Source organism: Serratia sp. A07, assembly GCF_058725505.1.
The window spans coordinates 54,818-106,226 of sequence record NZ_JBZXDO010000017.1; the positions used below are offsets into that span (position 1 = coordinate 54,818).

Here is a 51,409-nt window from a genome sequence, read left to right on the forward strand (position 1 = left end):
CGAGCAGGTCAATCGCCTCGGCCGCCCGGACGCGGTGATCCACAACGCCGGTATGTTTACCGGGCCGCAGGTGATGCCGGTGAACGTGATTGCGCCTTACCTGCTGACGGCCCTGATCGAACGCCCCAAGCGCATCGTCTACCTGAGCAGCAGCATGCACTTTGACGGCGTGCCGGAACTGAACGGCGTAGACTGGCTCGGCGGCGCTGCGGGCTCCTATTCGGACAGCAAGCTGTTCGTCACCGCGCTGGCCGCCGCCGTGGCGCGCCTGTGGCCTGACGTGATCAGCAGCGCGGTCGATCCCGGCTGGGTGCCGACCAAAATGGGCGGCGCGGATGCGCCCGACGATCTGGCGCTGGGGCATGTGACGCAGGCGTGGTTGGTGACCAGCGATGAGCCGCAGGCCCTGGCGTCCGGCGGCTATTGGCACCATCAGCAACGGTTCGATCCCCACGCGGCGGTGCACGACGAGGCGTTTCAAACGGCGCTGCTGGCGCAGTTGGCGCGCGCCGGTGGGGTGAGCCTGCCGCAGGCTTGAGGGCTGTGCTTTTTTGGCCCGCCGGCGCTTGCCGGCGGGCTTTTTTATGCCCGCAGGGTGAATCGGCGAGGCTTTTCTTATACAGTGGCTGTCTGACCTGTTTTGCTCGTTCTTCTTATTATCGCCATGCATACATTCCTGATTATCGTCCCTGAAGGGGGCATGCTGTTCGAAGCGGCGGGCATCGCCGATATCCTGATGCAGGCTAACCGTCTGAGCCCTGCCGAAGCGCCGCTGTATCAGATCGCGGTCGCCACCACGCAATCCCATCGGGTGGTACACGGCCTGTCCGGGCTGAGCCTGTTGGCCGACCATCGCCTGGCGGATCTCGATCCGGCCCTGCCGCGCGATACCGTCATTGTTGCCGGCAAGGGGGCGACCGAAGAAGAGGGCGCCCTGGTGGCGGATTGGCTGCGCCGCGCGGCGCCACAGGCGCGCCGTATCGCTTCCGTTTGCGGCGGGGCTCTGCTGCTGGCCGAGGCCGGATTGCTGGACGGGCGGCGGGCGACCACTCACTGGCGGCTGGCGGAAACGCTGCAGGCGCGCTTCCCGCGGGTGCAGGTCGAGAACGGCCCGATCTACGTGCAGGACGGTCCGATTTGGACCTCCGGCGGCGTCAGCTCCGGCTTCGACCTGACGTTGGCGCTGGTGGAGGACGACTACGGCTTCGTGCAGGCGCGCGAAGTGGCGCAGGATCTGGTGATGTTTCTGCGTCGCCCCGGCGGGCAGGCGCAGTTCAGCCGCTACCCGCTCAACCAGGCCAAATCGCCGGGCCCGATCCGCGACCTGCAGTCCTGGATCCTGGAAAACCTCGCCGACGATCTCAGCGTCGATCGGTTGGCCGAACGCGTGGCGATGAGCCCGCGCAACTTTACCCGGGTGTTCACCCGCGAGACGGGCATTTCTCCCGCCAAATTCGTCGAAGAAGGGCGGTTGCATACCGCCAGGCAGCGCCTCGAGCAGAGTGCGGAGGGCATCGAACAGATAGCGCTGGCCACCGGTTTCGGCAACGGCCTTAACCTGCGGCGGGTGTTTGAGCGCAAACTGCAGCTGACCCCGAGCGAATACCGCGAACGCTTCCACGCGCGCAATTTGGCGTAAATTGATCGGTAAACGTCATTTACGCCGCCTCGTGGCAGGGCTAGATTTGAGGCAAAGCCCAAAACGAGGAGAGCATCATGGTGAAAGTAGGCATTAACGGCTTCGGCAGGATCGGGCGCAACGTGCTGCGCGCGGCGCTGGGGCGCAGCGATTTTGAAGTGGTGGCGATCAACGATCTGACGGACAGCAAGACGCTGGCGCATCTGCTGAAATACGACACGCTTTCCGGCACGCTGGCGGCCAGGGTGGAAGCCGGCGACAACCAGCTGCTGCTGGACGGCCGGCCGATTCAGGTGTTTTCGCAGCGCGATCCCGCCGAGATCCCGTGGAGCAGCGTGGGCGTGGACGTGGTGATCGAAGCGACGGGCTTCTTTACCGAGAAAGCCAAGGCGGAAGTGCACATCACGCACGGCGGCGCCAAGCGGGTGATTATCTCGGCGCCGGCCAAGAACGACGACATCACCATCGTCATGGGGGTTAACGACCAGCTCTACGATCCGGCGCTGCATAAAGTGGTCAGCAACGGCAGCTGCACCACCAACGGGCTGGCACCCGCCGCGCAGGTGCTGCATCAGGCCTTCGGCATCGAATACGGGCTGATGAACACCACCCACGCCTATACCAACAGCCAGGCGCTGCACGATCAGCCGGAAAAAGATCTGCGCGGCGCGCGGGCGGCGGCAGAGTCTATCGTGCCTTACTCCAGCGGCGCGGCCAAGGCGCTCGGCAAGGTGATCCCGGATCTCGACGGCCGCCTGACCGGTTACTCGCTGCGGGTGCCGGTGCCGGTCGTCTCGATCGTCGATCTGACGGTGACGCTGAAACGCCCGGCGACGGTGGAGGAAATCAACGCCGCTTTCCGCGCGGCGGCGGCGTCCGGCCCGCTGAAAGGAATTTTGGGGTACAGCGATGAACCGCTGGTGTCGAGCGACTATCGGGGCGACGCGCGTTCATCGATTATCGATGGTTTGTCTACGCTGGTCATCGGCGGCAACCTGGTGAAAGTGCTCGCCTGGTATGACAACGTATGGGGGTTCTCCAATCGGTTGGTCGATCTGGCGCTGCTGATGGAAAAGCGCGGGCTGTAAATGCCCCATAGCAAAAAGCCCGCTTAAGTTTCCTTAAGCGGGCTTCTCTAAATATGGCTCCTCTGACTGGACTCGAACCAGTGACATACGGATTAACAGTCCGCCGTTCTACCGACTGAACTACAGAGGAATCGTGTGAACGGGGCGCATGATATCCAGCGGCCCCGGGTGTGTCAACGCTAAATTGCCTTGAGTGGTGCGACTGCTCGGTATCTGAGCAATGTGTCCGTCAATCAGCCCATTGCGCGTCGTTTTCCGCCTGGCTGCGCAGCAGGCGCGCCAGCGGATCCTGGCGGTAGAAGCGGCAAAAGTGCTGATACAGCGCCGGGAAGCGTTCGGCCAGCAGCTCGGGGGCGCTGAAGAAATACTCCGACAGCACGGCGAAGCACTCGGCCGCATCGGTGGCGGCGTAGGCATCCATGCTGGCGGCCTCTTCACCGACCATGTCTATCTCGTCCTGCAGGCTTTCCATCGCGGCGTGCAGATCGTGCTCCCAGGCGGCCACCTCGCGCAGCGGGATCGGCGGCACGCCGGTAGCGACGCCGCCGTTGCGCATATCCAGTTTGTGCACTGCTTCGTGAATCACCAGATTGAAACCAGAAAGATCGAAAGAGTCCTGCACGTCTTGCCAGTTGAGCACGATCGGCCCCTGTTCCCAGCTTTGGCCGGACTGCACCACCGGCCCCGAGTGCACCAGGCCAATTTCGTCCTGCCATTCGTCTTCCACCACGAACGGAGTGGGATAGAGCAGAATTTCGTTGAAGCCGTCGAGGCACTCCGCGCCGAGTTCCAGCACCGGCAGGGCGAACAGCAGGGCGATGCGCGCCTGCATTTGCGAGGTGAGCTGCAGCCCCTGCAGCGGCACGATGCGCTTTTGCTGCAAGATCTGCCCGGCAACGGCCACCAGCCGCTGCTGCTCCTGCTCATTCAGCGGCGAGAGCAGCGGGATCGCCAACGCGTCCTGCCACTGGGCCTGAGTGTCTGCCTGGGGTTGAGAGGGTTGAGTCGCTTTCCACGGCCATTTAATCATCAGGTTGCTCGTAAACTCATCACTTGAACGTTCAGCGGTATGCTAATGCTGTAAAAATGCCGTAAAAGCGGGCATGATAGCAAGCGTTGTTAGGAGAGATGCCGGAGCGGCTGAACGGACCAGTCTCGAAAACTGGAGTAGGGGCAACTCTACCGGGGGTTCAAATCCCCCTCTCTCCGCCACTATTCAATCACTTACGAATAAATCTTTCAACGATCCCCATCACAGATAGCGCTGGCCTGGCGCCAAATCACTGAACGACAATCCACTGCCTGCCGTTGATTTTCAGCGTGTATTCGCGCGCCATATTGGCATTCCGTCATCTGAAGCTTGCCCGACTTTCACGCTTCCAGCGCGCTGTGAATATAGCGTTGCGGCGATACGCCCAGTTTTTTGCGAAACATGGCGATGAACGCGCTAGGGCTGGCGTAACCCAGTTCGTGGGCCAGTTGACCCACGGCTACGCCGCGCGCCAGATTGCATACCGCCTCCAGCAGGCGAATTTGCTGGCGCCATTCGGAAAAGCTCAGCGCGGTCTCTTCGCGAAACAGCCTCGCCAGGGTGCGTTCGCTGGCGCCGACCTTTTTCCCCCACCAGGCGAGCGTTTCGCCATGGCCCAATTCGCGGCACAAAGCATCGCATACCTGGCGCAGGCGCCGGTCGCTCGGCAGGGTCACGTGACACAGTTGGCCTGTCTGCATGCGTTGAAACTCATCGCTCAGCAGATTTTGAATGAGCGTAAGCCGTTCGGCGGAAATGGCGTTTTCAAGCCCGGCGGCAATCAGGGGATGTAGCAGGGGAGTGGCGCTCAACCCCTGGGGGCGTGCGCCATAGCGACGAGAAAAGGGCGGCGTAAAATAGATGTTGTGCGTCACGACGTCATTGATGGCTTCCAAACCGTGCGGTGTGCCGCTGGGGAGCCAAATGGCGCGGCCCGGCGAGAGCAGCCAGATATGCTGCGCGGTGGCGATTTTCGCCACGCCGCGCAGCGGCAAAATCAGCTGCCCCTGCTCATGCTGATGGACGGGCTCTTGGCTGCCGGGGCTGTAGCGCAGTTGACGCAGGCCTTCAATACCGTGATGGGATGTCATGTTTACCTGCCTCTGTCCGGTTCTCACCATTTGTGCCTATTGCTGCGATAACGGACAACGTTTGTCCGTCTGGCGACATCCTGACTGTCGGTAGCGCCATTCTGCCATGAACGGGCTTCTCTTTTAAAGTTGAATAATTATCATTTCCATCAAATTCTACTAACAGTCGGAAAGGCGAAGAGACAGATGGGCAAATTTTTCAGGGAAAAACCGTTGAAAGTGCTGGTATATACGATAATCGCAGGCTATAGCGGGCAAGCCTTTACCGCGGATGGCGGGCAGAATACCACAAAAGAAGAGACGCTGGTGGTGAGCGCGGCGGCGTCTCAGGATCAGGATGACGAGAGCACGCTGGTGGCGCACGGCGCCGCCTCCGCGACGAAGTCAAACCAGCCGATTAGCCGCACTTCACAGAGCATCTCTGTGGTGACGCAAGCAGAGATTGACGCGCAAGCGGCGAAAAACGTCCCGCAGGCGCTGCGCTATGTTTCCGGCGTCAACTCGGAGAGCGCCGGGCCGGATACCCGTTTCGACACCATCATCGTGCGCGGTTTTGAAGCCGACGAATACCTTGATGGCCTGCGGCTGCCGCGCGAAGCGTGGTGGAGCCGTCCGGCGTGGGATCCGTTCCTGCTGTCGCGCATCGAAGTGGTCAAAGGCCCTTCCTCGGTACTGTATGGCCAGGCGAATCCCGGCGGGATCGTCAACCTGGTCAGCAAAACGCCGCAGGCGACCCCGTCCGGTGAGGTGTATGTCAGCGCGGGCAACGAAAACCAGTTTGGCGCCGGCGTCGACGCTACCGGGCCGCTGAACGATAACGGCACGCTGTTGGGGCGTGTGGCGGGGACCTTTTTTGATACCGAAACCCAGGTCGATCATACCCGCTATCAGCATTATGACATTGCGCCGTCGCTGACGTGGCAGCCGGATGCGCACACCAGCCTGACGATTATTTCGCAGCTGCGCAAAGATCCGGACAGCGGATTCTACAACCAGATGCCGCTTTCCGGCACCTTGACGCCCAACCCGTACGGCCACATCTCGACCCGTTTTTACGGCGGCCAACCGGGCTTCGACAAGTACGAACGCCAGCAGGGCAGCATCGGTTACCAGTTCCGGCACGATTTCAACGATACGGTGACTTTCCGCCAGAATCTGCGTTACCTCAGCAGCACCGGCGACTATCTGATGGTCTATCCATGGGGTGTGCATGCGGATGCGCCGCTCATCGATCGCTATTCGATGAACCTGAAGGAGAGCATGACCAACTTCGCGGTGGATAACCAGGCTGAATTCCACTTTGATACCGGTCGGGTGAAACATACGCTGCTGACCGGGATCGACCGGATGCATACCTCGGTGCGCAGCCAGTCGGGCTACGGCGACGCCAGCCCGATTAACTTCCTCAACCCGGACTATAGCGTGCCGGTGGCCATACCGCCGCTCGATAGCAGTACGCACAATACGCTCGATCAAACCGGGCTCTATCTCCAGGACCAACTCGAACTGGGGAGCTGGATCCTGAACCTGGCCGGCCGTTACGACGCGGCGAAAACCAAAAGTATCGATCTGCTGAACGACGCTCGTACCGAGCGCAATGACTATGCAACGACCGGGCGCGCCGGACTGCTGTACCACTTCGATAACGGATTGGCGCCTTACATCAGCTATTCCACTTCGTTTGTGCCGAGCAGCAGCAATGACTTTTACGGCCACGCCTTTAAACCGACCGAAGGCAAGCAGACGGAAGTGGGGTTGAAATACGATCCGGTCGGGCTGGATGCCTTGTTTACCCTGGCGTTGTACGACCTGCGGGAAACCAACGTGGCGACCGCCGATCCCGATCACCCGAACTTCAGCGTGCAAACCGGCGAAGTGCGCTCGCGCGGAGTTGAGCTTGATGGCCGTATCAATATCACGCCGGCCTGGTCGGTGCTGGCATCGTACAACCTGACCGATCCGAAAGTGCTGAGTGCCAACGACAATACGCAGGGCAAGCGTCCGGTGGGCATTGCGCGCAATACCGCCAAGCTCTGGAGCCAGTATGCCTTCGACGGCGCGCTTGACGGTGTGACGCTGGGCGGCGGCGTGCGTTATGTCGGCACCAGCTACGCCACCACGGACAACGGCCTGAAGGTGCCGGCGGCCACAGTCTACGATGCGCGCGTCGGCTATCAGTGGCGCCAATGGCAGCTGGCGCTGAATGCCGCCAATCTCGGCAACAAAACCTACCTGGCTTCCTGCTCCAACAATGGCTGCGAGTATGCGCTGAAACGCCAGTACATCGCGACCCTCAGCTATAAGTGGTGACCGATGCTGTCGCGACGCAGGTTGTTGACCGCTCTCCTGTTGGCCCCGCTTTACGCGCGGGCCGACGCCGGCCGGCCGCCGCAAAAGCTGGCCGTGTTGGATTGGGGACTGACGGAAATTCTGTTGGCGCTGGGGGTGACTCCGGCGGGCGTCTCGGCGCCGGATTGGTATCGCAAGCTGATCCCGACGCCTGCGCTGCCTGCGTCGGCGTTGGATCTCGGCCTGCTGTTTCAGCCCAATCTGGAAACGCTGTACGCACTGCGGCCGGACGCGATTGTCATCACGCCGCAGCATGCGTTGCTGAAGCCGGCGCTTGAACGCATCGCGCCGACGATCGCGCTGCCGGCTCATGGGCTGGCGGAACTCATCAGCGCCGCCCGGCAATTGGGCGAACGGCTTCAGCGGCAGCCTCAGGCCGCGCAGATATTGGCCAGCCTGAACGGCAAGCTGAGCCGCGCCTCGCTGCTGGCGCGGCAGGTTGAACGTCCGGCGCTGCTCGCCGCCCCGGTAGATGCGCTGCACCTGCGGGTCTACACCGCAGGCAGTCTTCCCGGCGACGTATTGGCCGCCTGCGGGCTGCGCAACGGATGGCATGGCGGCGCGGGAGCGGAAGGCAGCGTGCTGGTGGAGCTGACCCGCATTGCCGATCTGAATGCGCGGCTGATGCTGTTGACGCCTGACGATCAGCGGGAGTCGGTGTCTCAATGGCGCCAAAGCCCGCTGTGGCAACGTCTGCCGCTGACCGCAGCGCACAACCTGAACCTGATAGAAGAAAACATCAGCGATGCCGGCGCCCTGATAACCGCTGGGCGCTTTGCCGATATTTTTACCGGGATGATGATGAGGTGGCGTGATGCATGAATCTTTTTCCCGCCGTCTTTCCTGGGGGGTAATCGCCGCGTTGTGGCTGACGTCGTTGCCGTTGGCGCTGGCCGATATTCATCGGCAGGGCGGCATTGTCGCGTTGTTCTCCGAGCATAATCTCGATCCGGCGGCCATTATCCTGCATAGCATGTGGTTGCCGCGTCAGGGTATGGCGATGGTGGGAGGCGCGACGCTGGGGCTGTGCGGCTGGTTAATGCAACGTGCGCTGCGCAATCCCTTGGCGGAGCCGATGACGCTCGGCATGACCGCCGGGGCGACGTTGGCGATGGGGCTGGCATCGTTGTGGCTGCCGTCGCTGCTGGTCGGCGCGCGCACCGCCGTGGTGATTGCCGGTGAGATTGCGGCGCTCGCGTGCGTGCTGGCGCTCAGTTGGCGTCAGCGCATGTCGCCGCTGGCGATGGTGCAGGCGGGCATCATGATCAATTTGTGGTGCGGGGCGCTGACCTTGCTGATCGCCATTATCAACGATCGCTTTTTACTTCAGGTGCTGATGTGGGGAGGCGGTTCGCTGGCGGTGGAAGACGGGCAAATTCTGCTGCGGATGTTACCGTGGCTCGCCGTCTGCGTAGTGGGCCTGTTGTTCTTGCTGCGCCCGCTTGAACTGCTGCAACTGCCGGAAACCGTGGTCAGCAGCCTCGGCGCATCGCCGGTGCGCATCCGCGCCGCCGCGGTGCTGCTGGCGCTGATCATGAGCGCCCTCATCATTAACGCGGTCGGCGTCATCGGTTTTTTGGGGCTCGCAGCGCCTCATCTGGCGCGCTTTGGCGGCGCGCGAACATCCCGGCAAATGGTGCTGCATACGGCGCTCATCGGTGCGGGCCTGCTGTGGCTGACCGATCTTTGCGTCTCTCGCGTGTCGCTGGAGAGCGGCCAGCTGCTGCCCGTCGGCATGCTGACCGCCCTTACCGGCGGCCCGTTGCTGATGCTGCTGGCGCGTTTTGCACGGCAGCAAAGCATCGATCTTGCGCCGCCGTTGCCGGTGTCGCAGATCTCGCATCAACGGCGGTTCATCTGGTTGTCGGCCGGCATTCTGGCTGCGGGGATCGTGGTCTCTTTATGTTTCGGCCACGGATTGCAGCATTGGCACTGGGCGGAAAGAGGGGAGCTGGCGAACCTGCTGCCATTGCGATTGCCACGACTGCTGGCGGCGATGAGCGCCGGTGCGCTGCTGGCGGGGGCCGGCGTGTTGATGCAGCGTGTGAGCGGGAACCCGCTCGCCAGTCCGGAAGTGCTGGGTATCGGCGGTGGCGCGGCCATGGGGGTTACGGCCTTCGTGTTTTTGCTTCCCGCTGGCGGCAGTGGCTGGCTGCTGGCGAGTAGCCTGGGGGGCGCGCTGATAAGCCTGTTGCTGACGTTGTGGAACAGCCGTCGCAGCGACTTTAATCCGCAGCGGGTATTGCTCAATGGTTTGGCGCTGAATGCACTATGCCAGGCCGCGGTCAGCATCGTGATGCTCAACAATCTTGCCGCAAGTGCGGTGTTGTTGCCGCTGATGACGGGCAGTACCTATTACGTCGGCGCGTCGTTGGCCCAAGGTGTGTTTGTCATCACGCTGCTTCTCCTGGCGCTGATGCCGCTGTTCCGCCGCTGGCTGGTGCTGTTGCCGATGGGTAACGTCGCTGGCGCGCTCGGGGTGCCACTGCCGCGCGCACGTTTCAGCGTGTTGGCGATGGCGGCAGTCATGACCGGGCTTGCGACGTTGCTGGTCGGCCCGGTGTCTTTCATCGGCCTGCTGGGGCCGCATCTGGCGCGCAAGATGGGCGCGAAAGGGCCGCTGATGCAGCTCTATACCGCCGTGCTGTTGTCATCCGCCATCATGACCGTTGCCGACTGGCTGGGGCGCAATGCGCTCTACCCGCGCCAGCTGCCGGTCGGGTTGGTGGCGTCGCTGATCGGCGTCCCCCTGCTGGTATGGCCGTTAATTCGTAATAAGACATCCCGGTCAAAACCATAAAAAGTGTGAGTATGAGCAAGGAATTTGCATGTCGGTATTAATGATGTTGTTTCGTATGGTGCGCGGTTGGCTACTGCTCGCCGTGGTCGCCGGTGTCGTCAGCGGGCTGTGCAATGCCTCTTTGCTGGCGATGATCAATCACGGTCTGACGCAATCCAATGAGGCTTCATGGCTGAGTCCGGGAGGCGATTTTGCGTTACTGACGCTGTTGATGCTGGCGGCGCGCGTGGTTTCTCAAACCACGTTTATGGCGCTGGGACAAAAGGTGAAGGCGCGCTTGCGCAGCGAACTGGTGCAAGACGTCAGCGAAACGCGCTGGCTGCTGTTGGAGAAAGCGGGAATGGCAAGAACGCTGTCCGTGCTGACACAGGATCTCGATACGCTGGTGGTGTTTTTCGTCAACCTGCCCAATCTGCTGATTTTCGGCGCCGTTATCGTTGGCTGCCTGATTTACCTTGGCAGCCTGTCATTGAGCGTACTGGCGCTGGCATTGGCGGTGATTGTCTGCGGCAGCTTGGGCTACCGCGCCGCGCACGGCCCCGCGATGCGTTTGTTGCGCCGATCGCGTCAGCGGGAAGATACGCTGATTCAGCAATGCAAAAAATTGTTTGACGGTGCAAGGGAGTTTCGGCTTAACGCGGTGCGCCGCCGTCAATTCGTCAGCGGTGAACTGGCGCAAAATATTGACGCGGTTCGCCGGGAGAGAACCCGCGGTTATGTGTTGTACGGTTTGGCGAGCAGTTGGGGAAGCGCGCTGTTTTTCGCTTTCATCGGCCTGGTGTTGTTCAGCTTGCGCGACGGGCTGGCTTTGGACGAGCGGGCGCTTACCGGCTATATCATGGTGTTTCTGTATATGATTGTGCCGGTCGAAGGGCTGTTATCCGCGCTGCCCACCCTGGCCGGTGCGCGAGTGGCCATGCAGCGGGTACAGTCGCTGCGCGCGCAACTTAGGCCCGAAGTTCCACAGCGCCATTTTACGCCCCCTCCTTTTGCTTCGTTGGCGTTGGATAATGTCCGTTACCAATATCAGAACGAAGAAGGGGAGCATTTCACCCTTGGCCCGCTGAATATGCACATTGCGCCCGGTGAACTCATTTTTATCGTCGGTGGCAATGGCAGCGGCAAGACGACGTTGGCGAATCTGCTGGTGGGAATTGATCCTCCCGATAACGGCGCGATTTTGCTTAACGGCGAGCCGGTCAGCGACGATCTTCTGGAAATATACCGTCGGCATTTTTCGGTGGTGTTCAACGACTTCTTTCTTTTTGACGATGTGGCGTTCGTCACTGAGCGCACGCCAAAGCAGGTCGAACATCTGCTGCGCCTGCTGAAGTTAAGCCATAAAGTCAGTTTTGCCCACGGCCGTTTTTCAACAATCGCGCTCTCTCAAGGGCAGAGAAAACGGCTGGCTTTACTGCAGGCGTGGTTGGAAGAGCGCCCGGTTTATCTGTTTGATGAGTGGGCCGCCGATCAGGATCCGGAGTTTAAGGCGGTGTTTTATCTTGAACTCTTGCCGATGCTGAAGGCCGAAGGCAAAACGGTCATCGCGATTACTCACGACGATCGCTATTTCTACCTGGCGGATCGCATCATCAAGCTGGAATCGGGGCTGGTGGTCCCATCGACGCATGGCGTGCCGTCATGATGCGCATTGCTTTCACCCAGCACGATATTGGGCTTTTTTCCCTCATGCTTGATGATTCGCCCCGGCTGTCCTCTGCACAGTGAACGCGGTGATAGTGTACTGTTGCCCGCGGGTAAGGTAATTTGCTGATGGCAATGATGACTGACGCGGGGGCTAACGGGCATGAACGAGAAAATCGACTATCACATCGAGAAATACCATTTCGCGCCGCTGGATGAGGCCCCCAGACTCGCGCACCAGTGGAGCGAGGTGCTGAACGAGTGCCGCGAGACGCAGGCCGGAGCGGAGGAGCGTCTGCGCATTGCGCTGCTCAACGTGGATTATGTGACCAGTTTCGAACTGCCTTTCCGGTTATTGCTGGTGCGGGCGCCGCAGCTGATCGCCGGAATACGTGAGGAGCTGCCGCTCAGCCAGAAGAATGTGGTGTTCAACGGCAAGCGTTTCGGCTGCGTCTACAGCCTGAAAAGCGATTTGAGCGGCGTGCCGGAGGCCTTTCAGTACAGCCTGTCGACCCGCATTCACCGCCGGGCGGCATCGGGCGTGGACGCGCTGCCATACCGGGAAATCGCCAAGGCGCTCAAGGCGCCGCGTGAGCGGCTCAGGTTGGCGCTCGAGCAAGGGCTGCCGGTAACGGCGCTGGACGGATTGTTCTGGTTCGGCATCCAGCGCATTGCCGCCGAGGTGCGCAGGCTAAGAAAAACCGGCATGGCGATCGTGACGGCGGAAACGGAGATCTTCGACACCCTGACCGGCACCACGCGCAAGGTCCCGGTGTACCGCCTGGCCGAGAGTTAATTGTCGTTTCCGCACAGAGGAGGTTCGAATCAGGAACCTCCTTAATCATGGTACCGCTTACCGATAGGCTTCATTGCGCGCAATCGCGTATTTGCCGCTGCCCAGCAGCAGGATGGCAAGCCCGCCCATAAAGAACACCAGTTCGTTTTCAATGCCCCAGGCGCCGACGTCGGTAACGGTGAATACCTTGCCAGTGCCCACCATCAAAAACGCCACCACCAGCGTAAAGGCGTAAACCAGCGCGGCGGGGCGGGTGAACAGCCCCAAAATGATCAGTATCGGCGCCAGGATCTCGCCCACGTACACGCCATAGGCGATGAAGGCGGGCAGCCCCTGTTCCTGCAGCGCGCCGGCGATCCAGCCGACGCCATGCTGAATTTTCGCTACGCCGTGAAACAGCATCAGCCCGCCGAAGGTCAATCTGAGCGCCAACTTGCCGGCGTCCGGGCGATCAAAAAGACGAGTGAATGCCGCATTCAGTGATTTAACCATGGCCTTTTCTCCTGAATAGGAATGATTTTCAATCAATGTACCAGTCAGGTGAATGCGAAAGATGTCCTGGATCAGTAAAACGGTGGGCTTCGCGCCGACTTTTCGCGTGAGGTGGAGGGATAGTTGAAAGGCGGCGGCTCTCTCAGGGTGCGCACGTTCAAGGCGGCAGGGGAGGTTACGTTCCGCTTTTTCACCCGCAGTAACATTCTCACACCGGCTGAACGTAGGGTAAAAAAAGTCTCTGGGCCGTTTTCATGCGTTACCTGGTTATGCCGCCGCACATTCTCTTTATGTCTGTTTTTACCCCCGGAGTCGCGGCGGCGGCACTGTGTGAGGATGGCGGCAACATAAAGATCAATAAGGTTTGTTTCCTTAATAATAATCGACGACTCGCGTGTGATATAACCCTATAGGGTTAATCTTGTTTTTATTTTGTACTGCTAACTAATTAGCGGTTCTTTTTCGCCATCTTATTGGGAATTATCTTGCTTATTTTGTTTTGCGAAAGTTGATCCTGTGGGAAGGAATGTTGCCCGTTGCATTTATTTCCGATTTTTTCCTTGTTTTTTGATGTGAATTCAACGGTGAAGAGATTCCGACTGATTTTATGAGTGGCATTATGATCGGCTGTAAACTTTGGTGAACTATTTTTATCAGACTAAAAATAATAGAAATACTGATTTTTCAAGTTATTGAATTGTTTAATAATTGTATATTATTTTGTTAATTTTTTATTAAAAAAATAATATTTTTCCTTGATATTGGTTTTGGCTTTGCTAGTATCAAATTAGTGGTCTTATCAGTTAGGAAAACATCCCTTGAGCATGGAGTGGATCGCTGGCCATAACGGGGTTATCGCCGTCACAAGATTGAAGTGGTTATTTTGCCGGCAGGTGAAATGATATTATTCATACCACTTTATCGAACCCGGCGATTTTTTAGATGCTGACTCAGTGCTGGCCTGGCGTAAAAGAATAGGTCGGTGAATGGGGGATGAATCTTAAGTTAATCTGATCATTACCCTGGGTTAACTATAAAAAATGTGCTTTATCAACCCAGCTGTTTGCGCGCCAATACCGTGTTAGGTGCGCCACGGCGGAATGTTAACTCAGAACCTAAGCTTTAAAATTAATAATCAAAACTCTCGCCAAATTGTTTATTTTCACACCAGGTTTCGCATTTGTAAGTACTGAGTGCTGGAAATGAAAGTCACACTGTCATCGTGTTCTCATGATCATTGCGTGCTACCCGATCGCAAGAAACGAATGACTGTCATGCTTGTAAGAAAAAATTTCACTATTTACCATAGTTACCATTTGATTGTTAAATTATTTGTATTCTGAGGTTTTATTGGAATTATCCTACCAACGGAGAAACGTTGTTTTTAGGGCATTTTTTGATTTTTTTCCTATTATTAGCTTGCATAATTATTGTTTTTAACTTATTGATTTTAAAATGGAAAAATAAATATGTAAATGTAAAATAGTTTAAACCGATCACTGAGTTTTTATTGATAGGTTTAATCTATTATTGTTGTTAATATTAATACATCTAAACAATTTGCGGGCTTGGTGACGACTAATTACGCTAAAAGGACTCTGGGAAAGACTGGCGAATGTAAAAGCCCATTTTTATAGGCTTTATGTTTGTAGTGCTGATGAAAAGGATATCAGGCCATGAATGAAGTCATCTCAACAGCAGTTAACGGCGTCGAATTTGACCCTCGATACAGTGAAATTGAATTCACGTTATCGGAATTTGACAGCCAAACCGATCCGCTGAATGCCGTGGATAATGCACGCGACATCAATTGGCATGCTATTCGCGAGCAATCCGCCGCCTTACTTGAACAGTGCTTCGATTTACATGTCGTGCTGTGGTTTATGCGCGCTAACCTTCATATCGATGGTTTTTCGGCTGTCTATCAAGGCATCACGACTATCGACGGCAAATATGCCGAAGAGGGGAGCACCATTTTCCCTCAGGCCGATATGGAGCCGGCGACGGACAGCTTCCATGCGGCCGCGTTAGGCTGGCTCGCCACCTCGTCCTGCCTGCACGAAATCAAAAACAGCAAGATCTTCCCCGATACGCCGTTAACCACCGATGAACTGCTCAATATGCGAATGGACGAGCAGGAAGGCAAAAGCCTGCATTTTTCGGAAGTGGTGAAGGTGTTGGGGCAGGCTGACAGCTATTTTGCCGGCAGAAATATGCCGTCATTAAAAGAACAGCTGTCGCAGGGAATCGACGCCCTGGAGCGCGTGGAAAACTACGCCAACCTGCAGGCTGAAGATTACCGGCTGGACTGCCGCCAGGTACGCGACTATTTAGCGCTCTTCAGCCGCCAATTACTCTCTCTCGAACAGCAGGAATTGCCGGAGGAGATCGGCGCTGCGCCGGCCGACGCGGAAGCGGCGGAGGCGCCGGCCACCCTGCCTGGCAAATATATCCGTTCCCGGCAGGATGTCATCTTGCTGTTGGACCAGGTTTTGGACTATTTCCAAAACTATGAGCCCAGCCATCCGGCCCCCATTCTCATTCGACGTTCACAAAAAATGATCGGTATGGACTTCGCGACGATTGTTGAGGAGCTTTTGCCGGAATCTCTGGCCTCGTTAAATCAATTGTCCGGGAAGTAATTTTTCTCACAAAGGAGTTTTCCAATGGCTAAGGACTCAAGCTCTCAGAAATTTATCGGTAAAAATAACGCGCCCCGCGTGCAAATTGAATATGACGTAGAGCTCTACGGTTCACAAAAGAAAGTAGAGTTACCTTTTGTCACGGGGGTCATGTCCGATCTCTCTGGGCATCGGAAAAAACCTTTGCTGCCGATCGAAGAGCGAAAATTCCTGACGTTCGATCAGGACAATTTCAACGATCGCATGCGGGCCATTAAACCTCGTCTTCAATTTTACGTGGAGAATACCTTGAGTGAGGATGATGCGCTGCTGGACGTGGAATTAGAGTTTGAATCGATGGAGGATTTTTCGCCCGGCGCCATCGCCAAACGGGTTCCGCAGATGCAACGCCTGCTGGAGGCCCGCGAACATCTCACGGAACTGATCACGTATATGGATGGCAAATCCAGCGCGGAAGAGGTGGTGAAGAATCTGCTGGAGAAGCCCGATTTTCTGCATCGTTTGGTGACGGATGCACGTAAAACGGTCGCGGATGCGGAACAGGATGTGCAGGATTCCGGGAATAAAGGAGATGAGGAATGAGAGCGAGGCAACGACGCTATTCAGCTAAGCAGCAGGCAACGACGGTCGCTGAAGTTGAAACGCAGGAAACGGAAAACGAGCTTGACGGTCTGCTCAAGCGTTCGTTCCGGCCCAGAACGAACGAGGCCTCAGAAGCGGTTCGTCGGGCCATCGGCACGCTGTCCGAATATGCCAACCAGGGCAAGGTCAAGGTCAGCCAGGATGTCGTATTGACCATTGAATCGCTGATCGCCCAGATCGACGAGCAGCTTTCGCAGCAGATGAACAATATCTTGCACCATAAGGAGTTCCAGAAGCTGGAGTCCGCCTGGCAAGGTCTGAGTTATCTGGTCGACAATACCAACGTCAGCGAAACGCTGAAGATTCGGGTATTGAACATCAGCCAGGATGAGCTGACGCGCAATCTGCGGCGCTACCGAGGATCGGCCTGGGATCAAAGCCCGGTGTTCAAACAAATTTATGAACAAGAGTATGGCCAGTTCGGTGGCGAGCCGTTCGGCTGCATCATCGGCGATTTTGAGTTCGATCACAGCCCGATGAGCGTGACGCTGCTGACGGAGCTGGCGAAAATTTCCGCCGCCTCGCACTGTCCGTTTATTTCCGCCGCTTCGCCGTCGCTGCTGCAGATGAGCAAGTGGAACGAATTGGGCAACCCGCGGGATATCGGCAAGATTTTCACCACGCCGGAATACGCTTCCTGGCGCCGCCTGCGCGAAAGCAACGATTCGCGTTATCTGGTGCTGACCATGCCGCGTTTCCTGTCGCGTTTGCCTTACGGTGCGAAGACCAACCCGATCGAAGAGTTCGCCTTCGAGGAGGCCGTCAGGCCGGATATGGATGATGATTTCTCCTGGGCCAACTCGGCGTATGCGATGGGCGTCAACATCAACCGCGCCTTCCATGAGTACGGCTGGTGTTCGAAAATCCGCGGCATCGAATCCGGCGGCTCGGTGGAGGAACTGCCCGCCTACGCGTTCCCTTCCGATGAGGGCGGTTATGAGCTGACGTGCCCGACGGAGGTCGCCATTTCCGATCGGCGCGAGCAAGAGCTGTCAGACGCCGGGTTCTTGCCTTTGGTGTATCGCAAACATTCTGATTTCGCCGCCTTTATCGGTTCTTGCACCATGCATGCCCCGGCGAAATATGAAGATCCGGATGCGACGGCCAACGCCAAGCTTTCCTCCCGGCTGCCGTACATTTTTGCCACGTGCCGCTTTGCACACTATTTGAAATGCATCGTACGCGACAAAATCGGTTCTTTCCGTTCCAGAGACGATATGCAGCTGTGGCTGAATGACTGGCTGATGAATTACGTGGATGGCGATCCTTCCGTGTCGACGGAAGCGACGAAAGCGCGTCGTCCCTTGGCCGCCGCCGAAGTTCGCGTTGAGGATGTTGAAGACGATCCGGGTTATTACCGCGCACATTTCTATTTGCGCCCGCATTACCAGTTGGAAGGCATGACCGTGTCCTTGCGATTGGTATCAAAACTTCCGTCAGCCAAAAAAGATGGGAGCAGATAAGTCACGGCTGGTCATTGGTTTGGATATTGCCGACGTTAATTATTAAATGGCGTGGGTGAGAATTGATATTTCATTGAAATTTAGCGGCGTTATTCTCTGCGTCATGGCTATTTATTAATGGCTAATGGGTTCCCATTGTCGCTATTTCAATGATTGCGTAGGCAATATAACGACTTATCTGAGTAGACATTTCAATTAACGTAGTAGGACCTATCAGTCAAGGAGACAAAAATGAGCACTAAAGCTTTAGTAGACTATTTTTTGAAGATTGAAGGTGTTGACGGTGAATCCCCTGACCAAACTTATCCGGGATGGATTCAGCTGCAAGCCTGGCAATGGGCGGAGGAAAATGCCGGGCGCTGGGGATTCGGCAGCGGCGGTGGTTCCGGCAAAGTCGAAATGAAAGACTTTGAATTCCGTATGGTGAGCAATAAGGCTTCGCCGAAGCTGTTTCTGATGTGCGCCACCGGCGAGCATATTCCTCAGGCAAAACTTGTTTGCCGTAAATCAGGCCAGGGTCAGCAAGATTTTATTGCCGTGACCTTCAGTAACTGCCTGGTTTCCTCATTCAAGACCGTGGGTAATATGCCGCTGAACTCCACCATCGGTACTGAAATCGATACCGTGCTGCCCACCGATGTTATCAAGCTGAATTTCGCACGTATCGAAGTTGAGTACAAAGAGCAAAACAACGATGGCTCCATGGGTGCGGTGATTAAGACGGGGTATGACCTCAAGCTTAACGCCCGCATCTGATCATTGATGTCGTAACACTTATTGCAGGCCGTCTGCCCGCAGATCTTGCGGGCAGACACACTCATTACCGCGAGGTGTTAAATGAAAGCGTCATTACCCATGCTATTCGATAAGCTCAGCGTGAGAAGTCAAAGCGGCAGCGCCGATAATTGGCGGCGCGTCCTGGTGCGCGATATCGAATTCTTATTGAATGACGCATCGCGCAGCGCAGATTTAAAACTTCACGATTATGCGCACAGCGAAAGCTCGGTATTGAATTATGGCCTGCCGTCGCTGAGCCAACGAATACCGATTAATACCGATCCGCTAACGCTGGCGAGACATATACAAAGAATCATTACGTCTTTTGAGCCACGGCTGGATCCGAAAACGATTCGCGTGGTGCCGGTAGTGAATGAGCGTCAATCGTATGTATTGGCGATCTTATTCGATATCTATGGCACCTGCTCATTACCGGGTGACGAAATGCTGGTGAATTTGCGCATAGCTCTTGATTATTCCTGTGGCGCCGTACACGTATTTGATTAATAGAGGTGACTATGTTCAGTGAGCGTTTTCTCCAATTATATAATGATGAGCTGCGTTATTTTCGCGAGGCCGGCCGTCAGTTCGCCTCTTCGCATCCCCAGGTCGCTCAGCATTTAGGCATGCATATCGACGGCGTGCTGGATCCTTTCGTCGAGCGCCTGTTGGAGGGCTCTGCTTTTCTTTGCACCCGCATCCAGGAAAAGCTGAACAACGAGCAGCCGGAATTCGCCTTGCAAATGCTTTCGCGCCTGGCGCCCTTGTGGTACACGCCGGTTCCCGCGATCGCCACCGTCGCGATTAAGCCCGATCTCTCTTTTCCCCAGTGGCATAGCCAGGTCGACCTGCCGCGCGGGAGCCGAATGACCCTGAACGATATCTCGCTGAACAACAAACCCGCCACGTTCACCACGGCGCGGCATATTAAAGTGCAGCCCGTTGAGATTGCGCTGGCGGAATGCGAAATCCTGCCGCCTCACCATTTGCCCGACGGCGCCGCCAGGCATATGCAAGACTGTTCGGCCTACGTCAGAATCGGCCTGACCACGCACGGCGTGTTGCCCGTCTCGGAACTGGATCTCGAGCCGTTGCACCTGACGTTGGCGGAAGATACGGTGCGGGCCAACCAGCTGATGGCCGCGCTGCTTAATCGCACCTTGCGCATCGTGCTATGGGCGAAAAACGACGATCGGCCGGTCATCAAAGTCTTGCAACCGGAAAGCCTGCGTCTGGGCGGCGTCGGCGACGAAGAGGCGCTGTTGCCCACCGCGGTGGGGGAATTGCCCGGCAACCGCCTGATGCGCGAGTACTTTGCGGCGCCGAGCCGCTTCTTCAGCCTGGAGCTGCATGGCGTGCGGGACTTTCTGCGCCAATGTGAACGCGTCCATGAATTCGAGATTTTGTTCGCGCTTGAGCAACGCCCGCTAACGCTGATCGGTCGCGTCAACGCCAGGGATTTTCATCTTTTCGCGACCCCGGTCATCAACCTGTATCGTCGCCATTGCTCGCCGGTGCTGCTGACGGGAGAGCGCACGGAGCATCAGCTGGTGGTCGATCGTTTGAACACCTCGCTGTATGAGATTCATAGCGTCAAACAGGTGAAGGGCATGCTGCCCGACGGCAACCCGGTGATTTTCTCTTCGCTGCAGGCCGACGTGCACTACGACTGCGAGCGGGAGCCGGCCGGCTATACGTTGCACCGCCGCCGGGAACCGTCGCCATCCAAATACAACAACCCGCACCTGCCCAACGAAGATACCTTTATCGCCATTTCGCCGGGCAAAAGCGGCATCGACATCGATGACATCACGTCGCTCAGCGTCGAGGCGCTGGTCTGCGAACGGCATCTGGTGCCTGCGCACCTGCAGCAACCGCATTTTCAGCTGGAAACGGCGATGCCGATCCACCAGGTGGAGATCGTCCGCTATCCGAGCAACCCTGTCGCGGTGCCTAACATCAGCCAGGCGTGGCAAGCGATCCAGATGCTGGCTTCCAATCCTTTGCGCCATGCGCGCCCTGACGTGCAGGATTGCTCGGCGCTGTTGCGCGACTGGCTGTCGTTGTTCTGCCATCAGGATGACTCCAGCCAGCGCAAACGCATCGCCAGCATCAAAAACGCCTGGGTGGAGCACCACTTCGAACGCAATCAGGGGCCGGGGCCGCTGGCCTGGATCCGTGGGGCCGAGATCGCCGTCAACCTAAGCGCCAACCATCATGCCGATCACGGTGCCTATCTGTTCGGCAAAATATTGCACCACGCGCTGAGCCAATACGGCGACCTGAACCAAACGTTGAGCATGAAGCTGTTGCTGGATGGGGAAACCCACGCCGACTGGGGGGCGCTCTACTATGGCTGATATGTCGCTGATGCGCGAAACGGCGCTGTCGTTGGAACAGGCGCTGGCGCCGGGGGCCCAAGGCGAAAGCGTGGGCCAGGCCGAAATCCGCGGGCTGTCCAATCGGCAGGATTTCTTCGAGCTGTTGCGGCGCATCGAGCGTGCGCAGCCGGATGCGCCGCGGCTCGGCGTCTCCAACGATCGCAGCCGCGAAAGGCTCTGCATCACCCAGCCGGCGGATATGGGTTTCGCCTCGCGTGAAATCGCCTCCATCGTACAACGCCCTACGCAGGTGCTGATTCAGGCGCGGCATTTCGGCATGTTCGCCCCTTACGGCCCGCTGCCGATCCATGTGACCGAGCACGCGCGCACCGAAGTCATCGCCAGGCGCAATCAGGCGTTCCAGCAGTTCGTCGGCATCGTCAGCCAGCGCTTCGCCGTACTGCATTACCGGGCCTGGGCGCAGCTGAAGGCGATGATCGGGCATGACCATGACGATGACAAAAACCCGTTTTTGCATCATCTGCGGCAGACGGTGGGCGTCGACACCACGTTGGCCGTGAACCCGCATATCCAGCGCCTGCGCGAAGCCTACCCCGGCATTTATCTGCCGGGCCGCCGCTCGCTGCGCCAGCTTAACAAGATGCTGGCGGCCTACTTCGCGGTTCCCATCGAAATTACGCCGCGCTACGCCAAATGGATCGACGACGGCAAAAAAAACGGCAGCCAAAAGCTGGGCAAGCTGGGGAGCACGCGCATCGGTAGCCGCTTTTTCGATGCCCAGTACGGCGCGCATATTCAAATCGGGCCGCTGGGGGCCCCGCATTATCAGCAGTATCAGCGCGGCAGCCGGCGGCTGCAGGCGCTGGTGAGCATCTGCCATGACTTCACGAGCCATCAGCTGATGTTGGACGTCAGTCTGCTGATCGCCACGGAGCCGGGCATGGCGGCGCAGCTGGGCGGCAAGTCGCTGAGTAAAGACAGCTGGCTGAAACCTAAGACAGGGACGTTTAGGCAGCTGGTTTATCAATCAACAACTTAATATAAGGAAATTTAAGGTGTATCAACGAGAACGTCTTTTTTCGCGATTGGGCCACTTTGCTTATCAGTCCTTCGTTGAAGCCACCAAGCTGTGCCGGACCTTCAGGCACGAATACGTGGAGCTTGAACACTGGCTGAAAGTCCTGGTGGACAAAGAACGCGGCGACTTGCCGCTGATCCTGGCGCACTACGCGATCAATATTCAGCGCGTAAGCGATGCGTTGGATCGCATTCTCCATACCTTGCCAAACCGGACGAATGCGGTGGTGGATCTGTCGACGCAGTTGGAAACGGTGGTGGAAAGAGGGCTGCTGATGAGCCAGCTCGCCGAAACGCCGTCCGGCGGCGTGCGCACCATCCATATCCTGGTCGGCATTCTGCAGGATCCCACGCTGCAGCGCAGCCTGTACCGGCTGAGCGAAGAGTTTAAAAAACTGCCGATCCCGCAGCTGTTCGACGACTACCCGGCGATTCTGGCGGAGTCTGTCGAACACGAGGAGGAAGAAGAAGAAAGCTACGGCGCGCTCGGCGAGGCGCCGGATGCGCCCGAGACGGTCGAGATACTCGATAAATGGTGTGCGGACCTGACTCGTCAGGCGCGCGACGGTGAAATTGACCCGGTGATTGGCCGCGAAGCGGAGCTGCGCCAGGTGATCGACATTTTGCTGCGCCGTCGGCAGAACAACCCGATTTTGGTGGGCGAAGCCGGGGTCGGCAAAACGGCCGTGGCGGAAGCGCTGGCCTGCAAGATAGCCCAAGGGCAGGTGCCGCCGCTGCTGCAGGGCGCCCGGCTGCTGTCTTTGGATCTGGGGCGCATGCAGGCCGGGGCGAGCATGCGGGGCGAATTCGAATCGCGCCTGAAAGCGCTGATCGACGCCATTGCGCATTCGGCCGTGCCGGTGATTTTGTTCTGCGACGAGGCGCATACGCTGGTGGGCGCCGGCGGACAGGCCGGCACCGGCGACGCCGTCAACCTGTTGAAACCGATGCTGGCCAGGGGCGCGCTGCGCATGGTGGCGGCGACCACCTGGTCGGAATACAAACAGTTCATCGAGCCGGATGCCGCGCTGACGCGCCGTTTCCAGTACGTGCTGGTTTCAGAGCCGGACGAAGAGAATGCGGTGAACATGATGCGCGCCATCGCCCCGCATTTCGCGCAGCACCACAGCGTCAAGATCCGCGAGTCGGCGCTGCAGGCGGCGGTGCATTTGTCGCTGCGCCATCTGCCGTCGCGGCAGCTGCCGGACAAGGCCATCAGCCTGCTGGACACCGCCTGCGCGCGGGTGGCGCTGAGCCAACATGCGCAGCCTGAAAAAATCGAGTCGCTCGAGGCCGGGCTGGCGGTGAAGCGTACCGAAATGCACGGCCTGCAGGAAGAAAGTAAATTCGACGATCTGGCGCTCACCCGCATCAGCGAATTGCAGCAGACGCTCAGCGAGATGGAAGGAGAGCTGGATGCGCTGCGTCAGCGGCAGGCGCAGGAGCAGCAGGCGGTCACCACCTTGCTCGATGCAGAGCAGCAGTCGCCGGATCGTTTGCCGCAGCTGGCCACCGAGTTGGGCGAGCTGCAGGGCGGCGGCCTGCCGCTGGTGTATCCGTGGGTGGACGATCGCGTCGTGGCGGAGGTGCTGTCGGATTGGACCGGCATCCCCACCGGCCGCATGCTGCAAAGCGATCTGGACAATGCGCTCAATCTCAACCAACTGCTGAGTCGCCAGATTTTCGGCCAGCAGACGGCGATCGACGAAATCGCGCAGGCGGTGAGGATCTCCCGCGCCGGCATCCAGGCGCACGATCGGCCGTTGGGCGTTTTCATGCTGTCCGGCCCGAGCGGCGTCGGCAAAACGGAGACCGCGTTCGCCCTGGCGGAGGCGATGTACGGCGGCGCGCATAACCTGATCGTCTTCAATATGAGCGAGTTTCAAGAGTCGCACACCGTCTCCACGCTGAAGGGGGCGCCGCCGGGCTATGTCGGCTATGGCAAGGGCGGCAAATTGACGGAGGCGGTGCGCCGCAAACCCTATTCCATCGTGCTGCTCGACGAATTCGACAAGGCGCATCCCGATATCCATGAAGCGTTCTATCAAGTCTTCGACAAGGGCGTGATGGAGGACGGCGAGGGCCGCATGATCAGCTTCCGCCAGTGCTTTATTTTGATGACCAGCAACATCGGCGCCGGCGAAATAGAAGCGACGCTGGCGGAAACGCCGGAGCTGAAAACCGAGGCGCTGCGCCCGATGCTGCACGACGTCTTGGCGCGCTTTTTCCCGGCGGCGCTGTTGGCGCGCATGAACGTCATTCCTTACGTGCCGCTTTCCACCGAAGCGATAACCCATATCGCCACCAAACAGATTTCACGTTTACAGCAGCGTTTGCACAAAGAAGTGGGCGTGTCGCTGGTGCTGGAGGGCGACATCCCTGGCTGGATCGCCAAACGCATCAGCGCCCATCCATCGCGCGGAAGAGCGGTCGAGTCGCTGCTGCAGCAGGCGATCTTGCCGCCGATCAGCAATGAAGTGCTGCAGCGCAAACGGACGGGACAGGAACTGCAGAATATCCAACTCATGGTCGAGAGCGATAGCTTAAGTGTTTATTTCGACTGATTTTTAATTTACCGCCGGCCCGCAAACGCGGGGCGGGGTTCGATATCGGATCAGAGAGGTTGTTATGCCTTTAATCGAAATTGATAACCCGGTGTTAGCCGAATTAAATGCGTTTCCACTCAGCTTCACCACCCAAGAAGGGTTGTCGAGCAACTCGCAATATTCGCTCGAATTCGAATGCGAACAGGCGGACGTGGATTATGAATCCTTGCTGGGTGAAGGGATCCGCATCCAGATAGAAAGGCCGGATTTCGGCTCGCGGCCTTTCTATGCTTACGTGATCGGCGCGTCCGATGCGGGGCAGCATCAGGATAAGTTCGTGTACAAACTGGAGCTGAGCACCTGGCTGTGGTTTTTGATGCAGAACCGCAACAGCCGTATTTTCCAGGATCTGAACGTGCTCGACATCATCGAGCAAATCTTCTCTCGCTATGGCTTTGCCGACTACCGTCTGGATATTCAAGGCACCTATCCGACGCGTGAGTATTGCGTGCAATTTTCCGAAACGGATTTTGCGTTTATCAGCCGCCTGCTGGAAGACGAAGGCATCTGGTATTACTTCGATCACGCCGAGGATAAGCACACGCTGGTGATCACCGACCGGCAGGATTTCGACGATCTGGATTTCGGTTACGCCGTGTTGCCGTTCATGCCGGACAGCGAAGAAAACCGCGCCATCCGCGAAGGGATCCAGCGCATCCAGCGTTCCCGCAAAGTGCGTCCGAATGAAATCGTGCTGCGCGACTTCGACTTCCAGAACCCGCGCAAGAACCTGCAAACCAAGGTGGAAGAGAGCCGCCTCGGCCTGCAGAACACTCCGCTGGAGTGGTACGACTACGCGGCGGGCTATGTGGATACTGAACGCGGCGAGAATCTGGCGCGTTTGCGCCTGGAAGAAATGCAAAGCGACGGCCACCTGCTGTTTGGCGAGAGCAACGCCGTCGGGTTGATGGCCGGCAAGGACTTCTCCTTGATTTTGCACCCGGACGCCAACCGCAACCGCCGCTTCAAACTGACCCGCTGCGACTATGTGTTCGTGCAAGATGGCCCCGACAGCAGCAGCGACGGCCGCAACGTGACCTGCCGTTTCAACGCGTTGAACGACGACGTGGCGTTCCGCCCGCTGCGCGAGACGCCCAAGCCGCAGATGCCGGGCATCCAGAGCGCCACCGTGGTCGGCGCGCCCAATTCCGAAGTGCATACCGACAAGTTTGCGCGCATTCGCGTGCACTTCCACTGGGATCGCTACAAAACCACCGAGGAAGACAGTTCGTGCTGGATCCGCGTGGTGCAGGCCTGGGCGGGGAAAGGCTGGGGCGTGATCGCCATGCCGCGCGTCGGCCAGGAAGTGTTGGTGACCTATGTCGACGGCGATCTCGATCGCCCGATGGTGACAGGTATCGTTTATAACGGCGATAACCCGCCGCCTTATCAACTGCCTGAATACATCAACTACTCGGGGATGGTGTCGCGCTCGCTGCGCTTCGGCAAACCGCAGCATGCCAGCCAGCTGACCTTCGACGACAACCGCAACAACGAACGCGTCATGCTGCACGCCGAACGCGATCTGCAAACCACGGTCGAGCGCAACCAGGCCACCGAGGTGGGGATGGACAAGTTCGACATCATCCGCCGCACCTTTACGGACTGGTTCACCAACCACGTTTCTTACAAGGATTACGTCTTCAGCATCACCGGGTTTAGCGCGTCCATCACTGGCGTCAGCGCCTCGCTGACCGGCGTCAGTCTTAGCGCCACCGGGGTCAGCACCTCGTTTACCGGCGTCAGTACCTCGTTCACCGGCGTCAGCACCTCGTTTACCGGCGTCAGCACGTCGTTCACCGGGTTGAGCACGTCATTTACCGGGCAGAGCACCAGCTGCACCGGCGTCTCCAACTCGATGACCGGCGAAAGCAACTCCTTTACCAGCATCAGCAACAGCATGACCGGCGAAAGCAACAGCTACACCACGGTCAGTACCAGCCAGACCGGCAGCAGCACCAGCTTTACCGGCGTGAGTGTGAGCACCACCGGCTCATCGACCAGCACCACCGGCTGCAGTATCAGCACCACCGGTTCCTCGACCAGCACCACCGGCTGCAGCATCAGCACCACCGGCAGCAGCGTGAGCACCACCGGCAGCAGCGTTGGCACCACCGGCAGCAGCGTCAGCAGCACCGGCAGCAGCGTCAGCAATACCGGCAGCAGCGTCAGCAATACCGGCAGCAGCACCAGCACGACGGGGGTGTCCATCAGCTACACCGGCGCGTCACTGTCCGAGACCGGCGTCGATTTGAAAAAAGTCGGGATGCAAAGCAAAAACTAACGAGGCGCGGCAATGAGAATCATACGGCCACAGCAATTGGTAGTGATTAAAGGGGGTTACCAGATCGGCGCAGACAGCCGGCTCGGCATCAGCGTCGTGGCCGGATGCTACCTGTCCCGACCGGAACACTTCGTGAACGAGGCCGAAATCTGGGAGGCGTGGAAGCGTGCGCCGCTCAGTCTGCCGGTGTTGGACGTTGCTGAGCCGAAGCCGTTCGCCGAATACCTGATCGCCGGCCATGCCGGCGTCGGGCAGCCGGTAAAAACGTTGGACGTCAGCGCCGACATCGGTGGGCTTAAGCGCCGTTGGCGGGTGGAGGGCGAAGGGCGACGCGGCGCGATGGGGGCGGAACCGTTCCTCAGCGTGCCGCTGGACCACACCTCGGCCTGGGGCGGTAAAGACAGCAAGGAGAACCCGGTGGGGCGCGGTTGCAATGATGGGCTGCGGCCGCTGCTGATGACCTTGTCCGCCGAAGGTTCCGCACAGGAGCGTTCCCCGCTGGCAGCGCCGGCGCCGGTGCCACACGAGTTTTCGCTGCGCAAGGCGCATATCGATAAGGTGGCGGGCCAGATCGCGAGCAAAGCCTATCTGGAGAAGGCGTTTCCCGGGCTGCCGGCCGATATCGATCGGCGCTATTACCAGATGGCGCCGCCGGCGCAGTGGCTGCCGGAAGCGGCGTGGCCGGATAGGGTGCCCTTCGAACTGCAGGGCGTCGGCGCGCAGAGCCAGGCGATTCGCGGCGAGCTGCCGGCGGTGCGCGGGCGGGCATTCATACGCCGCCACGATAGCGAAGGCCTCGAGGAAATCGAACTGCAGCGAAAAACGCTGTGGTTCCTGCCCGACAGCGACATGGCGCTGATTATTTTCACCGGCAATGCGCCGCTGACGCATCTTCTGGACGAGTCCATCGAGTCCCTGATGCTGGCGTTGGATCGTTGCGACGCGCCGCGCCCGTTCGATTATTTCCGGCAGGTGCACCATAAGCGCAGCGACGACGAGGCTTCGCCCTTCGAGTTCCTGTTCGATCCGGATCTGATGCCGGCGGAGATGGGGCTGAACGTCATCCAGGCGGCGTCGGATCACCCCAGCGATCTGCGTTACGATCCGTCGCCCACGTCTTTGGGCGACTCCGCCGTTTTCTATCAACGCATTCGCGAGGCGATTGCCTTGCACCAGCAACAGACGGCGGCGGAGCCCGCCCCCGTGACGTTGCCCGATTTGCCGGATCTGCCTGCCGAAGAGGGTAACGACGCGTTTTTCCCCGCTAGCGCGACCGTGGAAGGGAAAACCTTCACCGGATTGCGCAGCCCTGCGCTGTCGGACAAGCATTTTCTGCAATGCCGTTTTGAGCGCTGCGATTTTTCACAGGCCGTTCTGGAGAACTGCACCTTCGAAAACTGCGTTTTTGATGCGGTCAACCTGACGCAGGCGGCGCTGCGCCGGATCCGCATGGTGTCGTGCACCCTGCAAAAGCCGCTGATGGCGGAAAGCGTATGGCAGGAGGCGGTCCTCGAAAAAGTGACGCTGGAAGAGCCGCAGGGGCAAGGCATGCGGGCCGAGGGCGTGAAGCTCGATTACTGCGTCTTCGAGCGGGGAGATTTCACCGCGAGCCGCTTTGAGCGCGGGGCGATTGGCAACGGCATGTTCAACGGCTCGACGCTGATCCGCGCGCAATTCCTGCAAGGGGAGCTGGACGCCTGCGTCTTCAACCGCTGTCTGGCCGAGGGGGCGGTGGCGCTGGATATGGCGTTAACCAAGAACTCGTTCCTCGGCGGCAATTGGCGCGGCGTGCGCTTCGAACGTTGCCGAATCGAGAGCATGACGGCGGGGATGCAGGTGAATTTCTCCCACGGCGTGTTCAGCGACTGCGGCTTCACCAAAGTGGGGCTGAAAGCGGCTCGTATGGAGAGGTGTCAGCTGCAGTACAGCGTTTTCACCGAATGCAATTTCGACGAGGCCGACCTGACGGCTTGCGCGATCGTCGGCTGCGACCTGGCCGGCGTGCGGTTTAAAGACAGCGTGCTGGCGCACGCCCGCTGGCAAAACAGCAGCGCCCAGCAAGCCATGTTTTATAACGCCGATTTGCGCGATGCGGGATTTGAGCAGTGCAACCTGGCGGCGGCGAATCTGGCGATGACCTGGCAGGACGCCGGCACCCGTTTCAGCGGGTGTTTGCTGGAGCGGGCGTGTTGGGTGCCGCGCAGAATTATTCAGGGGGACTATGCGCATGAAAACTGAAAGCCGCGTGATTCAGCAGGCCCTGCCTGACACCGAAGTGATTGAGCTGGAGGTCGCTCAGGCGGTGTCGCAGACGCCGCCCCTGCCGCGAACCTTCAAAAAGCGGCGCTTCCACGATCGCGAGCTGAAAGGGCTGACGCTGAGCGACTGTTTTTTTATCGACTGCCATTTCGATCGCGTCACGTTTGAAGGATGCGATTTGCGGGCGGTGCGCTTTGAGGGCTGCACCCTGAACCAGGTCAACGTGGTCGGCGGCAGCTTGCTGCGCCTGTCGTTCAACGAATGCCGGTTTGACAACCTGACGCTGCAACGGGGGCTGCTGTGCAATCTGGCGTGCAACGACACCACGCTGCGTGGGTGCTACATCGGCGACTGTCTGCTGGACGACTGCAGTTTGATCCAGTGCGAGGTCAACGGGGCGGAAGTCGAGCGCAGCAGCCTGGGGCACCTGGCCGTGCAGTCCAGCATCCTGACCAACATGATGTTCCAACAGGACATCATTCAGGACGCCAACTGGTATGCCTGCCAACTCACGCAGTGCCTGTGGCAGGCATCGACCCTCGAACGCCACATCATGGGGAGCTGCCGGCTGGAGAAATGCAGCTGGCAGAAGATAGAGGGGCAGGCGCGCATCTGGTTCACCTGCCGCCTGTCGGGCTGCAACCTGGCCCAGCTGCGGCTGCAGGGCGCCAGCTTTCACCGCAGCGAGCTGGAAGGGTGCTCGTTCGCCGACAGCGATCTGACGTCGGCGATCTTTGCCGAAGTGCAGGCGCTGCGCTGCGATTTCGAGCGTGCGACGCTGATCCTGGCGCAGGCGCAGAAGGCACGGTTCAGCGAATGCGCGATGAACGGCGCCCACTGGGGGCGCGCCAGGCTGACGCAGGCGGAGTTCAGGGCGTGCGATCTGGCGCTGGCCAACATGGAGCAGGCCGAGATGCGGGAGGCGAACCTGATGGAACAGCCGTTGACCGCCGCCCAGCAACAGAGCGCCCGCCTGCATGGGGCGAAGCGTCATCGCGCCGAAAATGTGCCGCTTACCGCCGATCCGTTCTTGAGTGCGATCGACGCCTGGTATGCGCATCAACAACCGGGACCGCGGCAACCGTCGTATCAACGGCCAACAGGAGTAAGCAGATATGTATAAGTCCAGAAGAGAGCATCAGAAGGTCTATGCCAACGCCAGGGTGACGCCTTTGCAGTTGGTGCGCAGCGCTCCGCTTGCCGAACAAGGGGGGCGCAAGGTGGTGACGCTGGCGGCCGACGCCAATGGCGGCCTGTATGTCGATGGCATGCGCGCCCACTGCCTGGCGGTCGCCACCAGCTGCCTGGTTCAGCCGCTGGCGGGCGATCGCGTTTGCGTCATCGTCGACGGCGACAAATTGGTCATTACCGAGATCCTGTCGCGGCAACAGGCGCACGCCGTCATGACGCTGGACAGCCGCAGCGCCAACTTGCGCATCGTGGCGCCGGAGATCGAACTGCAGGGCGGCAAGCGGCTGACGTTGCGCAGCCCGCACTTTACGCTGCTGACGCGCAGCAGCCGCTGGGTCGCCGAAACGCTGCACCAAATCTCTCAACGCCTGTTTGTGCGCAGCAAGCACGCAAACCGGCGGGTGGAGGAAACCGACGAGGTGCTGGCGAAGCACATCATTCAGGATGCCCGGCAATCCCTCGTCATCAACAGTGAAATTGGTTCCCTGAAGTCTTCGGCGGTGCTGAAGATCGACGGCGGCCAGATACATATGGGGTAAGTCATCATGACCGCAGCCAACAACAACACGGCCGGGATCAGCTTCGCCGGCTGTGACCCGATGATCCCGGCGCCGGGCCCGAATACCGCGCCCAACAATACCGGCATACCGAACGTGCCTAACTATTTCCTTTGCGGCGGCAATGAACAGAACATCGGCAGCATTCGCGTGGCCACCGTCGATTCGGGCGGGGTGATCGGCGCCGCCTCGGGGACGCATTCGGCACAGATGCAGCCGATGCAGGGGTCGGGGAAGTATTTCACCGGCGGCATGCCGGTCACGCGGTTAGGTGATTCCAGCACGACGAACAACAACAACATGGTCGCCACTCAGGTCGCGCCGAGCCAGACCAAATGTTTCGTTAATGCATAGGAGTTCAGCATGGTGAAAACGCTCCGGGGGATCGCGGCAGGGGGACTGTTGGCGGTGGGGATGCTGAGCGGGTGCAGCTGGTTTTCTCACGACGAGGCTGCCGATGCGGGGCGTCGATTGCGGTTTATCGATGTCGAGGTGACCGCCAACGACAACGTGAACCCGAATGCGGCCGGGGAGGCGCAGCCGGTCAAGGTGTGCGTCATCGAAACCAATCGCTCGGGGTGGATGCCCGAGGGTATTGGCGATGGCGCCCCTTGCCGGGAGACGGCACCGTCGGAAGGGGCGCTGAGCCGGCACCAGAGCATTTTGCAACCGAGGGAGACGCTGCGTTATCGCTTCGAGGTGCCGGCGGGGCAAGAGCGATGGGTCGTCGTGGGGGCGGAATTTCAGCAAATCAGCGGGGTATTGCCGCTCGCCGAGCAAAAATCGCCCGCGCAGGCTGATTCGCAAATGAAGGTGATGGTGGGGATGACGTCACTCAGCATAGTGACTAACGACAAAATGGATGAATGACATGTTACCTAAACAACGCGTCGCCTGGGTAGAAGGCATGTTGATGGAACCGCAGCATTTCCAGCAGCAGGAACGTTTTTTCGAGCACTTGATTGAAGCGCGCTTGCGCAGCGTCGAAACCTTTACCTGGGGGTTCCTGACGCTGGAAATCGACAACGGGCTATTGGAGCAGGGCAAGTTTGCGCTGAAGAAAGCCAAGGGCGTTTTCCCCGACGGCACGGCGTTCAGCATGCCTGAGGATATTCCGCTGCCGCCTCCGCTGGTGCTGGGAGAGGGCTGCCAGGGGAAAGTGGTATGCCTGTCCGTGCTGATGGACATTGCCGGCAATGCCCAGATCGATCTTATCCAGGATGAGCGGAAAAGCAGCCGTTTTCGCACCATGGACGCCGACGTGCCGGATCGCAACCACGGCGTCAGCCTGGAGGGAACGCCGCGCGTGTGCACGATGCAGCTGGGGAGTCTGGTGACGCGGCTAAGTCTGGAAGATGCGGTCAGCAGCGCGGAAAGCGTGCTGCCGGTCGGCTTCGTGCGCGAACTCACCAGCGATCGTCGGGTGCTGCTGGATGAGCGCGCCCTGCCGCCGATGTTGGACTTCCGCGCCATCGGCTGGCTGCCCGCGTTCACCACCGAATTGCTTGGGCTGATCAGCCAGCGTCTGGAGTCGGTGTTCCGCCCGGACGTGCACATGACGATCGGCGGGCTGTCCGAGCTGTTGGAATTGCTGCTGCTGCAAACCCTGAGCGAGTTCAATTTGCGCATCAGCCAACTGTTGGCCAGCCCGCAGGTGCATCCAGAAACCCTGTTCGACACGTTGTTGAGCCTGCTGGGGCGGCTCAGCATCATTCCCGGCGGCGAGCGGCTCTGGGACCGGGCCGACTTGGTGTATCTGCACGATGAGCCGCACAACTGCTATTTCCAGCTGTTCGCCTCGATTCGCCGCGCGCTGTCGCTGGTGATCGAAGCGCCGGCGGTGGCGCTGCCGTTTATCGATCGCGGCGACAGCATCTACCTGTGCCCGAACGACTCGCAGCTGCGGCTGGAAAAACTGGTGTTTGCCGTCAGCTGCGGTTTGTCCATCGAGCATCTGCGTTCGTACTTCCCCGCGCAGGTCAAGCTGGGGCCGGTCGAGAAAATCATTCAGCTGATCGATCTCCAATTACCGGGCGCTCGCTTGCTGCCGATGGCTTCGCCGCCGCGGCACATACCGTATTACCCGAACAGCATCTATTTCGAGGTGGATCATGCCGACCCGATTTACAAGGAAATGATGGGCGGCTCGGCGATGGCGCTCAGCATCGTGGGTGATTTCCCGGACCTGCGTTTTGACGTCTGGGGATTAAGGCAAGGGAGGGTGGGATGAACGAATTCGAGAGGAAAATCCGCGAGGCGATGGCGGTAACGCGCAACAACGCGACCCCGCGTCTCCCCACGTCCGGCTCGGTGGGCAAAACCACGGCGGAAATCGCCGCGCTGTCCTTCGGCGCGCGGGCGTTGGCCGCCAAGCTGCGGCCGGGAAGCGCCGGGGTGGCGGCGCCCCCCGAACCCAAACCTTATGAAGCAGAAACCGCCGTCCCGGAAAGCGTCGAACCCGCGCCTGGCGATCGCCAGGCCGATGCGGCGCCGACCTCGAGCGGGCTGTTTGGCCGCGCCGCGCTGAGCAAGCCCGGCGTAATGATGGGCCACTGGGACAACCCGCTGATCGCCGCCGCCATTCCGGTATTGCTGCAGGTGGAGCGGGTGCGCGATCAGAAACAGCTGAACCCGGCGGCGGTGCGTGCGCAGATCGTGCGGGAGATCCAACAATTCCAGCAGACGTTGCTGGCGGATCACGTTGCGCCGGGCGATGTGGACAAGCTGGCCTATCTGCTGTGTTCCTACGTGGACGAGTGCTGCATGAGCACGCTGGAGTCCGGGGAACTGAACCTCAGCCTGCTGGTGGAGTTTTATCGCGATGCCTGGGGTGGGGAAAAATGCTTCGAGCACCTGCAAGAGTATCTGGCCGCCTCGCCGCGCAACAAGGAGATCCTGGCGTTTTACGATCTGATCCTGTCGCTGGGGTTTGAGGGGCAGTTCCACGTGATGGAGCGCGGCGCGGTGCTGTTGGCCGACGTGCGCAATCGCCTTGACGGTTATCTGTACAGCCAGAATCCGACGCAGACGCTGGCCGATGCCGAACCGAGCAAAGTGGTGCGCAAGGCCACCCGTATCACGCCGCTCAAACTGCTGTGCTACGGCCTGGCGATAGCGCTGCTGGCGTATGCCTCGGCCGCCTGGTATCTGCATGACCAGTCCCGCGCGCTGCGCAACGCCATTCTGGCCTGGACGCCGCCGCAGCCGCGCAAAATCAACATTATGGAGACGCTGCCGCAGCCGCTGCCGCAAATCCTCAGCGAAGGGTGGCTGGAGGTGCGCGCCGATCCGCGCGGCTGGCTGTTGATCTTCACCTCCGACGGCGCCTTTGCCACCGGGCAGTCGAAGCTGTCGGAAGAGTTTAAAAAGAAACGCAACATTGAGCGTCTGGGGGAAGCGCTGGCACCGTGGCCAGGCGATCTGGAGGTGATCGGGCATACCGACAACAAACCGTATCGCAACACCTCCAACAACTCCAACCTGAAACTGTCGGAAGCCCGCGCGCAGACGGTGGCCGACAAGCTGCGGGAATCATTGGCCAACAGTAAATACAACCGCACCGTGACGTCGGTCGGCAAGGGCGATCAGGAGCCGCTGGACGACAACGCGACGGAAGAAGGGCGCCGCCGCAACCGCCGGGTGGACATCCTTTGGAAAATCGGCGAGAGGGAGATGGCTTCACCGTCTGCCACGTTGAATCAGGCAGGGGTAGCCGCCGAGGTCCCCGAGGATAACTAAGACATCCGTCGGCGTAGAGATAATAAGGAAATTATATGATACGTAGATCATTCATATTGGTGATTGCCTTGCTGCTGTGTGCGGTGGTGTGGTGGATTGGGCCGCTGATCGCCATCGGCACCTACCGGCCGCTGCTGTCGGTCTGGGTCAGAGGCATCATCATCGCCCTGATCCTGTGCTGGGCGCTGTGGCCGTTCGTGGCGACGTTTTTATCCTGGGTGTTCCGCCACGCGCGGGCGCCGGCCCCGGCTAAAAGAAAAACCGCGCAGCGAGATCGCGTGACCTCGCGTTTTTACGACGCCTTGCGCACCTTGCAATACGTCGGCACGTCGAAGCAGCGCACCCCCTGGCAGCGTTTCAAATACCGCCTGGCGCGCCGTTATATCAGTGAAAAGCCCTGGTTCCTCGTCATTGGGCCGCCGGGCAGCGGCAAAACCTCGCTGATCGGCGAAAGCGGCGAACGTTTCTTGCTGGCTGAACACTATGGCCTGCAGCAGACTGTGGACGTCGGGCCGACCCAGGATTGCAACTGGTGGCTGGCGGAGAACTCGGTGTATGTGGACACCTCCGGTGAATGGCTGCAGCTGAACGGCCTTGGCGAAGACGGCGCCAGGGCGCGCGATACCCTGTTCAAACTGATCCGGCGCCACCGCCGCCATCCGGGCATCGACGGCATCATGCTGTGCCTGGATGCACGCTGGCTGCTGCATGCCTCGTTGACGGAAAGAAAATCCGTCGCCGATGCGCTGCGCGTACGCCTGCTGGAAATGGCCTCATGGTTCCGCTGCGAGCTGCCAGTCTATCTTACCATCAGCCACCTCGATCAACTGGTCGGCGGCGAGACCTTCCTGTCGATGCTGGGCGACGACCTGTTGCAAAAAGGGATGGGGTTCAGCCTGAACCGGGCCGAACAAGGCGAAACCCCGTTCGAGCAGTATGAAGATCTCTACCGGGAGATGGTGGCGCGCGTCAGCCATCACGTGCTCGAACTGCTGCACGATGCGCCGGACGGCCAGAACCGCCAACAGCTGCTGTTCTTCACCGAGTCGTTGGGATCGCTGGGCAACCCGCTGTATTCGCTGCTGGAGCAGATTTTCCCGCAAACGCCGGTGGGCTACGCCTGCCATTTGCAACAGGTATGGCTGGGCAGCACCATCGCCTTGCCGCCGCAGGGCGCGATTTATAACGCGGAAGCGGCGGATATCTATGAAGCCCGTCCCACCGGACGCATTTACCACCCAGAGCTGAATTACGCCAGGCAGGAGCGCGGGGTGCTGCAGCAGTCTTCTCACGCCAGGCCGCTCGGCAGCCGCATGAGTTCCCTGGGCCGCTATGTGCTGGTGCTGGTGCTGCTGGCGGTCTCTTTTAACCTGCTGGCGATGCGTTACCTGTGGGAGAGCGATTACATCTCTTACATTGCGGCGCGCTTTGACGAAACGAAGCGCATCGTGCGCGAAATACCGGTCACGAACCGCGTCAGCGACGATGTCATCTCCGCCTATGAGCAGTTGGGATACATGAACGCGCAGCTGGGCGGTGAGGTTTCGCCGGTGCCGAATCCCTATTTCGAGCACAAGCTGATCAACAGCGCGGCGCAAAAGACCTACCAACGCCATTTGCTGCAGATCTTCTGGCCGGCGGTGGAAAACTATATCGCGGACGAACTCAAGAATGACGTTTCGGCGTCCAATAAGGACGTCTACGGCACGCTGAAAGTGTATCTGATGATGGGCGAACCCTCGCACCGTTCTGCCGAGGCGCTGGTCGACTGGTTCATGACGCGCTGGGATAGCTTTATGCCGCAGGGCTACACCGACATGAACAAAGGCATTTTCGCTTACCACCTGCGGGAAATGTTCTCTCTGCCGAATGCGCCGGTCATGAAAATGAACGGTGACCTGCTGCGCCTGGCGCGGGTGAAAGCGATGAATATTCCGATGCAGGTCAGGGTGGTGCGCCGCATCGAAGAGAAACCGCTACCGGCGGCGATCAACGACATTTCATTGGCCGACGCCGCGGGGCCGAACGTGTCATTGATGCTGCGCCGCAAGAGCCAGGCGACGGTCACCGATACCGCCGTGCCGGGGTTCTATACCCGCGCCAGCTACCGCGATGTCTTCCTGGCACAGCTCGATGACGCCGCCAAAGACATGATCGAAGAAGAGTCCTGGGTGCTGCGCGACAGCGCGGAAGGGAAAAACGCGGTGAACTCGCTGGCCTCGGCGCAGAAGCTGGCCGACGAGGCGAGGAAGCTTTACCTCATCGAGTATGCGGACAAATGGGATGCTTTCATGCGCGACGTGCGCGCCCGGCCGGTCAACGGGCTGGAGGATGCGGCGATATTGGCGCGCCAGCTGTCCGATCCTTCATCCCCGCTGGCCAACCTGGTGCGTTTCGCCGCGCGTGAAACCAGCATGACCGGCACCAACCAGGGCGATGCGGCGAGCTGGTTCGATCGCCAGCGCAATCGTATTGAACAGCAGCGGCGTGACATTCTCGGCGAGATTTCCGGCGAACGCGCGCGTTTTCGTCTCACGCCGGAACGCGCGGTGGAAGACCGTTTTGAGCTGCTTCGCCGCCTGGGGTATCAGCTGTTGCAGACCACCAACGCCAGCAACGATCCGCTGAGCCGCAGTTTCGAAGCGCTGTACAGCCAGCTGACCACGCTCTCCACCTCATTGCGCGGTGGCCAGGTGGTGCCCGCCGGCGGCACGCTGAAGCGGCTGCAGCTGGATGCGGCGCGTCAGCCGGAACCGGTGCGCAGCGTCATGATGGATCTGTTGCAGGTCGGCGACAGCCAAACGATCCAGCAGAGCCAGAAGAACCTGAGCAAAGGCGCTTCATCGCTGGCTTCCGGGCTGTGCAAGGGCAGCATCAGCGGGCGCTATCCGTTCTCGCGCAACGCCAGAGCGGAGGTCGGCATCGAGGACTTCTCGCGCATGTTTGGGCAGAACGGCGCCATGCAGCAGTTCTTTGATGAAAACCTGGCCGCTTACGTGGATGTCAACGCGCAGAAATGGAATGCCAAACCGGGGTCTGAGGGGATCGTTAATGCGAGCACGCTCGGCGCGTTTGAAAATGCCCGTTTGATTCGCGACACCTTCTTCACCGCCGGCGACAAACTCTCGTTTTCCATGTTCATCAGGCCGCTGTCCCTGACGCCGACCATCACGGAAGCGACCCTGGACATCGATGGGCAGGTGATTAACTACAGCCATGGTTTTAGCCAACCCACGCGTATCGACTGGCCCGGCCCGAAAGGCGGCAGCTATGTTCGGCTGACCTTCCGCACCGGCACCGGCCAGATCCAGGTCGCCAGTTTCGACGGGCCCTGGGCCCTGTTCCGGATGTTCGACGCCAGCAATCCCGTGCCGCTTTCCAGCGACAGGCGAGAGCTGACGATGTCGATGTCTTCGGTGGTGGGCGTGCTCAAACTGGAACTGCGCTCGACGATGAAAGATTTCCCACTTTGGTCACGGGCGTTGCGAGGATTCTCGTGCCCGAAAGCGATGTAAACACAACCGTAAAGAGGTGATAAACATGTTAGATCCAGCCAAAATTTTAGAAACCATGAAGGCCGGCGGCAATTTGGGCACCAACTCCCAATCGTCGCTGAGCCAGCCGTTTATGCAAGGCGTCACCAATATTCAAATGTCGGGGCCGGATGCGGCCAAATCGGTCATGAGTAACGTGACAAAATCTTGCGATGATATGTTCGGCAATATGAAGGGCATTTTTAATGGGCTGCAGTCGAATGTGAACGCACACCAAAAAATGCAAACGGGCGAACAGCCGAAAGATTTTAATGTTTCTATGGACGATCTTCGCCCGGCGATTGCGAAAGGGTTCCCGCACGAAATGGCGGACTTCTTTTCCAAAGTGCCGAAACTGTAATCTGCAACTCGGTGGGTAATTTACCGGGGGGCCGAAATGCCCCCTGGTATTCACAAGGAGAGGTGAGATGATCAACGAATGGATGTTAAAAAATGCCAACAAACGCATGGGCTTTTTTATTGTGGTGATCCCCAGCCTATTTTTTTGGATGATGCTTTTTCTGACCTTTTATCTTTTTTGATTCTTTGAGGTAAAAAAAAGCACCCGCTAAGGTGCTTAAAGTGAAACGAATTAAAAAAATAGGAAGGGATGAAAATGCGTTATTACAGTTTTGAAATGATCTGCAATCCGCTGGAGATCAGCGCATCGACGGCCAGACCAATACCTTTACCGATGGTGCCGACAACGGTTTTGGCATCCGGGTTGACACCGGCAATCGCGGAAAGGGTATCAATACCGGTTCCCACTGCACTGCCAATCAGTGTCCCTACGTCACCAAAAAAACCAGCACCGTTCACTTGTTCAATTTCAATTGCGGATAATTCTTTCATGATTGAAACTCCTTTTTCAGTTAGCCCTTTACTTCAGGCAATTTCATTATTGCAAATCAGGTCTTTTTTTCAACAGAAGTATTACTATTTTTTATACTATTCTGTTGTTTGTTATTTTAATTTCGTATCGTTAGAGTATATATTGCCGAAGCCTGATTTTCGTCTCCCCGCTCGTGCTGAATGAGGGATGCCGGTTTTTATTTTCAATCTGAATGACCTATATCTGAAGGGGAATTTATGAAGGTTTTGACGACACCGGAAAGGCCTTTCCGCTATGAAGATCTGGCGGAAAAAATTGTCACCGAGGCCAGAAGCCGCTTGGGCTGCGCCGCTCTGCGTTTTTTAGACTGCCTGATCCAGGGATATGGCCCGCCGGTGATTGTCTTTGATATCTATAATAATCACGGTAAGTTGCAAACGGTGAAACTGATTCTCCCCATCGGAAGTCATAAGCAGTTAAAAAAAGATCACCTCGGGCTGATCGCCTGCCTGGAGGCTAAAAAATTGGTGAGATTAAAAAAGATATAAATAATTTTCCGCATCGGCAAGGCCGATTGAGTTCTTCTTGTTTTTCGTCACACCGCTGAATAATCTCTGTCCCTGCCTGGATTCTCTTATATCCACGGACGATGCGTTCGCCTTTTTTCAACCCATCAACGCATTTTTTTGGAATCACTTATCGCCATAAAGTGTAGCTTTTCTTTATGCATTTTTTTTTCAATAGGATTAATATGGTTATAGAGGGTTTTTTAATATGGCCTGCCAGGGTAACGGCACATCTCGAGATAAAGCATTATCCCGTCTTTCTTCTAAGTAAAATCCTAATACATAATCGGATGCTCTTAACAATCAATACAGAGCCGTGTTATGTTCTATATTATGTTTTTTTTCGATATTTATCTGGATATATTGCGCTCTTGGAGTAAAATTAACTTATCAGAGAAAATTATTGGCACCGTATCACGGATGGCAATGATGCACTATAAATATAACTTACGGTAACCCATTACCTTGTAAAACGCGGTACTTCCCCGCGTCTTGCTTTTGTGTGCTCTCCAGGGCTGATGAGTTTATATCATATATAAAATACACTTTTTGCGAGGCGAAGACGTTTCCGCATCGCATATAACGCTTTTTTATTAAAAAGCATCTCAAAACTAAAAAATAATCACAGCAATCATATTGCAGTAAGGAGAGTGGGCAAGCGTAGTCAAAAGGGAGGTTTGTTAATGGAGCGCGTCAATATTGCTATCGTCGATCAAAATCAATTTTTCAAGCTTGGGTTGGGGCTCGCCTTGCAAGAGGGTTTTCTCCAGAATGGTGTCAAGGCCAAGATCACGGGAGAGGAACGGGCCAACATTATATTCCGGGCGCCGGATAAGCGGGTGTCCATCAATTTTTGCCATACCCAGCTTTTGCAGGGCAACTTTTCTTCTATTCCGCTCTATTTTTCAATACTGGAGCATAAAACGATTTTTCCAAAAATCCATTGCAATCTAGAGGCCGGAAGCATTACGCGCAAAGACGGCGTGGCGGCGATCGTGGATAAGGTCATGGTTTGCTATCGCAAGAAAAACAGTTTGGTTTCAAGCTATTGCCCGCGTTGCCGCACCCAGTTGACCTTTAGCGAAGGGAAGGTGTGCCGTCTGATTCATCTGGGATACTCGCAAAATCAAACTGCGATGTTGCTCGGCATCAGCCCGAAAACGGTCAGCATTCATAAACGCTCTGCGATGAGAAAACTGAATATCGATAACAATATTGAATTCTTGCGCTGGTTAAAAATGCACAGCGACTCTTGTTAATGGAGAGGGGGAAAGTGACGATCTGATTCGGTATTTTTACCGGCGCAGGCGGCGATCGTTCATGGTTGCCGCCTGGCATGGAATAGGTTTTATAGGGAGATAAAACATGGCTGATTTTGTAAGGGAAACGGTTTCCAAAAATCATTTCAAATTATTGCAGGATCTTTATGGCAGAGATCTGGGCGGGGAACGTTTCCTGCACTGGAAGCATCTGCTCGATCCGCATTGTGGCGCGCCAAGGGAGAAGACGGGCATATTTTACAAGGATCGGGAGCGTTATCTCGGGATGTTCGTTTCCAGCTTTTATCCCTTTAAGATCAACGGGATTAATGTCAATGTCAATATGCTTGGCGATCTTGGCATCCATCGTCAGGTAAAGTCCGCCACCGTATTGAAAGACTTTTTCCTGCAGGCCAGACGGTCGGATGTGGCGGCGGATATCTGCTTTTCCGATGACAGGAAGATACGGGTTTACGAAAAAATATTTAGAAAGTATTTAACAACCAATACCCAAATCTATCCTTATGTCGAATTAACCTTAAAGCCTGACAAGTTTATGGCATTTCGTTTTGCTGAAAGTGGGCTCGCACAGCAGGCAAGCTTCATCAATAATTTAGGGCGGGAAAAAGATCGCCGCGCCTTTGAGTATATTGAAAAACACCCCCTGTACCATAAAATTCATTATATCAACAAAGGCAGCCACTACGCCGTGATTGGCTGTTCTCATGAATGTGCCGAACTCTTGGATATTTCCAACCCTTCCAGGGAGTGTTTTTCCTGGGCCATCGGTGTGTGTCGGCATCTGCATAGCCGTTGCAAAGTAATGATCCCCCTCGCTTTTTATAAGTCGGTTTGCGCTCAGGCGGCGGAGGTCATTTCAGAAAAACGCATCAACATGCTTATCGGCTATTACTCACAAAAGATAAGCGATCTGATGCCGAAAGAGGTTTGGGTATGCCGCATGGATCGCCGTTAAGCAGGGCTTGTGTCTTCTAAATGGAGTGTTTGTCATGGAAGAAATTCCTGTATCACCCTACTCAAAAGTTTTTATCGATGAATATGATCGCCATCCTGAAGGCTGCAATTACAACGTATTGGTGCTGCAGCGAATTGAGGGCGCGTTGGATCCCATCCGGTTGCAAGCCGCGCTGAATGCGCTGGTGCAAGATCATGTACTGCTGAACAGCCATATTCATGAACAGGATGGCGAGCTGTATTGGCGCCGCAATGACGCAATCCATCCGTTGCAGCATTACACGGACCGCACGCTGCTGACGCAAGTGATTCGCCGGCCCTTCGATATTTACCGCGGGCCGCTTTATCGCTGGGCGCTATTCGCCGAGGGGGAGCGGCGCTATACCTTGGCGTTGGTCGGCCACCATCTGGTGATTGACGGCGCCTCTTCCGACGAGTTTTTCTCCCTGGTGAGCCAGTACTATCGCCAACAGCGGCTGGCGACGCGCGTCGAGGCGGCCGAGATCGCCGCCGTTAACCGGCAACTGCAGCAGGAGGTGAAGCAACTGGCCGCCGATGGGGCGCTGGCGCATTGGCGCGCCGAAGCGGAAAGTTTGGGCGCGCTCGAGGTACCGTTTGAGCGAAGCGGCGCCGGCCGTGAAGACGAAGCGGGTGAGCTGCGCTTCCACTTTCCCAAAGCGCAATGGAAAGCGCTGAAACAGGCCTCGGGTATACGGCGAGTTAATGACTTTCTGGCGCTGCTGGTGCTGTGGGGCATCTTGATGGCGCGCAGTGGCAATCAGGAAACGGTCTACATCAGCTATCCGGTGTCGATCAAGAAGGGGCAAAAGTTTGCGCTGGGCGGCCATGTGAACACCAGCGTGTTGCCCCTCTCTTTGCGTGACGGCGCGAGTTTTTCCGACGTTTATCGACGGGCGCTGGCATTTATTACCGCCGCGCCGCCGCAGTCGCGCCAACGTTTTAACCAGCTGCCCACGCAAGAGGTGGTGCGGGCATTGGGGATCCGCGCGTTACCGATCTCCTTTGCCCAAACCAACTTGCGCGATGCGGCATTGCCGCTGGCCGATTGCGCCACCTGGCCGCTATTCGAAGCCAATCACGATATGGCCAGCGCGGCGCTCTCGCTGGAATACGAAGACCGGGCCGATATTGATGCGTTGCAGTTCCGGTTGCGCTTTCGCCAGGGCATGTTTGACGAGGAAGACATGCGCGACTGCGCGGCGCATTTTACTCGCCTGATGCAACAGGCGATGAGCGCGCCTGACGCCCCGTTAAGCCACATGGCCTTCTATCCCGCCGCCGACAGGTCGCCGCCGGATAATGAGAGTCTCCCGCTGCCAGGGGAGACACTCAGCGCCCGTTTTGAAGCGATCGCGCAACGCTATCCGGAAAACATCGCGCTGGAGTATGAGGGGCTGCGCGTCAGCTACCGTGAGTTGAACGGCATGGCGAACAGCCTGGCGCGCGAGATCGTGCTTCGCTATGCGTCGCTGACCGGGGCCGAGCCCCAGGCCGACGCGCCGATCGCGCTATACAGCGAAAAAAGCCTGGAAATGGTCGTGGCGCTGCTGGCGGTGCTGAAAACCGGCGCGGCCTATGTGCCGATCTCCTGCCATTATCCCCAGGCGCGTATTCAACATATTCTTGCGGAAACGCGGGCGGCCTTGGTGATTGCCGGGCCCTCTATGCAGACGGCGGCGGAAGCGTTGGCGGCGATGATGCCGCATCCCCAGGCCGTGCTGACACTGGGCGATCTGAGCCGCCTGCCGCATGAACGGCATAATCTGCCGGTGGTCACCGCCGCCGAACGGCTTGGCGCGATCATTTATACCTCGGGGTCGACGGGAGTGCCGAAAGGCGTGATGCTCGAGCAACAGGCGATGTGCGGGTTGGCGACCGCGTCCGGCATCGCGATTACGCCCGAAGATGTCTTGTTGTTCCTGTCCAGCCCGGCGTTCGACGCGGCGACGTTCGAAGTGTGGGGCGCCTTGCTCAACGGCGCCAAACTGGTGGTCATCCGCGACACGGAAGATATCGCCGGCGATGTGCCGCAGCTGGAAGCGCTGCTGCGTCGGCAGCAGGTGTCGATTCTTTGGGCCACGCGCAGCTTGTTCGATCATCTCTACCTCAGCAACCCCGATCTGTTTGCCGGGCTGCGCTATCTGCTGGTGGGCGGGGAGGCGCTGACCGCCACGCTGATGCAGCGCCTGGTGCGGCAACCCCACCGCCCTCAGTGGGTCATCAATGGCTATGGCCCCACCGAATGCACCACGTTTACCACGATGTACGCTATCGCTCAGGACGAAGCGCGCAGCAGCATTCCCATCGGCAGGGCGATACCGGGGCGTGAGCTCTACGTGCTGGATCGCTGGCGGCAACCGCTGCCGCCGGGCTTGGCCGGCGAGTTGTATATCGGCGGTTCGGCGCTGGCGCGCGGTTATCTCAACCAGCCGCAGCAAACCCAGGCGAGTTTCATCGAGTTGCACGGCCGGCGCTTATACAAAACCGGCGATCGGGTGCGTTGGCTGCGCGACGGCAATCTGGAATATCTCGGCAGAAATGATTGCCAGGTGAAAATTCGCGGATTCAGGATTGAACTCAGCGAGATAGAAAATGCGATCAATGCCCTGGAGGGCGTCGAGAAAGGCGTAGTGGTGGATGTCGTCCATCGGGAGAGCAAGCGCCTTGCCGCCTATTTGCTGATGGCGCGGGGCGTGGCCTGGGATCCTGCCGAGCTGCGCTCCCGGCTTGAGCGCAGTTTGCCGGATTATATGGTGCCGTCCAGCTATGTCGAGATTGACGAGATACCGCTGACGGTTAACGGCAAGTTGGATCGCTCGGCCTTGCCCGCGCCGCAATTCGCGCAAAGCGGGCGTTATGCCGCGCCGGAGAACCCGCTGGAGGCGCTGATTTGTTCCCTGTGGTCGAACATTCTTGGCGTGGAGACCGTGGGTATCGACGACGACTTTTTCCGATTGGGCGGCGATTCGATCCAAAGCATTGTGTTCACCAGTGAATTGAGCAAGTCGGGTTACCACAGCAACTCGCGTGCGGTGTTCGAAACCAGAAATGCGCGGGCTCTGGCCCAGCGCATTCTGCGGCAGCAAGACGCGGTTACCGCGCTCAACGAACAGGGCGAACTGCAGGGCGAATTCGAGCTGCTGCCGATTCAGCGCTGGTACCGTGAGCTGGCACCGAATCGCAGCGCTTTCTTCAACCAGACTTTTTTGGTGCGGGTACCGCCGATGTCCGCCGAACAGGTCGCCGATCTGGTGGCCGCGCTGGCGGATCAGCATGACATGCTGCGCGCGCGTTTTAGCGTCGACGACGCCGGCGTCATCGTGTCGCAGCGCTACCTGTCAGCGGCCGACGGCGGCCCTTCATGGGGCTACTATGACCTGGCGCTTTGTCGCCAAAGCCGCGCCGAGCTGCTGCGTCAATGGCAATCGGGGTTTGATTCGACGGCAGGGCCGATATGCCGCTTCGTTTACATCTTTGACAGCCGCGCCCCCGGCTACGCGCTGATGTTCTGCGCGTTTCATCATCTGATCGTCGATGTGGTTTCCTGGCGCGTCATCGTCAGCGATCTGCAGCGGTTGCATCAGGGGGAATCGCTGCCGGCAAAAGGCACCAGCTACCGCCAATGGGGAGAACGGTTAAGGCAATACGCGGCAACCCGGCAAGACCAATGCGCTTACTGGCTGGCGATGATCGCCGGGCAGCCCGATTACGCCACGCTCAGCGGCGTGGTACAGGCCCCTGAATTTTGCCGCTTCGAGTGCGATGTGGCGTTGACCGCGCTGCTGATGGACGGTTGCCACCAGGCCTACAACACCTCGGTGCGCGAAGTGCTGTTAGCGGCCCTGGCGCCGGTGCTGCAGGCATGGCACGGCAGTGCGGACAGTTACCTCACGCTGGAACACCATGGCCGCGATATCAATGACGATAAGATCCGGCTTGAGGGCACCGTCGGCTGGTTCACCGCCTTGATGCCCTTGCGCATCACCGCGCACGAGTGCCAAAAAACCACGCTGCGCGCCATCAAGGACAGGCTGAGAAAGATGCCTGACCACGGTATCGGTTATTCGGCGCTGAAATACGCTTCAGCGCCGGGCGATGAGGTGCCGGCTTGCCTGCGGCGCCACCGCCTGCCGGCCATTTCGTTCAATTATCTCGGCGCGTTCAACGAGCAGGCCGACGACGCGTTATGGGCCTTGATCGACCAAACGGCGGATTTGGAAAATGGCGCGATGCCGGTCAGCGGCAACGTATTGGATCTGGTGCTTTATGTTCACGACGATCGGCTAAGCATCGTCATGTCAGGTTTGCTGCCGCATGAAACGCTGTCGCGGATCGGGTCGCACTATGTCGACAGCCTGTCGGCGCTGGTCGAGCACTGCTGCCACGAAGCCAGCAACGGCGTTTGTCTCGCCAGCCCGGGTGACTTCCCCCATGCCGACGTCAGCCTCGCCGAATTGGATCGCTGGCAGCAAAAGCATCGTCTCGCCGCCGTTTTCGAAGCCACGGTAACCCAGCGAGAGTTGATGTATTTCAACCGACTCAACCGCGAGTATCAGATCGACCAGGCGGTTTATGAGATCGCGGGGCCGTTGCAGCCCGAGGTGTTGAATCAGGCATGGGCGCTGGCGCTGCAGCGGTTTGAAATGCTGCGCGCCGGATTTGACGATCAAACCCGCCGCGGCCGGCCCAACGTCTTTATCTGCGAGACGCTGCAGGCGCCGATCGCGATGGACGATTGGTCGGATGCCGCGCCAGCCTCTCTGGAGGAACGGATGGAGGCGCTGCTGGCCCGGGAGAGGGAGACCGCGTTTGAGCTGGATGCGCCGCCGTTGATTCGCTGGCGCCTCATCAAGTTGCATGCGGACGAGCACTATCTGGTGCAGACCTTTAACCACATTCTGTTTGATGGATGGTCGCTGGGGGTCTTGTTCGGCCAGTGGTTCAACGATTACCTCGCCCTGTTGGCGGGCCGGGTGCCGGCGCTGGAGATTAACCGATTCGAGCCTTTTGCCGCCCATGTGCGCACGCACGGCAATGATCCTGAGGCGCGGGCCTTCTGGGCAGACTATTTGCGGGATGCGCCGGTCAATCAACGCTTGCCGCTGACTGCCGCACCGCAGCTCGTACCGCAGGGGCGCCGGATGCGTCAGCATGGCGACGAATTCTCCAGCGCGCAGATGGCGCGCCTCACCGCGTTTTGTCGGCGGCAGGGGATCACGGTCAACCAACTGACGCAGCTGGCCTGGATGCTGGCGCTGGCCGAGGCGCTGGCTTGCGATGATATCGCCATCGGCACGACCATGAGCGAGCGCCCGGCCGACATTGAGCAGGTGCAGACGCTGTTTGGCCTGTGTGTCGCAAGCCCGGTGCTGCGGCTGCGGGCGATTCGCCGCCGCCCCCTTTATGAGCTGCTGGATGACATCGCGGATTCACAAACCTTCCGGCAGAAATACGCCTTTTCCGAACTGAATCGATACGACGAGAATTGGGTGCCCACCTCGCCGTTCGGCAGCCTGTTCGTGTTCGAAAACATGCCGAAACCGGCGATGGATCCACGGCTGCCGTTTCAGTGCCGCGTGATGGATATCGTCAGCGGCAGCAATCACCAAACGGTGCTGTGCCTGTTCCCCGAGGCGGAACGGCTCGCCATTTCACTGTTTTATGATTCCCACGAGATCGCTCGGGAAAACATCGTCGAATTGGGCCGACGTTTTCTGATTATTGCGCTCGCGATCGCCAATCTCCCGCCCGACAGCGACATCTGCGCTGAGGACGGGATTATCCAGGCTGAGGAGGCATGATATGTGGCTGGCAGTCGACGGCAAAATAAAGTACCGGGCGATCGTGAGCGATCTTGACGGCACCTTGCTCGATCCGTCCGGGAATTTATCCGATGTGACGGTGGAAACGCTCAACATTTTACAGCGTCGGGGGTTGGAAATCGTCATTGCAACGGGGCGCTGCGATGCGGATGCGCGCGGGATCGTGGATGGGCTGGGGTTCTCGCCGGTGATCGTTTCTTGCAACGGCGCGATGGTCAACATCGAAGGGCAGGCGGTGGCGGATAGAAGCTATTTTTTGCCCGCAGAGCTGCAAACCGGGCTGATCGATTTTTTATTCGCCAGCCCGTTCCACGTGACCCTGTTCACCCGAGAGGGCTGGATGATGGCCGAAGAGAACCCGCATTTTTCTGACTACGTCAAAACGTCGGGCGTGGCCTGCCGCTATGTCGAGCCTGAGGCCATGAAGCGGCAGCGGATATTGAAGGTACTGGTGCATGGCGACGCGGCGCCGATCGAGACGCTCTTTGACCAGGTCAACCAGGCCTTCGGCAAAACGCTGTCCATCTGTAAGTCCTCCACGGAAACGATAGACATCATGGATAAGCATATTTCCAAGGCCAGAAGCGTGGCCGACTATTTGAATTCCAAACAGATAGCGATGCGCGATTGCCTCTCTTTCGGCGATGCGATGAACGATCTGGACATGCTGCGCTGGGCCGGAACGGGCGTGGTCATGGGCAATGCCATGAGCGAATTGAAACGCGCTCTGCCGTTGAATCCGGTGGCGTTGCCCAATAGCCGCAATGGCGTCGCAGACTATCTCTGTCGTGAATTCGGTCTGTTCTGACGTTTTCACCGGGCGAGGTTTATTGGCAGACATAAGGAGGTGAACGAACAGTGAGGGTTTCATTTTCTCAAAACGGAACACTTAGATTAATGCAAAGGAGCGAGTATGAAAGAACTGACTGAAGCAGAAGTTATGGCGGTATCCGGCGCGGGCATCGCTTCCGACGCCGGCAAAATCCTGGGTACGGGTATTGGCGCCATCGTGGATGCCGGCACCGGTCTTTTCGGTATCCATGCGGATGCGTCAAACGCCGGCGCAAAACTCGGTGAAGGCATTGGCGCCGTCATCGATGCCGGGATTAGCGCGTTCTCGCAGTTGTTTGGCCGCAAATCCTCTTGAGCCTCTAATGAAAAGTGCCCGCAAGGGCACTTTTAAATCAACCGCGAGCGCGGTGCAGGGAACGGGGCGGGAGGATGAATGGCAAATAAAATCATGCTGATTATGGTTATCAATCTTTTTGTGGCGGTGGCATTGGCGGTGTTTAACGTCATCTATATCCAAAAGAAGATGGATATCCGCTACCCCAGTGACGCCACCCCCTTTCAGGTCGCGGAGAAAGCGCAGGCCAGAATCCTGTCTATGAGACAGACCGCGGTGTTTTTAAACAACAATCCCGTGGTGGCGTTTACGTTGGAAATTACTGCCAAGCGCAGGCAGTTCACCCTGACGGATCATCGCGAGGTCGTGCTCTACGTCGCCATGAGTCGTTATCAGGAGAACCGCATCTATAGCGTGCTGGTGGGCGAAAACGAGAAAGATGTGATGTTCGAAAAAGACAGCTTCGGCTACCCGATATTATTTCATCACGCCTCGTGAGGCTGTTGATGCCCGTTTGCCGCCGCGCCGGCCTGCGAGGGCGGGGCAAAGCCAACTATCGTGGGGGAAAAATGTTAAAGATCTCCGCTTATATTACCTTGATTTGGCTGGCTTTGGCCGTCTGCCGGTACGCCGCGGCCAAAGAGGAAGACACCTGCTTCGCCGATGAGCACCCAGCATTACAGACGGTGATCCCTTGCTATAACCAGCAACTGGCCACGCTGCCCCTGTCATTTTCGTTAAAAAGCGTGGAGAGCGGCCAACACACGGAAATTCGTCATTATCGGCTGATGTCGCAATCCTGGTCGCCGCAAGACGCGATCCGGCCGACGCAGTGGTGGCACGACGTGGACATTTATATTCCCAACGGGGCATTCACCGGTAAAGCGTTGCTGGTGATGAGCGAAGACTGCGCGTGCAGCGCCGCCGGCCCGGGAACGTCGGGCAATCAAAAGCCGGCGTTTTCAGCTGAGGCGCTGGCGGCGCAGAGCAAAACGGTGGTAGTGGTGGTCAATCGGCTGCCTTACCCGTACCTGGAATACCAAAATGAGGGACGGCGCCGTTCAGGGGCGGATAGCCGGGCGAGGGGATGGCGATTGTTCCTGGATGATGCCGATGAATATTTGATGATGCCGCTGCATATCCCGATGACGGCGGCGCTGTCGCAAACCATGACGCTGGCGCAACGCGAATTGCGCCAGTGGGGGATAGACAAATTTATCGTCGCGGGCGTGTCTGAGGGGGGAACCACGGCCATGCTGACGGCGCTTTCAGATGAGCGCATCGATGCCGTGGCCGCCATTTTCCCTGAGGGGATCGCGGCGCGGCAGGTGATGAAGCATACCTATCGCACGTATGGCGGGCGTTGGCCTTTGGCGTTTCATCCTTATTACCAACTGGGCATCGATCGGCGCATAGAGACCCCGGCGTTTGACAAGCTGATGCAGATTGAAGATCCCATCGAATATCCCCCTCTGGCCGAGCGCGGGCGGCCTCCGGCACCGAAGTATTTCATCGTCGCCGGCGGCGACGAACGCTATCCGCCCGACAGCACGCGGTTTTATTTGAATAAGCTGCCGGGGGAGGTCTCGATGCGAGCCATCGCCGGCGACGAGCGCACGGTCCCCGAACGCGCTGTTCTGGCCTTGGTCAACCGTCGTCAGCGTGATATTGCGCTACCGACGATCGAGGTGCAGAGCAACGCCTCAGAGACGGCGCTGCGCACGCTCCGCTTTTCCGAGCCGCCGATCAGGGTGTTGCGCTGGACTGCGCATAACCGCACGGCCCGAGATTTTCGCTACTCGTGCGGCGTGCGTTATACCTCGGCGCCGCTGGAGGCGAACCGCGGTGAATTTCGGCTGAACGCCCCTGCACAGGGTTGGGAGGCCACCTTTATCGAAGCCGAGTTTAGCGACGGGTATATCGCGACCTCGCCGGTCTTTATCACCCCTGACGACCGCTACCCGATCGCCGCACCGGCGGGCGATGGCCTGGCGTGTGAAACCTTACCGGGCCGAGGGCTGGGGGAGGATTATCGCCATGACGATTAATTCCACTGAAAATAAGACGGAAAAGCGTTTACTGTGAATTGAACGTCAAGAGAACGCGGCTACATCGCTGAATTAACCTGCGTCAGAAGGGAACCGTTGATGATCGGCGGCGCCCTTTCTGCAGCATGATTACGCTGATTTATTGTCGGCGTTTTCTTATTTAAGAGAAAACTTCCCTTCATATTCCACCTCTTCTGAACGCTTAATCGTTATTGCCCTATCCGGTTTCGCCGTCGACGCGCCGCAGCCCCTTAGCAAGAATCAAAAAACTCTCCAGTCATTGGCTCCCGCGCGGCGTCTTTCATTTTTGTGACAACTCATCCTTACGCACATTCATTGAAGAGGAAATGAGTGGTTTATCTTGTGGATGGTGTATGAAGCATGCTGATAAACCTTTCCTTTTCGGCCAGAGGAATGAATCAAGAAACGCTTTTTTTTTGGTTTTTTTAAAATAAAAATAAGAATGATGCCAATTCGATTCGGGGTAATTATCTTTTCTCATCTTTACATTGATTTTATGTATTGCTAAAGAGGGAAAGCCAAGCATAATTAACTGTGAAAGGGGCGGAGCTCCTATTCGCCTTATCACGGATTAGCCGTGATAGGGATATTTTTAAGTTTGTCCAATCAAAAGGAGAAGTACTATCTCGCGTCAATTATTTTGGCCGGTCGGCGACAATTAAAATGGCCGGTTCACTACGGCGCCAGTGATGCCGCCTC

The 51,409-nt window shown here is 58.1% G+C and carries 38 protein-coding genes and 2 tRNA genes (1 of these 40 only partly in view); 35 read left to right on the forward strand and 5 right to left on the reverse strand.

Features of this window, described 5'->3' with window-relative positions; translation table 11 throughout:
• From AC4PR2_RS17110 to gap, 3 genes are all read left to right on the forward strand, one after another.
• On the forward strand, nucleotides 1–538 hold the 3' portion of the coding sequence (locus AC4PR2_RS17110) for an SDR family NAD(P)-dependent oxidoreductase (protein WP_197782569.1). It extends 197 nt beyond the left edge of the window; the window shows 538 of its 735 coding nt (coding positions 198–735); its start codon lies beyond the left edge, outside the window; the stop codon is at nucleotides 536–538.
• A 126-nt stretch (nucleotides 539–664) separates the two neighbouring features.
• A complete protein-coding gene (locus tag AC4PR2_RS17115; protein WP_049234372.1) occupies nucleotides 665–1,639 on the forward strand; it encodes a GlxA family transcriptional regulator in 975 nt (324 codons plus the stop codon).
• Between the two features lie 77 nt (nucleotides 1,640–1,716).
• A complete protein-coding gene (gene gap, locus AC4PR2_RS17120) occupies nucleotides 1,717–2,727 on the forward strand; it encodes a type I glyceraldehyde-3-phosphate dehydrogenase (RefSeq protein ID WP_492175308.1) in 1,011 nt (336 codons plus the stop codon).
• A 54-nt stretch (nucleotides 2,728–2,781) separates the two neighbouring features.
• Here the strand turns inward: gap and AC4PR2_RS17125 are convergent.
• A tRNA-Asn gene (locus AC4PR2_RS17125) sits at nucleotides 2,782–2,857 on the reverse strand.
• 99 nt (nucleotides 2,858–2,956) lie between these two features.
• On the reverse strand, nucleotides 2,957–3,757 hold the full coding sequence (mtfA, locus tag AC4PR2_RS17130; RefSeq protein ID WP_038872331.1) for a DgsA anti-repressor MtfA: 801 nt from the start codon (nucleotides 3,755–3,757) through the stop codon (nucleotides 2,957–2,959).
• Between the two features lie 92 nt (nucleotides 3,758–3,849).
• On the opposite strand from mtfA, the gene AC4PR2_RS17135 reads away from it, so the two are divergent.
• Nucleotides 3,850–3,939: transfer RNA gene (locus tag AC4PR2_RS17135), tRNA-Ser, on the forward strand.
• Between the two features lie 159 nt (nucleotides 3,940–4,098).
• Here AC4PR2_RS17135 and AC4PR2_RS17140 read toward each other — a convergent pair.
• On the reverse strand, nucleotides 4,099–4,848 hold the full coding sequence (locus AC4PR2_RS17140) for an AraC family transcriptional regulator (RefSeq protein ID WP_049240784.1): 750 nt from the start codon (nucleotides 4,846–4,848) through the stop codon (nucleotides 4,099–4,101).
• 186 nt (nucleotides 4,849–5,034) lie between these two features.
• On the opposite strand from AC4PR2_RS17140, the gene AC4PR2_RS17145 reads away from it, so the two are divergent.
• The 5 genes from AC4PR2_RS17145 to AC4PR2_RS17165 all read left to right on the forward strand — a co-directional run bounded on the left by AC4PR2_RS17145 (nucleotide 5,035) and on the right by AC4PR2_RS17165 (nucleotide 12,437).
• Complete coding sequence (locus tag AC4PR2_RS17145; RefSeq protein ID WP_197785752.1) at nucleotides 5,035–7,158, forward strand: TonB-dependent siderophore receptor; 2,124 nt, start codon at nucleotides 5,035–5,037, stop codon at nucleotides 7,156–7,158.
• Nucleotides 7,159–7,179: 21 nt separating this feature from the next.
• Nucleotides 7,180–8,019: an iron-siderophore ABC transporter substrate-binding protein gene (locus AC4PR2_RS17150; protein ID WP_238423705.1), complete on the forward strand. Its 840-nt coding sequence runs from the start codon at nucleotides 7,180–7,182 to the stop codon at nucleotides 8,017–8,019.
• Nucleotides 8,012–9,997: a Fe(3+)-hydroxamate ABC transporter permease FhuB gene (gene fhuB, locus AC4PR2_RS17155; RefSeq protein WP_197803216.1), complete on the forward strand. Its 1,986-nt coding sequence runs from the start codon at nucleotides 8,012–8,014 to the stop codon at nucleotides 9,995–9,997. The genes AC4PR2_RS17150 and fhuB overlap by 8 nt, the downstream gene beginning before the upstream one ends.
• Nucleotides 9,998–10,040: 43 nt before the next feature.
• Nucleotides 10,041–11,642, forward strand: a complete 1,602-nt coding sequence (locus tag AC4PR2_RS17160; protein WP_492175312.1) for a cyclic peptide export ABC transporter — start codon at nucleotides 10,041–10,043, stop codon at nucleotides 11,640–11,642.
• Between the two features lie 162 nt (nucleotides 11,643–11,804).
• Nucleotides 11,805–12,437, forward strand: coding sequence for an ECs1377 family protein (locus AC4PR2_RS17165; protein WP_038872328.1), 633 nt, complete (start codon nucleotides 11,805–11,807; stop codon nucleotides 12,435–12,437).
• Nucleotides 12,438–12,494: 57 nt separating this feature from the next.
• Here AC4PR2_RS17165 and AC4PR2_RS17170 read toward each other — a convergent pair whose 3' ends face one another.
• Nucleotides 12,495–12,929, reverse strand: a complete 435-nt coding sequence (locus AC4PR2_RS17170; RefSeq protein WP_060420434.1) for a DoxX family protein — start codon at nucleotides 12,927–12,929, stop codon at nucleotides 12,495–12,497.
• A gap of 1,676 nt (nucleotides 12,930–14,605) precedes the next feature.
• On the opposite strand from AC4PR2_RS17170, the gene AC4PR2_RS17175 reads away from it, so the two are divergent.
• The 18 genes from AC4PR2_RS17175 (at nucleotide 14,606) to AC4PR2_RS17260 (ending at nucleotide 38,401) form a co-directional block, all read left to right on the forward strand.
• Nucleotides 14,606–15,571 carry a type VI secretion system protein TssA gene (locus AC4PR2_RS17175; protein ID WP_060420436.1) on the forward strand — a complete coding sequence of 322 codons (966 nt, stop codon included), beginning with the start codon at nucleotides 14,606–14,608 and terminating at the stop codon, nucleotides 15,569–15,571.
• Between the two features lie 24 nt (nucleotides 15,572–15,595).
• Complete coding sequence (tssB, locus tag AC4PR2_RS17180; protein ID WP_038872309.1) at nucleotides 15,596–16,153, forward strand: type VI secretion system contractile sheath small subunit; 558 nt, start codon at nucleotides 15,596–15,598, stop codon at nucleotides 16,151–16,153.
• Nucleotides 16,150–17,676, forward strand: a complete 1,527-nt coding sequence (gene tssC / locus AC4PR2_RS17185) for a type VI secretion system contractile sheath large subunit (RefSeq protein WP_187322559.1) — start codon at nucleotides 16,150–16,152, stop codon at nucleotides 17,674–17,676. Before tssB ends, tssC begins: the two co-directional genes overlap by 4 nt.
• 231 nt (nucleotides 17,677–17,907) lie before the next feature.
• A complete protein-coding gene (locus tag AC4PR2_RS17190; RefSeq protein ID WP_004935369.1) occupies nucleotides 17,908–18,432 on the forward strand; it encodes an Hcp family type VI secretion system effector in 525 nt (174 codons plus the stop codon).
• An 81-nt stretch (nucleotides 18,433–18,513) separates the two neighbouring features.
• Nucleotides 18,514–18,960: a type VI secretion system baseplate subunit TssE gene (locus AC4PR2_RS17195; protein WP_038872306.1), complete on the forward strand. Its 447-nt coding sequence runs from the start codon at nucleotides 18,514–18,516 to the stop codon at nucleotides 18,958–18,960.
• Between the two features lie 11 nt (nucleotides 18,961–18,971).
• Nucleotides 18,972–20,813: a type VI secretion system baseplate subunit TssF gene (tssF, locus tag AC4PR2_RS17200; protein ID WP_055317104.1), complete on the forward strand. Its 1,842-nt coding sequence runs from the start codon at nucleotides 18,972–18,974 to the stop codon at nucleotides 20,811–20,813.
• A complete protein-coding gene (tssG, locus tag AC4PR2_RS17205; protein WP_337046630.1) occupies nucleotides 20,806–21,834 on the forward strand; it encodes a type VI secretion system baseplate subunit TssG in 1,029 nt (342 codons plus the stop codon). The genes tssF and tssG overlap by 8 nt, the downstream gene beginning before the upstream one ends.
• 16 nt (nucleotides 21,835–21,850) lie before the next feature.
• Entirely contained in the window at nucleotides 21,851–24,436 is a 2,586-nt protein-coding gene (gene tssH / locus AC4PR2_RS17210; RefSeq protein WP_337046629.1) for a type VI secretion system ATPase TssH, read from the forward strand.
• Nucleotides 24,437–24,500: 64 nt separating this feature from the next.
• On the forward strand, nucleotides 24,501–26,762 hold the full coding sequence (gene vgrG, locus AC4PR2_RS17215; RefSeq protein WP_060439592.1) for a type VI secretion system tip protein VgrG: 2,262 nt from the start codon (nucleotides 24,501–24,503) through the stop codon (nucleotides 26,760–26,762).
• A 12-nt stretch (nucleotides 26,763–26,774) separates the two neighbouring features.
• Entirely contained in the window at nucleotides 26,775–29,000 is a 2,226-nt protein-coding gene (locus AC4PR2_RS17220; protein WP_197862113.1) for a DUF2169 domain-containing protein, read from the forward strand.
• Nucleotides 28,990–30,144: a pentapeptide repeat-containing protein gene (locus AC4PR2_RS17225; protein ID WP_337046628.1), complete on the forward strand. Its 1,155-nt coding sequence runs from the start codon at nucleotides 28,990–28,992 to the stop codon at nucleotides 30,142–30,144. The genes AC4PR2_RS17220 and AC4PR2_RS17225 overlap by 11 nt, the downstream gene beginning before the upstream one ends.
• Nucleotides 30,137–30,751 carry a DUF3540 domain-containing protein gene (locus tag AC4PR2_RS17230; RefSeq protein ID WP_087763130.1) on the forward strand — a complete coding sequence of 205 codons (615 nt, stop codon included), beginning with the start codon at nucleotides 30,137–30,139 and terminating at the stop codon, nucleotides 30,749–30,751. Before AC4PR2_RS17225 ends, AC4PR2_RS17230 begins: the two co-directional genes overlap by 8 nt.
• A gap of 6 nt (nucleotides 30,752–30,757) precedes the next feature.
• Nucleotides 30,758–31,123 (forward strand): PAAR-like domain-containing protein, encoded by a 366-nt coding sequence (locus tag AC4PR2_RS17235; protein WP_038872288.1) that lies wholly within the window; start codon nucleotides 30,758–30,760, stop codon nucleotides 31,121–31,123.
• Between the two features lie 9 nt (nucleotides 31,124–31,132).
• Nucleotides 31,133–31,639 (forward strand): type VI secretion lipoprotein TssJ, encoded by a 507-nt coding sequence (locus AC4PR2_RS17240; RefSeq protein WP_060439596.1) that lies wholly within the window; start codon nucleotides 31,133–31,135, stop codon nucleotides 31,637–31,639.
• A gap of 1 nt (nucleotide 31,640) precedes the next feature.
• The gene (tssK, locus tag AC4PR2_RS17245) at nucleotides 31,641–32,999 is read left to right on the forward strand and encodes a type VI secretion system baseplate subunit TssK (RefSeq protein WP_038872282.1); all 1,359 of its coding nucleotides are present in this window, start codon (nucleotides 31,641–31,643) and stop codon (nucleotides 32,997–32,999) included.
• Complete coding sequence (gene icmH / locus AC4PR2_RS17250) at nucleotides 32,996–34,507, forward strand: type IVB secretion system protein IcmH/DotU (RefSeq protein ID WP_089186149.1); 1,512 nt, start codon at nucleotides 32,996–32,998, stop codon at nucleotides 34,505–34,507. Before tssK ends, icmH begins: the two co-directional genes overlap by 4 nt.
• Nucleotides 34,508–34,542: 35 nt before the next feature.
• On the forward strand, nucleotides 34,543–38,022 hold the full coding sequence (gene tssM, locus AC4PR2_RS17255; RefSeq protein ID WP_060420450.1) for a type VI secretion system membrane subunit TssM: 3,480 nt from the start codon (nucleotides 34,543–34,545) through the stop codon (nucleotides 38,020–38,022).
• Nucleotides 38,023–38,047: 25 nt separating this feature from the next.
• A complete protein-coding gene (locus AC4PR2_RS17260; RefSeq protein WP_492175309.1) occupies nucleotides 38,048–38,401 on the forward strand; it encodes a DUF6277 family protein in 354 nt (117 codons plus the stop codon).
• 263 nt (nucleotides 38,402–38,664) lie between these two features.
• On the opposite strand, the gene AC4PR2_RS17265 is transcribed toward AC4PR2_RS17260, so the two are convergent.
• Complete coding sequence (locus AC4PR2_RS17265) at nucleotides 38,665–38,892, reverse strand: hypothetical protein (RefSeq protein ID WP_089186148.1); 228 nt, start codon at nucleotides 38,890–38,892, stop codon at nucleotides 38,665–38,667.
• A gap of 237 nt (nucleotides 38,893–39,129) precedes the next feature.
• Here AC4PR2_RS17265 and AC4PR2_RS17270 point away from each other — a divergent pair, with 237 nt between their 5' ends.
• From AC4PR2_RS17270 to AC4PR2_RS17305, 8 genes are all read left to right on the forward strand, one after another.
• Nucleotides 39,130–39,420: a hypothetical protein gene (locus AC4PR2_RS17270; RefSeq protein ID WP_038872271.1), complete on the forward strand. Its 291-nt coding sequence runs from the start codon at nucleotides 39,130–39,132 to the stop codon at nucleotides 39,418–39,420.
• A gap of 701 nt (nucleotides 39,421–40,121) precedes the next feature.
• The gene (locus AC4PR2_RS17275) at nucleotides 40,122–40,697 is read left to right on the forward strand and encodes a helix-turn-helix transcriptional regulator (protein ID WP_060420452.1); all 576 of its coding nucleotides are present in this window, start codon (nucleotides 40,122–40,124) and stop codon (nucleotides 40,695–40,697) included.
• A 106-nt stretch (nucleotides 40,698–40,803) separates the two neighbouring features.
• A complete protein-coding gene (locus AC4PR2_RS17280; protein ID WP_197802951.1) occupies nucleotides 40,804–41,673 on the forward strand; it encodes a hypothetical protein in 870 nt (289 codons plus the stop codon).
• A 34-nt stretch (nucleotides 41,674–41,707) separates the two neighbouring features.
• Entirely contained in the window at nucleotides 41,708–47,494 is a 5,787-nt protein-coding gene (locus AC4PR2_RS17285; protein WP_492175310.1) for an amino acid adenylation domain-containing protein, read from the forward strand.
• 1 nt (nucleotide 47,495) lies between these two features.
• Nucleotides 47,496–48,323: a Cof-type HAD-IIB family hydrolase gene (locus AC4PR2_RS17290; RefSeq protein ID WP_060420458.1), complete on the forward strand. Its 828-nt coding sequence runs from the start codon at nucleotides 47,496–47,498 to the stop codon at nucleotides 48,321–48,323.
• A gap of 105 nt (nucleotides 48,324–48,428) precedes the next feature.
• Nucleotides 48,429–48,662, forward strand: coding sequence for a hypothetical protein (locus AC4PR2_RS17295; protein ID WP_038872255.1), 234 nt, complete (start codon nucleotides 48,429–48,431; stop codon nucleotides 48,660–48,662).
• Between the two features lie 78 nt (nucleotides 48,663–48,740).
• Entirely contained in the window at nucleotides 48,741–49,139 is a 399-nt protein-coding gene (locus tag AC4PR2_RS17300) for a hypothetical protein (RefSeq protein WP_060420460.1), read from the forward strand.
• A 71-nt stretch (nucleotides 49,140–49,210) separates the two neighbouring features.
• The gene (locus AC4PR2_RS17305; protein ID WP_149571209.1) at nucleotides 49,211–50,689 is read left to right on the forward strand and encodes a PhoPQ-activated protein PqaA family protein; all 1,479 of its coding nucleotides are present in this window, start codon (nucleotides 49,211–49,213) and stop codon (nucleotides 50,687–50,689) included.
• The last annotated feature ends 720 nt before the right edge of the window (nucleotides 50,690–51,409 follow it).

Excerpts from the sequence above, each read along its gene's own strand:
- AC4PR2_RS17115 (WP_049234372.1), top strand. The coding sequence starts at position 665 with ATGCATACATTCCTGATTATCGTCCCTGAAGGGGGCATGCTGTTCGAA.
- gap (WP_492175308.1), top strand. The coding sequence starts at position 1,717 with ATGGTGAAAGTAGGCATTAACGGCTTCGGCAGGATCGGGCGCAACGTG.
- mtfA (WP_038872331.1), bottom strand. The coding sequence starts at position 3,757 with ATGATTAAATGGCCGTGGAAAGCGACTCAACCCTCTCAACCCCAGGCA.
- AC4PR2_RS17140 (WP_049240784.1), bottom strand. The coding sequence starts at position 4,848 with ATGACATCCCATCACGGTATTGAAGGCCTGCGTCAACTGCGCTACAGC.
- AC4PR2_RS17145 (WP_197785752.1), top strand. The coding sequence starts at position 5,035 with ATGGGCAAATTTTTCAGGGAAAAACCGTTGAAAGTGCTGGTATATACG.
- fhuB (WP_197803216.1), top strand. The coding sequence starts at position 8,012 with ATGCATGAATCTTTTTCCCGCCGTCTTTCCTGGGGGGTAATCGCCGCG.
- AC4PR2_RS17160 (WP_492175312.1), top strand. The coding sequence starts at position 10,041 with ATGTTGTTTCGTATGGTGCGCGGTTGGCTACTGCTCGCCGTGGTCGCC.
- AC4PR2_RS17165 (WP_038872328.1), top strand. The coding sequence starts at position 11,805 with ATGAACGAGAAAATCGACTATCACATCGAGAAATACCATTTCGCGCCG.
- AC4PR2_RS17170 (WP_060420434.1), bottom strand. The coding sequence starts at position 12,929 with ATGGTTAAATCACTGAATGCGGCATTCACTCGTCTTTTTGATCGCCCG.
- AC4PR2_RS17175 (WP_060420436.1), top strand. The coding sequence starts at position 14,606 with ATGAATGAAGTCATCTCAACAGCAGTTAACGGCGTCGAATTTGACCCT.
- tssB (WP_038872309.1), top strand. The coding sequence starts at position 15,596 with ATGGCTAAGGACTCAAGCTCTCAGAAATTTATCGGTAAAAATAACGCG.
- tssC (WP_187322559.1), top strand. The coding sequence starts at position 16,150 with ATGAGAGCGAGGCAACGACGCTATTCAGCTAAGCAGCAGGCAACGACG.
- AC4PR2_RS17190 (WP_004935369.1), top strand. The coding sequence starts at position 17,908 with ATGAGCACTAAAGCTTTAGTAGACTATTTTTTGAAGATTGAAGGTGTT.
- AC4PR2_RS17195 (WP_038872306.1), top strand. The coding sequence starts at position 18,514 with ATGAAAGCGTCATTACCCATGCTATTCGATAAGCTCAGCGTGAGAAGT.
- tssF (WP_055317104.1), top strand. The coding sequence starts at position 18,972 with ATGTTCAGTGAGCGTTTTCTCCAATTATATAATGATGAGCTGCGTTAT.
- tssG (WP_337046630.1), top strand. The coding sequence starts at position 20,806 with ATGGCTGATATGTCGCTGATGCGCGAAACGGCGCTGTCGTTGGAACAG.
- vgrG (WP_060439592.1), top strand. The coding sequence starts at position 24,501 with ATGCCTTTAATCGAAATTGATAACCCGGTGTTAGCCGAATTAAATGCG.
- AC4PR2_RS17220 (WP_197862113.1), top strand. The coding sequence starts at position 26,775 with ATGAGAATCATACGGCCACAGCAATTGGTAGTGATTAAAGGGGGTTAC.
- AC4PR2_RS17225 (WP_337046628.1), top strand. The coding sequence starts at position 28,990 with ATGAAAACTGAAAGCCGCGTGATTCAGCAGGCCCTGCCTGACACCGAA.
- AC4PR2_RS17230 (WP_087763130.1), top strand. The coding sequence starts at position 30,137 with ATGTATAAGTCCAGAAGAGAGCATCAGAAGGTCTATGCCAACGCCAGG.
- AC4PR2_RS17235 (WP_038872288.1), top strand. The coding sequence starts at position 30,758 with ATGACCGCAGCCAACAACAACACGGCCGGGATCAGCTTCGCCGGCTGT.
- AC4PR2_RS17240 (WP_060439596.1), top strand. The coding sequence starts at position 31,133 with ATGGTGAAAACGCTCCGGGGGATCGCGGCAGGGGGACTGTTGGCGGTG.
- tssK (WP_038872282.1), top strand. The coding sequence starts at position 31,641 with ATGTTACCTAAACAACGCGTCGCCTGGGTAGAAGGCATGTTGATGGAA.
- icmH (WP_089186149.1), top strand. The coding sequence starts at position 32,996 with ATGAACGAATTCGAGAGGAAAATCCGCGAGGCGATGGCGGTAACGCGC.
- tssM (WP_060420450.1), top strand. The coding sequence starts at position 34,543 with ATGATACGTAGATCATTCATATTGGTGATTGCCTTGCTGCTGTGTGCG.
- AC4PR2_RS17260 (WP_492175309.1), top strand. The coding sequence starts at position 38,048 with ATGTTAGATCCAGCCAAAATTTTAGAAACCATGAAGGCCGGCGGCAAT.
- AC4PR2_RS17265 (WP_089186148.1), bottom strand. The coding sequence starts at position 38,892 with ATGAAAGAATTATCCGCAATTGAAATTGAACAAGTGAACGGTGCTGGT.
- AC4PR2_RS17270 (WP_038872271.1), top strand. The coding sequence starts at position 39,130 with ATGAAGGTTTTGACGACACCGGAAAGGCCTTTCCGCTATGAAGATCTG.
- AC4PR2_RS17275 (WP_060420452.1), top strand. The coding sequence starts at position 40,122 with ATGGAGCGCGTCAATATTGCTATCGTCGATCAAAATCAATTTTTCAAG.
- AC4PR2_RS17280 (WP_197802951.1), top strand. The coding sequence starts at position 40,804 with ATGGCTGATTTTGTAAGGGAAACGGTTTCCAAAAATCATTTCAAATTA.
- AC4PR2_RS17285 (WP_492175310.1), top strand. The coding sequence starts at position 41,708 with ATGGAAGAAATTCCTGTATCACCCTACTCAAAAGTTTTTATCGATGAA.
- AC4PR2_RS17290 (WP_060420458.1), top strand. The coding sequence starts at position 47,496 with ATGTGGCTGGCAGTCGACGGCAAAATAAAGTACCGGGCGATCGTGAGC.
- AC4PR2_RS17295 (WP_038872255.1), top strand. The coding sequence starts at position 48,429 with ATGAAAGAACTGACTGAAGCAGAAGTTATGGCGGTATCCGGCGCGGGC.
- AC4PR2_RS17300 (WP_060420460.1), top strand. The coding sequence starts at position 48,741 with ATGGCAAATAAAATCATGCTGATTATGGTTATCAATCTTTTTGTGGCG.
- AC4PR2_RS17305 (WP_149571209.1), top strand. The coding sequence starts at position 49,211 with ATGTTAAAGATCTCCGCTTATATTACCTTGATTTGGCTGGCTTTGGCC.